This window comes from Francisella sp. AG1 (assembly GCF_057683165.1).
This window is the reverse complement of record NZ_CM173135.1, coordinates 1,958,856-2,016,526: the sequence shown is the minus strand read 5'-3', so window position 1 is coordinate 2,016,526 and position 57,671 is coordinate 1,958,856. Positions and strand designations below refer to the sequence as shown.

Sequence of the window (57,671 nt, the reverse complement as noted above, 5' to 3'; positions counted from 1 at the left end):
AGCTAATGCAAACAGTGCAACACCTTGATGGTTAAAATTAAATATAGGGCTTAGTAACAATAAGGGAGATGCTGTCCAGAACAAACTAAAACAACCAAACATTGCAGCCTGATATATAGCTCTTCTACGGAGAGTGGGTTCATTAATTATGATAGATTTCATAGATTTCAGAATATCTAAATATTTGAGAGAACTTTTTGGCTGTCGCTTTGGCAGCTTTATTAATATAACTATAGCTAGCAAAAGCATTAATACAGCAGATAAAATATAAACAGTCTGCCAAGGGAAAAATTCACTTATAAAACTTGAAATAGGTCGTGATAGCATAATACCAAGCATTAAACCGCTCATTACATTACCTACAACTCGACCTCTTACTGTATCTGGTACTAAATGAGATACATAAGGAACTATTACTTGTACTGCAACTGCACTTAATCCTAGTAGCAAGGAAGTAATTAGAAAAAGAAAAGAAGAGGAAGTCATTGTTATGCTAATTGTTACTATGATTGAAAGTAATATAAGAGAAATAATTAACATTTTATTTTCATACTTATCAGCAAGGGGAACTATAAATAATAGTCCTATCCCATAGCCTAGTTGAGTTATAGTAACTATAAAGCCCGAATCCTTTAGTGGCATATTTAGAGTTTGGCTTATTGTTAAGATAATAGTTTGAGAGTAGTAAATGTTTGCTACAATTATTCCACATGCAATAGCTAGTAAAAATATTAAGGCCTTTGATATATTTTGTGTATTATTCATTATTTTACTGAAGAAGGATTATTATTGTTTAGAGAAGACTATATATTTTTTAAGTTAGTATCAACAAAGAAATTTTTATTTAGAGAAAACGATATTATTATTGCTATCCACATCTACGATAATTGTTTCTTCAGCCTTAAATTCACCGTCTAAAATTTTAAGAGCTAGAGGATTCTCTAAATTATTTTGGATAGCACGTTTGAGTGGTCTAGCTCCAAATATAGGGTCAAATCCAGCATCTGCTAGTTTAGCCATAGCTTCCGCTGTGATTTCTAAACCTATGTGCAGATCCGTCAAACGCTTCTCTAAACGCTTGATTTGAATCTTAGCAATTGAAGCTATCATTTTTTTATCTAATGGTTCAAATACTACAGTATCATCAATCCTATTAATAAACTCAGGTCTAAAGTGACTTAGTACCATTTCCATTACAGCAGATTTTACTGCTTTATAATCTTGATCTTGCATTTCCTGTATCTTATGTGAGCCAAGGTTAGATGTCATCACGATTACAGTATTTTTAAAGTCTACAGTTCTACCTTGACCATCAGTTAGGCGACCATCATCGAGCACTTGTAATAGCACGTTAAATACATCTGCATGAGCTTTTTCAACCTCATCAAGTAATATTACAGAGTAAGGTTTTCTTCTAACATGCTCTGTTAGATAGCCACCTTGTTCATAACCAACATATCCAGGAGGAGCACCAATCAATCTGGCGACAGAATGTTTTTCCATAAACTCTGACATATCTATTCTAAGCATTGCATTCTCGTCATCAAATAAAAATTCAGCTAAAGCTTTCGTAAGTTCAGTTTTACCAACACCTGTTGGACCTAAAAACATAAATGATCCAATTGGCTTATTAGGATCAGATAAGCCAGAACGAGATCGCCTAACAGCATCAGAAACAGCTTTTATTGCTTGATCCTGACCAATTACTCTTTTATGCAAAAAGCCTTCCATATTTAGAAGTTTATCTTTTTCACCTTCCATCATTTTAGATACTGGTATGCCTGTAGCTTTTGAAACCACATCAGCAATTTCATTCTCTGTAACAGATGTCCTTACTAATTTATTATCAGTAGGCTCAGCTTCAGTTTCCTCTATTTGCTTAATCTGAGTTTCTAATTCAGGAATTACACCATATTGTAATTCAGACATTTTTGTAAGGTCACCAATTCTTTGGCATTTTTCAAGTTCAAACTTTGCCTTCTCAAGCTTTTCTTTTAGCTTACTAGCACCTTGCATCTTAAGCTTTTCAGCTTTCCATAGCTCTTCAAAACCCTTATATTCAGATTCTAAACCTTTAATCTCTTCTTCAAGGATTTTTAGACGTTTTTTAGTTGCATCATCTTTTTCTTTCTTTAATTGTTCTCGTTGCATTTTAAGCTGTATAATTCTACGGTACAAGGTCTCCATAGCTTCTGGTTTGGAGTCAATTTCCATACGAATCAAACTTGCAGCTTCATCAACTAGATCTATAGCTTTATCTGGTAATTGTCTATCTGTTATATATCTATGAGATAAAGTTGCAGCACTTACAATGGCTGAGTCAGTAATATTTACACCGTGATGGAGTTCATACCTTTCTTTTAAGCCTCTTAATATAGCTATAGTGTCTTCAACCGTAGGCTCATCTACCAATACTTTTTGGAATCTTCTCTCTAATGCAGAATCTTTTTCAATATATTCACGATACTCATTTAAAGTCGTTGCACCTACGCACTTTAGCTCTCCTCTTGCTAAAGCTGGCTTAAGCATATTTCCAGCATCCATAGAGCCTTCAGATTTCCCAGCGCCAACCATAGTATGTAATTCATCTATAAATAAGATGACATTCCCTTCCTGTTTTGATAACTCTTTTAAAACAGATTTTAAACGCTCTTCAAAATCACCTCTAAATTTAGCTCCTGCTAATAAGGCCCCCATATCTAGTGATAATACTTTTTTGCCTTTAACACCTTCAGGAACTTCATTGTTAATAATTCTCTGAGCTAATCCTTCTACAATAGCTGTCTTACCAACACCTGGTTCACCTATTAGTACGGGATTATTTTTTGTCCTTCTTTGTAGTACCTGTATAGTTCTACGGATCTCACTATCTCTGCCAATAATAGGATCAATTTTTCCTTTCTTAGCTAAGTCTGTTAAATCAACAGTATATTTATCTAGGGCACCTTTTATATCTTCTTGATTTTGACTACTCACTTTTTCTCCCCCTCGATAATCATTTACTGCGTTTATTATTTTCTCTTTGGTAATTCCGAATTTATTATATAAATTAATTAAACTTTTATCCTCTACAGATGCCAACAAGAAAATTTCACTTGAGATAAATTCATCATCATTTTTCTTTGCTAGGCTTTGCATTGTTTGTAAAGTTTTTATTAAATCTCTTGCTGGGCCGATTTGAGGATTAGTCTCACCAGTTAGTATAGCTACATCATTCACTAGATCATTTACAGTTTTTATAAATTCTTTGGTATTAACTCCACAGACACTTAAAATAGATATTACTACACTATCGTTTTGTTCTAATAAAGCTTTTAATAAATGTGCGGATGTAAATTCAGTAGCTTTTTGCTGGAATGCATAAGATTGGGCTTCAGCAATAGCTTCTTGTAATTTCGTAGTAAATTTATTTATATCCATTTTTCCCCTAAACTATAGTTTCTTACTTATATACTTAAGGACAAGAGATTATTTTTCAAGTAATAAAATTATATAAATTTAGTATGAAAAAATATATTTTAGTTGCAGCTATTGTTAGCTGTTGTTATTATTGTCACAATTTAAAGCTAAAAACACATATTAAAATGTATAACTTTTTAATAGAAGGTATAGTTTTGTGCATATCGGCTCTTCCATGTTTTTTCGGTAAAAGCACGCAGCAATTATTTTTAGGTGGTAGTGTATCTATAATCTCTTTTTTGTTTTGTTTTGTTTATTTCATTTGCCTTTCTTTGCTATTTTTATTAGTGTTTTTTCCATACTGTATATGTCTAAAAAAAATAATATGGAAAATTATAAAAAACTGCTGGAGAAAGCTCGTTTCTAAATTAAAAATAATAGAAATATTATTGTTATATGTCGACTTTATTTATTTGTTTAAGTAGCATTAGTTTATTAACTACTTAATTTCAATATTGTGAAACTCAATTTTTTTTTAAGTTTTATAATTTTTTGTACTGTTATTTGTGCAGCTGCAGGCAACACTAAGCAAAAGGTGTTTATTTTTGGTGATAGCCTAAGTGATTCTGGCTATGCAAATAATTTTCATAATATTGATGAGAGTTGGCCATTACTGTCAAAACACCCATTAGTAATTAAGCAAGCAACTTATACTAGTCCTGATAAACATGCTACTGTGTGGCCACAGTTTTTAGCTTCTATGAATATAGGTGAATATATAAGTGTAGCTAATAATATATCTACACCACCGCAAAACATAAATAAATCAGTTACTCCAATACTTAACGGCGATAATTATGCAGCAGGAGGAGCTACAACAATTTGTGAAGGCTTAGGAAAACATGGTGAGTATATACCACCGCCTATTGGACCATTAAGGAAGCATGAAAAATGTCCAAAAAACCAAGTTGGCATACAAAAATATAACCAGATTGATAGTTATCTAAAGCAATATAGCAATAAAGCCGACCCTGATGCTATTTATATAATTTGGGGTGGTGCGAATAATGCCTTTTTAGAGCTTAATTATCTTTTAAAAAATGAATCTATATTAAATAAAATAACTTTGCTAATAAAATATTTGATAACAGATGATATTGAGCCTGTAAGAGCAATACAAAAGATGAAAAATGCAGCTAGAGATATTGCTTATGATTCTGAATACTTAATAATGCATGGGGCAAAAGCTAGCAATATTTATATAATAAATTTGCCAAATTTACGCATTATTCCAGAGGCAACCAATAATGGTAAAGAGTTTAATAGTCTTAAAACCAAGCTGTTTGGATCATTGTCTGTAGCATTTAATAATGAGTTAGAAAATAATATTTTACCATCTAAAGTAAATATTGTTGATGCAGAAAAGTTTTTTTCAAAGATTGTAGAAAACAAATGTATAAAAGTTCAAAATAAACAATATTTTTTCTCAAATGTAACCCAATCAGCATGTAATTCTGATGGTCCTAATGCTTTGACGTGCATCCCACTAAGCCATAAAAATAGTGGTAAATATTTATTTGAAGACTTGGTTCATCCGACTAGTTATGCCCATAGAGCTCTTGCTATCTATATAGAGAGTATAATTGAAAATAATTCACAAAAAGTAAATCTTAGTTGTGGCTAATACTATAAGAAATTAGCAGAATGAAATTTGATTATAATAATCCTTTTTTACCCATATGGGTTACTAAGCTTTTTAGGGCTCGAGCTACTGATCTATTAAATTCCACCTGAGAAAGCGCGCTTGGAGAGTTTGCATTTACCAATGATCCCATATGGACATTTGCTATATTTTTAACAAGTTCATCATTTATTTCAACATCATCAAAAAGTGAGGATAGACCTGCAAACTCATTATCAGGATCAGCTAGCTTCATATACTTGATTTTTAGATCATCACTTGTTTTTGATGTGGATATTTGATCATATAGTTAATCCGATAGTTATTTGACAATAATGTTATAATATTTAGAAAAAATGTCATCATATAGCCAAGATTTCAGAGATATCGTAATAACTAAATATAAAGAAGGCCTAACAGACAAAGAGCTAAGTAATTTTTTTAATATAGATATCCGTACTACTAGATCTTGGATAAACTTATACGAGACAACTGGTGATTATAAATCTAAGCAAGGCTTGGGTTGCGGTAGAGTAGCAACCTTTACAGATAAGGAAGCGATAGAAAGCTACTTAAGAACATATCCAGATGCAATGGCTTTAGATATTAGAGAAGCATTAGCTCCTGAAATACCTAGAAGCACATTTTATGATTGTCTTAACAGACTTGGTTTTAGTTTTAAAAAAAGACACCTAAATATAAGCAAAGAAAAGAACAAGATAGGCAAAGTTTTATAGAGGTTGTTGAGACTATTGAACCTAACAAACTTGTATATTTAGATGAAATGGGTATGGATAATAAACAGTCTGTACTAAGAGGATGGTCTCTTGTTGGTAAACCTAGCTATGGTGAAGTTATTGCTTATCAAACTCAGAGAAAAAGTATAGTTGCTGGTTATAACTATTTAGAAAAGAAGATTATAGCACCGCTAGAGTATACTGGATATACAGATACTCAAATTTTTAATCAGTGGTTTGAAGAGCATTTATGTCCTGAGTTAATTCCAAAGACTACTGTTGTTATGGATAATGCTAGTTTTCATAAGTCTCCTAAATTGGCTAAAATAGCAGAGAAGTTTGATATACAGATACTATACCTTCCTGCTTATTCTCCTGATTTAAATCCTATAGAAAAAATTTGGGCCAATTTTAAAAGAATTTTAAGAAAAGTAAATAATTCTTTTGATAATTTATCTGATGCTATTACTCACGTCTTTAGCACAATATTATCAGATTAACTATAATACATGGTTATCAAAAAGGAGTAGTATGTCCCTCATAAAAAATAAAGAGAAAGAGAAGGGGAGTAAGGTTGATCTACACTTAAAGGTTGATGAAAGTGTAGTTGCTGAAATTAGAGAGTATTTAAAATGGGCAGAGATAGATGAAGCAGCACACTTTATAGAAGAAGCGTGTAGACATGTATTTGAAACAGATGGTGCATGGAAACAGTTTAAGCATGATTATTTGAGTGCGGTTGGAGGAGAGTTTGTTGACCAAAAAGAAACAAATATTGATATAGCTAACCAAATGATTGGTGAAGATGAAGGTATGATTAACTTAGAAGATGATCAAAATCTAGGAAGAAAGCTTCAAAAGAAGAATGCATAATAAGCTACACAAGTTATTAATTTATTTTAGAATAAATCTTTCTTGTAGCTAATATTTACATCTTAATAAGAGATTTATCTCTATAGGTACTTTTTTCAAAAATTTTGATGTGTAAAAAGTATTAAGTCTTTGGTGCCTATATATCAAGACATAATTTTAGTAACTCATTAATTTTGACTCTCCCGAGTCTGTTCATGGTTTTGATATTTTGTTCGGGTATATCACTTGTATTAGGGTAGTTTTTAATTGCTGTTTTTAAACTAGATTCCCTGAGAATATGTAACATTGGATATGGCGATCGATTCGTGAAATTTTCAACATCATCAAAGCCTATGTCGTTAAATTGATAATCTGGGTGAAAACTTGCTATTTGATAAATACCGTCAAGATCCATATTTATAAGCAAGTTATCTGCTATCTCTAAAAAATCATTATAAGCATAAAAATCTTGTAAAACATTCGGGTGAATCAATAATGTGGTTTCGATTGATGAATCATTGCTAAGTAGTTCAAGCTCTTCCTTTAATTTAAGTAATAAATGTTTAATGTTTTTTGTTTCTAAAACACTATAGCGAACCCTATCTTTAACTATCTCACGTTTTGCAAATGGACATAGGTTTAGGCCAACGACCATTGTTCTAATCCAGTTTTGTGTTAAGAGTATCACTTTGTTTTTCATTTGTTTAGACTTTGTTATGTAGTTATAAAACAGGTTTTTCTAGGTCTTCAACTAGATAACTAGCTTCTTCCATTTGCTGAACAAATAGTTCTGTAGCATCTGATAAGCCATTATTATAAAAGTGAGGGCCTATTTCTTTAGCAAAAAAATCTATCAAAAACTCAGCTTCAAAGCTCCCTATCTCTTGATTTAGTTCATCATGAAAATAAGTTTTTATTTTAGCTATAATTTGCTCAGTTTCTTCTTTAGTGAATTTAATTTTATCCATATTTATTTGTTAATAAGTTTCTGATTTCATTTTATTTACGAATTTCTTTAATTGATCAAGCATAGTGTCTCTATCATTTAAATTATTTTCAATAATCTTAACAACAGCAGATCCAGATATAACTCCAGCTGCTCCAGCTCTTATAGCCTGGCTTACTTGCTCTGGAGATGATATACCAAACCCTAGAATTGGACTAGGTGCATTGTACCTCTTAAGTTTGGATAGAATTTCATCTACGGGCATATTAGCGATTGTTTCAGTACCTGTGACACCTACACGAGACAGCAAGTAAGTGTAACCATTACCTAAATGCGAAATTTGTTTTAGAAGCTCATCATCAGCATCAGGTGTAGCAATATATATTTGCTGGATACCAACTTTATCAGCAGTAGTTTTGAATTCAGTTGACTCGTGTATAGGAACATCAGCAATAAGCACCGAATCTACTCCAGCATTTAGGCAGTTGATGTAGAAATTTTCTATACCATTGCTATAAACTAAGTTTGCATATAAAAGTAGGCCTATTGGTATTTTTGGATGTTTTTGTCTAATTTGAGTTAAAATATCAAAGCAGTCATTTGGCGTAATACCACTATTTAATGCGCGGATGTTCGCAGCTTGAATAGTTGGACCATCTGCTAAAGGGTCCGAGAAAGGAATGCCTAGCTCTAAAGCATCTGCTCCAGCTTCAACAAGAGCATCTATTACTTCTAAGGATAAGTCTTTATTCGGATCACCTATCGTTACAAATGGAATAAAAGCTCCTTGATTTTTTGCTTTTAGCTTATTAAAGAGGGCTGTATATCTATCCATTATATTTCTCCCTTCTCTTTTAGAACATCATAAACTGTAAATATATCTTTATCTCCTCGACCTGATAAATTAACGATTAAAACTTGTTCTTTGTTGGGGGTTTTATTAGCTATTTTGATTGCATAAGCTAGAGCATGAGCTGATTCTAATGCTGGGACTATTCCTTCTTTTCGACATAATAGCTGAAAAGCTTCAAGTGCCTCATCATCAGTAATAGATACATATTGTGCTCTACCAATTGATTGTAAGTAGGCATGTTGCGGGCCAACAGATGGAAAATCAAGACCAGCTGATATTGAGTAAGATTCTTCTATTTGCCCATTTGCATCTTGCATAAGTGGAGCTTTCATCCCAAAAAATATCCCAGTTCTTCCATGTCCTAGTGGAGCCCCATGCTCATTGGTGTCTATACCTTTGCCAGCAGGTTCTACACCTATTAACTTGACTTTTTTATTTTCAATAAAATCTGCGAATATACCAATAGCATTTGAACCACCCCCAACACATGCTATAACAGCATCAGGCAGCTTATGCTCTTTTTTCAATATCTGTTTTTTTGCTTCTTCACCAATCATTTTTTGAAATTCACGAACTATTGTGGGGAAAGGGTGGGGGCCTGCAGCAGTACCTAGTAAGTAGTGAGATTTTTTGTAATTAGCAGACCAATCACGCAGAGCTTCATTACATGCATCTTTAAGGGTTGCAGATCCACTATGTACAGGTATTACCTCAGCGCCCATGAGTTTCATTCTGAAAACATTAGGGTTTTGGCGTTCGACATCCTTGGCTCCCATATATACTTTACATTTTAAATCTAAAAGAGCGCAGGCTAGAGCAGTTGCAACTCCATGTTGACCTGCACCAGTCTCCGCAATAATTTCTTTTTTTCCCATACGTTTAGCAAGCAATGCTTGACCTAGTACTTGATTGGTCTTGTGAGCTCCGCCATGCAACAGATCTTCACGTTTTAAATATATACGGGTTTTAGTGTTTTTAACAAGGTTTTTGGTTAATGTTAAGGGCGTTGGGCGTCCAGCATACTCAGTTAAAAGTTCATGAAATTCTTTTTTAAACTTATCATCATTTTGAGATTTGATAAATTCATCTTCAAGTTGATTTAAAGCAGGGACTAATATTTGTGGTACAAATTGACCACCAAATTCACCAAAATATGCTTCTAATTTAGACATTGTATCATTGGTATTATAATATTTATTAGGTCTATTATCGCTGATATTTAGTATTATGGCTAGATTAAATTGCAATACATATGCTTTAATATTTATAGTTAATCTGATAATATTGTGCTAAAGACGTGAGTAATAGCATCAGATAAATTATCAAAAGAATTATTTACTTTTCTTAAAATTCTTTTAAAATTGGCCCAAATTTTTTCTATAGGATTTAAATCAGGAGAATAAGCAGGAAGGTATAGTATCTGTATATCAAACTTCTCTGCTATTTTAGCCAATTTAGGAGACTTATGAAAACTAGCATTATCCATAACAACAGTAGTCTTTGGAATTAACTCAGGACATAAATGCTCTTCAAACCACTGATTAAGAATTTGAGTATCTGTATATCCAGTATACTCTAGCGGTGCTATAATCTTCTTTTCTAAATAGTTATAACCAGCAACTATACTTTTTCTCTGAGTTTGATAAGCAATAACTTCACCATAGCTAGGTTTACCAACAAGAGACCATCCTCTTAGTACAGACTGTTTATTATCCATACCCATTTCATCTAAATATACAAGTTTGTTAGGTTCAATAGTCTCAACAACCTCTATAAAACTTTGCCTATCTTGTTCTTTTCTTTGCTTATATTTAGGTGTCTTTTTTTAAAACTAAAACCAAGTCTGGTAAGACAATCATAAAATGTGCTTCTAGGTATTTCAGGAGCTAATGCTTCTCTAATATCTAAAGCCATTGCATCTGGATATGTTCTTAAGTAGCTTTCTATCGCTTCCTTATCTGTAAAGGTTGCTACTCTACCGCAACCCAAGCCTTGCTTAGATTTATAATCACCAGTTGTCTCGTATAAGTTTATCCAAGATCTAGTAGTACGGATATCTATATTAAAAAAATTACTTAGCTCTTTGTCTGTTAGGCCTTCTTTATATTTAGTTATTACGATATCTCTGAAATCTTGGCTATATGATGACATTTTTTCTAAATATTATAACATTATTGTCAAATAACTATCGGATTAACTATACCAAATAATCTTTGACAGTTCTTAAATAGATATATATGCTTATCACATAGGTTTAATTTAGGTATGTACTTTAAATTAAAATTTATAAACGTGTTGATTTGAAAAACTCAGCTTGCGGACACGAAAAATAATCTGCTAAAAAGAGTGGTGAACTTGTTTTACCTTCTTAAGATTTTCTCCCAAGCTATAGAGTTGATAAAAAAGGAGAAACTTATGAGTCAATATTCTATAGAAACATTAGCTTTACATAATTCAATTCCGGCCAAGCCTGGTTCCGTACAAACCGCTATACATCAAACATCTAGCTATGTTTTTGAAAATACACAACAAGCCGCGGACCTATTTGCACTTAAAGAGTTTGGTAATATATATTCACGATTAACTAATCCAACAGTTGACCAATATGCTGCAAGATTAGCACAATTACATAATGCAGTAGGTGGTTTTGCTTGCTCATCTGGCCATGCTGCGCAATTCTTAATATTTCTTAATTTACTTCAAAGTGGAGATCATGTAGTGGCCTCAAAGTACTTGTATGGAGGATCTATAACCCAATTATCACATACATTTCCAAGGCAATTTGGTTGGCAGTCTACTTTGGTAGATATCGATGATTTAGATATTGTTCGTGCATCAATAAAGCCTAACACAAAAGCATTATTTGTAGAGTCTCAATCAAATCCATCAGGAGTGATAGCGGATATACGAGCATTAGCAGATATAGCGCATGAAGCTGGGATTCTTTTGATTGTTGACAACACTGTAGCTACACCATATCTGTTGAACCCTATAGAGCATGGAGCAGATATTGTTTCTTATTCGTTAACAAAATACTTAGGGGGTTCTGGAGCAATAATAGGTGGAGCAGTTATTGATAGTGGTAATTTTGACTGGTCTCAAAATAGTAAATTTCCACTATTATCATTGCCTGATCAATCTTATCATGATATTTCATTCTATCAGACTTTTGGAGGTTTAGCCTTTACTGTAAGAGGAATCGCTGTTGGTTTACGAGATATAGGCGCAACACTTAGTCCTCATAGTGCTTTTTTAGCAGCTCAGGGACTTGATACGTTAGGTGCTCGTTTAGACAAGCATATTATCAATGCTAAGATAGTTGCAGAATTTTTAGATACTCATCCTAAAGTTAAGAAGGTGAGTTTTGCAGGCCTTGCAGATTCCCCTTACCATGAACTAGCAAAGAAATATTTCCCAAAAGGACAGCTTGGGTTATTTACTGTGGAACTTGACGGTGGTTTTGAAGCTGGTAAAAATCTTGTAGAAGCTACCCAAATATTTACACACTGTGCGAATATCGGCGATGCCCGTAGTTTAATAATACATCCAGCTTCAACAACTCATTCTCAATTAAGTGATGAAGAAAAAATTCAATCAGGAATTTCAAATGGTTTGGTTAGGTTGTCAGTTGGCTTAGAAAACCCAGAAGATTTGATCTCAGATCTATCACAAGCATTAGATAGAGAGGTTAAGGAGGGAGTTTATGCCTATTAATATAGATAAGCCTTTTGAATGGCTTCAAAATCTAAAAGAAGAATTGCCAGCTCAAATAAATATAGATAATCAGCAAAATTTACGTAAAACACGTATAGCTGTTCTGAATTTAATGCCAACAGTAAAAGAAACAGAACAGCATTGGGCAGATGTACTTTCTTATAATCCTAATACTTGTGTAGAATTAGTTTTTTTTTATTCATTAAATAGGCCGTCAACTAAAGTAGACAAAGCTTACTTAGACCAAAATTATTATATTTGGGAGAACTATGATTTTAGTCAGCTAGATGGAATTGTTATAACAGGAGCCCCCGTTGAATTACTGGATTATGAGGATGTAAGTTTTTATAATGAGGTGTGTGAAGTAATATCAAAGAGTATATCTCATAAACTTTCTATAATGCTTGTTTGTTGGGCTGCTCAAGCAGCGCTACACTATTTATATAATATACAAAAAACTACACTACCTGATAAATTGTTTGGGGTGTTTGAGCATAGAACGCTTAAATATAATCACCCATTATTTAAAAACTTGCAGACTAATAAACTTCAGGCGTGTGTATCAAGACAAACAAAAATAAATGATAACTTGGTTTTAAAGTATACTAACCCAATTCTCGCTTCTGAGATAGATTGCTTAGAAGATAAGCTTAATCCTAATATTATTTATATGTTTAATCATCTTGAATATATGCAAGATACCTTAGAAAAAGAGTTTTTAAGAGATAAATATGCAGCTAAAAATATAAAAGAACCCTATGGTTATTACTATAATAATAAAATCGATTTTTCTTGGAAAAATGATAGAAAAATTTTTTATTCAAATTGGTTAGATACTTTTTGAAAGCAAGTTGAAAAAGACGCTTAGTTTTATATGGCTTAATTATTTATTATAGACTATAAATATCAGAGAATTTTTCTTCTAAATAGTCGATATAGTATTTAGGGTTTAAATATTCATTACACATATTAAGGACAATTTCATTTGCGGGTTTAAGACTACCGTATTGATGAATATTCTTTGTTAGAAACTCAAGTATAGGGCTTAGTTGGTTTTTACTTATGATATTGCTAACATCGAATTCTTTATTCATATAGTGAAAAAATTGTGAAGCATATGCACTACCTAAAGCATAGGTAGGGAAATATCCAAATAGTCCAGCTGACCAATGGACATCTTGTAAAATACCATTTGCGAAATTACTTGGTGATATCCCTAAATATTTCAGATACTTATCATTCCATATTTTTGGAAGTTCTTTAATATCAAGATCTTTTTCAAATATTTCTTTCTCTATTTCATAACGCACTAATATATGTAGAGAATATGTTAGTTCATCTGCTTCTACGCGTATTAAGCTTGGACTAACATTGTTAATAGCTTTGTAGAAGCTTTCAATGTCTGTATTACCTAAGTTTTCGGGAAATAGTTGCTGTAGCTCTTTATAATTATATTTCCAAAAATTTTTATTCTTACTAACAAGGTTCTCATAGAATCTTGATTGAGATTCGTGTATACCTAAACTAACTCCTGTACCTAAAATAGTATCATAAATATCGTCATTAATATTTTGCTCATACATTGCGTGACTAGTTTCGTGTATAGTACTAAATAGAGATGATGTGAACATGTCTTTTATGTAGCGAGTAGTCATCCTTACATCATATTTATTAAAGTTAAGTGTAAATGGGTGAGCACATTCTTTTAAAAGTCCACTATCAAAATCGAATCCTAATTGTTTAGCTATTTTGTTAGAATATTGTTTTTGTTTTTCAATCGAATAAGACTTGTCAATGCACTCAGTATTTAACTGCTTTGATTGCTTGATTTGATCAAGAAGTGGTACAATTTTCTCTTTTAAACCGTCAAAAAAAGGTTCTAACTTAGCTACAGTCATGCCCTCTTCATAATCATCGAGAAGCACATCATATGGATGTTCAGTGTATCCAATACGTTCGATATATTTTTTTTGATATAGTTAATCCGATAGTTATTTGACAATAATGTTATAATATTTAGAAAAAATGTCATCATATAGCCAAGATTTCAGAGATATCGTAATAACTAAATATAAAGAAGGCCTAACAGACAAAGAGCTAAGTAATTTTTTTAATATAGATATCCGTACTACTAGATCTTGGATAAACTTATACGAGACAACTGGTGATTATAAATCTAAGCAAGGCTTGGGTTGCGGTAGAGTAGCAACCTTTACAGATAAGGAAGCGATAGAAAGCTACTTAAGAACATATCCAGATGCAATGGCTTTAAATATTAGAGAAGCATTAGCTCCTGAAATACCTAGAAGCACATTTTATGATTGTCTTAACAGACTTGGTTTTAGTTTTAAAAAAAGACACCTAAATATAAGCAAAGAAAAGAACAAGATAGGCAAAGTTTTATAGAGGTTGTTGAGACTATTGAACCTAACAAACTTGTATATTTAGATGAAATGGGTATGGATAATAAACAGTCTGTACTAAGAGGATGGTCTCTTGTTGGTAAACCTAGCTATGGTGAAGTTATTGCTTATCAAACTCAGAGAAAAAGTATAGTTGCTGGTTATAACTATTTAGAAAAGAAGATTATAGCACCGCTAGAGTATACTGGATATACAGATACTCAAATTTTTAATCAGTGGTTTGAAGAGCATTTATGTCCTGAGTTAATTCCAAAGACTACTGTTGTTATGGATAATGCTAGTTTTCATAAGTCTCCTAAATTGGCTAAAATAGCAGAGAAGTTTGATATACAGATACTATACCTTCCTGCTTATTCTCCTGATTTAAATCCTATAGAAAAAATTTGGGCCAATTTTAAAAGAATTTTAAGAAAAGTAAATAATTCTTTTGATAATTTATCTGATGCTATTACTCACGTCTTTAGCACAATATTATCAGATTAACTATATTTTATGATTTTACTAAGGTAAGGAGCAAATATTTCAAAATCATTGTTATTTCGAGCTTCAGTCCATATGTTTTGGGCTTGTGATAATAGAGCGTTATATTCGACATACTCTTATTTTGGAATTTTGCTGAGTTTATTTCTTTCTTTTGTAGTTAAATAAACAATCCTTTTATTGGTTTCATCAAGTTCGCTAAAGTTTTTATTTAAGCATGCTAAACTTTCATTCACTTCATTACTATTTATAGTTTCATAAACCTTCTCACTTAGAAAGCCTATAACTTCTGAGGTATTTTTAATAGAGTTTTTTGGAGCTTCAGTTTCTAAATCCCAATGCATTAGAGAGATTGCGTGATTATATTTCTTTTTTTGGCTTAGTTTATTCTGTAGAGTCAGAAGTTGATTTTTGACTTCGCTCATTTTTTAGTTTCTCCTGTTGCTTTCTTTCATTAGAGATAGTTCGTCTTAATAGGGTATCATATATTGGTTTTTGGTGGTGTATATATGTAAGCATAGACGCACTAAAACAGGTTATCATAAGAGGAAGTAATAAGTGGTAATTCCAAGTCATTTCAACAACCAGAACGATACCAGTAAGTGGGGCTCCAACTGTAGCTGTAAATAAAGCGCTCATACCTGCAACAGCAAACACACCAGCTTCAATATTATATTGCGGGAAAAGTTGATTTACACCTAAACCATAAGCAAGCCCAAAAACCGTGCCAAGAGCAATCATTGGAGCAAATATGCCTCCTGTGACTCCTGTTCCATATGAGAAAATCACTCCAGCAAAGCGAAAAGCAAAAAGCACAAGTAACATCTTGATCGAGAGGTTATAGTTAAGAGAATTAGCCATGACTATATATCCACCACCTACAGCATTTGGTGACATTACAACCCCTGTACCAAAAACGATACAAACAATGATTACAAGGATCCAATATCTTTTTTTTGAACCTTGAGAGAAAAAGTTAGCAACTTTAATTATAGCTTTATTAAAAAAAAGCCCAAAATAACCAAATGCTATACCTAACACTATAAATAGCCAAAGCGTATTTTGTGGCACTGCACTAAATGTTTCGACTCTTATTGCAGGAGGGTTTCCCATGATAGACCTTGATACAACGATGCTCATGATGCAAGCAACTATTACACATTTTATGGCTGAAACACTAAATCTAAATTTTCTGTTCATTTCTTCGATTACAAATATAATACCTGAAAGAGGAGTATTAAACGCAGCAGCAAGTCCAGCTCCAGCTCCAGCAGAAATTATAGCATTAGCATATTTTTTGGTTAAGCTAAGTCTATCAATAAAAAACTGAGCTAAAGCCGCAGCCATGTGTATAGAAGGACCTTCTTTACCCAAACTAAGTCCAGAACCTAATGAAAAAAGGCCGCTTATAAATTTTACTGGAACAACTCTTTTACGTAATTTTCGACATCCTTTTAAAGCACCTTCAACCTCTTGTATCCCACTTCCACCAGCTTCAGGGGCAAATTTTCTTACGATAAAGATTGATACTAGCATCATAGCTATTGTAAGAAAAATAGATATTGCTACTTGTAGAAAAGTATTACTGGTATAAGCAAAGATTAGACTTTTTAAGTGCTGGATAGCGTCTAATAATAATTGAAAGCCAGTTGCTAATAGGCCTATCATTGTACCTAAAAGCGCGCCAGATAATACCAACACCCAAATATGACGGTTATTTTTATAATATGTATCTAATACTTTATTACTCATGGCAGACAATATGAGAGGTTGCTGGCTAACACAGATTATACATTTTTAAAAGTATTAAAAAAGAAAAATTTGGATAAATTGGTATAAAATGTAGCTTAGGCTATATTTTTTGTTATTTGATTTGCTAAATCGACAGAGCTTTTCTCATCGCCAAGAGTTCCTATACGGATTTTTACTTCTGTGGATCGGCTATCGATATTACTAAGTTTTATAGAGGTGCTGACACCTGCCTTAGTTGCGGTAACAATTGCGGTTTTATCTGAATATGTATGGTTTAACAGTCTATATTTACTATCCATTTGTATAGTTTTGATTGATGCGTTATATACAGTTCGTAGATCTCTAGGAATCTCGATTATATAATTTCCGTTTATATAATATACAGTTCCTCCTGCGATTGCGGCAGTACCTATTAAGACAGCGGTAAGTACACAGCTATTTAAAGAAATGGCAACTGCAATACAATAAAGAAATAGTTTAAATTTATGATGCATATTTATGAGTTTTTATGAACGTTCGCTTGTATTTGGTCCATCAGTGTCGAAGACATGGCTTGATCACCAAAAGTCCCAAATTTTATGGTTATTTTAGAAGCTTTATCAGTTAATGATTCAATTTTAACAGTAAAACTTGTGCTATCAACTTTCGTAGCTCCTTCAATTTCAGCGCTTTTGTTATCTTCGCTGAGCGTTTTAGAAACTAGCACAAAGTCGTTATTTTCATGAATAGCTTTCAGGGCAGCTTTATAAATATCTTTGTAACTGCCTTGTATGTTCATCGAATAACTACCATCGATGTAAGCTACAGTTCCACCACCAACCGCAATTGCAGCGACAATGCAGCTATTCAAAGTTAAAGCTGAAGAAGAAATTAATACGCCCAAAGATATTTTCTTAAAAAAATTCATTTATATAGCCTCTTATTTAATATTTTTTTGAATTTGATCCATAAGTGTTGCCGAAGCAGTACGATCACCAAAAGTTCCAAATTTTATTGTTACTTTTGAGGCATCACTTGTTAGCTTATCTACTTGTATATAGAAGTCTGTGGAGTCAGCTTTTGTGTTGCCTTCAATTTCAGAATTAGTTTCAGTTATTGTTTTTTTAGTAATTACATAATCATTATTATTTTGTATAGCTTTTAGAGCTGCATTGTATATTTCTTTTATGCTGCCGTTCATATTCATAGAATATTTACCTTGGATATAAGCAATAGTAGTACCACCAGCAGCTGCACCAACAACCAACCAGCAGCTACTAAGTAATAATATTGAAGTTGCTAAAAATATTGACGTAAGTATTTTTCTGAGTTCCATGTTATCTACCCTCGATGTTTATAGATACAATATAATGACACAAATTATAATATACTTGGTTTTATTTATAGTCAATTTTTGACTTTTAAAAAGTATTAAAATTCCTTTTATAGTTAATCTGATAATATTGTGCTAAAGACGTGAGTAATAGCATCAGATAAATTATCAAAAGAATTATTTACTTTTCTTAAAATTCTTTTAAAATTGGCCCAAATTTTTTCTATAGGATTTAAATCAGGAGAATAAGCAGGAAGGTATAGTATCTGTATATCAAACTTCTCTGCTATTTTAGCCAATTTAGGAGACTTATGAAAACTAGCATTATCCATAACAACAGTAGTCTTTGGAATTAACTCAGGACATAAATGCTCTTCAAACCACTGATTAAAAATTTGAGTATCTGTATATCCAGTATACTCTAGCGGTGCTATAATCTTCTTTTCTAAATAGTTATAACCAGCAACTATACTTTTTCTCTGAGTTTGATAAGCAATAACTTCACCATAGCTAGGTTTACCAACAAGAGACCATCCTCTTAGTACAGACTGTTTATTATCCATACCCATTTCATCTAAATATACAAGTTTGTTAGGTTCAATAGTCTCAACAACCTCTATAAAACTTTGCCTATCTTGTTCTTTTCTTTGCTTATATTTAGGTGTCTTTTTTAAAAACTAAAACCAAGTCTGGTAAGACAATCATAAAATGTGCTTCTAGGTATTTCAGGAGCTAATGCTTCTCTAATATCTAAAGCCATTGCATCTGGATATGTTCTTAAGTAGCTTTCTATCGCTTCCTTATCTGTAAAGGTTGCTACTCTACCGCAACCCAAGCCTTGCTTAGATTTATAATCACCAGTTGTCTCGTATAAGTTTATCCAAGATCTAGTAGTACGGATATCTATATTAAAAAAATTACTTAGCTCTTTGTCTGTTAGGCCTTCTTTATATTTAGTTATTACGATATCTCTGAAATCTTGGCTATATGATGACATTTTTTCTAAATATTATAACATTATTGTCAAATAACTATCGGATTAACTATAAAATGCTTTTTTTAGAGAAAAAGTTCTCGATTAGGTGTCTATCTTTGTATATATGCTAATCAATAATATGATCTTTAGTGTAATTTTCTTTAGCTAGAATAATAGTAGTATTACCATTTTTTGTAAGAAACTTTATGTTATCTTCAGAAAAATAAGTCTTATCTGCCAATATCTGAGCATTCTTTATACCTGTTGATAAATCTTGTGAAGGAATTATGTCATGTACACTACCTGCTGATAATATAAATCTAACATGATTGCCTAAGGCATCGGTTACAGTGTGAATTTTAGTCGTAAAACCACCAACACTTCTACCAAGAGCATGAATTTCATTACCACTAGCACAAGCATGTGCTTTTACAGATAACGAATCAATCATAAACTATTCAGAGTCAATATCAGAAACATAAGTCATTAAATCACGCCATATTCCTTTGTCAGTCCAGTACTTATAACGGCTCTACTGCTACCATAGTCCTTGTGAAGATATCCACATTGAGCACCTGTTTTTAGAATATAAAAGACTGCTTCTACAAATCTTCTAAGCCTGTGAATGTCTTTTGTATGTAAGCCTTTTTGATATTTCAGTAAAATTAATATAGTTGACCAGCTAGATTCTGATATGTAATATTTTATCTGTGTTAAGTGTATTATTTGTTTAGTAAAACTATTTAAATACACTTAACATGTTTATGCAAAATTTTTGTTCATGGAACATATATAAATGGATATATCTCATTGAGAGGTCTCTTCTTCCATTCTTCTAATTTAGGTATAAGTTTATCAGTTACAGCTGTAATTGCAGGCTTTGAAAAATGGACTCCATACATATCTTTAATGTGATCAACTATCTGTGAATAGCTATTGCCCAAGGCAAATAATGAAAGCATCTTATTTTCTAATTCATCGCTCATATGAGTTTGATGCTTTTTAACTATTTCAGGCTCAAAGCTGCCGTTTCTATCTCTAGGTGTATCTAGTTTAAACTCTCCATCTGAATATTTCATTGTTTTACTAGTAATACCATTTTTACGATTTTGCTCTAAATCTTTAGATAAATGAGTTTCTAACTCCGCTTGAAAAGCCATCTCTGTGAGTTGCTTTATTAATGGAGTTAATGCTCCATCTTTACCACCAAGGCCTTTACCTGATTTTATTTGGGCCGCAAAGTCTGATACATCTATTTCTACTTTCATATATAAAGTCCTTCTGTTATCTAATTGATTATATCAACTTGACACAGAATTATTTACAGTCCCTAACTTGACGGTGCCGCATTAGCATTTAAAGCAACTTCTTTAAAAAAACCGTATAGTAAAGTCAAAATTATAGATCCAAGTATAACCATCAGACCTACTATTAGAGAAATATAAAGTATCTTAGAGTAAATTGGCTCAATTATTACACTTCCTAATCGCGATATCTCTGCGTTTACTGAATGAAGTTCTTGATTATATTCACTAATGAGATGTTTCAGTTTAAAGGTCTCTTTCTTAAGCTTTAGTATCTGTTCTAGAATTACAGGCTGAGTAAGATCATTAGCATTTAGCTTTATTGAGTCACTTAAATTCTTAGAGGTAAGACTTTTAAAATATTTTTCATTTTGATTGATTAATCCATCATATTCAACTAGCTTCTCTGTTTCACTTTTAATTTTTTCTTTAAGATTACTCTTCCACGCAGATATTTTATTAATTAAAAGACTAGATTTTGAAAAATCTTTTATTATTTGATCATACTGCTTAGATATAACTTTCTGATTATTTTTTTTTGATTGCACAAATAAAGAGAAATATATATTTTGATCATCATATTCCTGCTTCAGCTTATAATTGTCTTTCTGCGCTATGCTTTTATCTTGTGAAACTGTATTTTTATCAATAGGATGCAATAATATAGTTTTTTTCAATAGTAGATTATTCTTATCAACCTGTTTAATTTCTTTAAGTACAACTTGCAAAATAACATTCATATTATAATTACTTATAATTGGCTGAGTTTGTGAAAACTTATCCGTATATGTTGGTACTTCTATAATTTGCTTAAAAACAACTTCTTTTTCTTTATTATAAATAAAGAAAATAGCTATTAAAGCTATAACTATTCCTACGATAAAAAAGAAAATTAATAATTTAAAGTTTTTATATAAAAAAATAAAATATTTCATTAGATTCAATTCCATATACTCATTTTCCTTACTCAAAATTTATAAAATCCTTTAACATATTTTTATATATCATATCATCGAGTAATAAAAATACTAGGTTCCATGAACAAAAAATAATCTTAGCCAAATAAATGTACTTGCCAATGCCACAAACCCTAAAAAAGATGAGCAAGTTTTATCAAATCTAGAGAAAATTCTTCTAAAATGCTTTTTTTAGAGAAAAAGTTCTCGATTAGGTGTCTATCTTTGTATATATGCTAATCAATAATATGATCTTTAGTGTAATTTTCTTTAGCTAGAATAATAGTAGTATTACCATTTTTTGTAAGAAACTTTATGTTATCTTCAGAAAAATAAGTCTTATAGTTAATCCGATAGTTATTTGACAATAATGTTATAATATTTAGAAAAAATGTCATCATATAGCCAAGATTTCAGAGATATCGTAATAACTAAATATAAAGAAGGCCTAACAGACAAAGAGCTAAGTAATTTTTTTAATATAGATATCCGTACTACTAGATCTTGGATAAACTTATACGAGACAACTGGTGATTATAAATCTAAGCAAGGCTTGGGTTGCGGTAGAGTAGCAACCTTTACAGATAAGGAAGCGATAGAAAGCTACTTAAGAACATATCCAGATGCAATGGCTTTAGATATTAGAGAAGCATTAGCTCCTGAAATACCTAGAAGCACATTTTATGATTGTCTTACCAGACTTGGTTTTAGTTTTAAAAAAAGACACCTAAATATAAGCAAAGAAAAGAACAAGATAGGCAAAGTTTTATAGAGGTTGTTGAGACTATTGAACCTAACAAACTTGTATATTTAGATGAAATGGGTATGGATAATAAACAGTCTGTACTAAGAGGATGGTCTCTTGTTGGTAAACCTAGCTATGGTGAAGTTATTGCTTATCAAACTCAGAGAAAAAGTATAGTTGCTGGTTATAACTATTTAGAAAAGAAGATTATAGCACCGCTAGAGTATACTGGATATACAGATACTATACCTTCCTGCTTATTCTCCTGATTTAAATCCTATAGAAAAAATTTGGGCCAATTTTAAAAGAATTTTAAGAAAAGTAAATAATTCTTTTGATAATTTATCTGATGCTATTACTCACGTCTTTAGCACAATATTATCAGATTAACTATATCTGCCAATATCTGAGCATTCTTTATACCTGTTGATAAATCTTGTGAAGGAATTATGTCATGTACACTACCTGCTGATAATATAAATCTAACATGATTGCCTAAGGCATCGGTTACAGTGTGAATTTTAGTCGTAAAACCACCAACACTTCTACCAAGAGCATGAATTTCATTACCACTAGCACAAGGGGTTAAGAAACAACGCCCATCTTCTCTAAATTTCTATAGCTAATGCCATATTTTAAATACCATCTTATTGCCCATAAAATAACTACACCGTTGAAATGCTTATATTTGAATTCGTTCATGAAATAACTAAAATAGACAAAACTTGAGAAAAGTGTAAGTTCAATATAACAAACTGTCAATAGTTGCAACAGAACTTTCAAAAGTATGACTATAAATAGAAGGCGTTTTTAATTATATATTGAATAGTTGCTATTTAAAGATATTATAAGTAGCAAAATTATTTCTTGTTTTATTAATATGCTTCATATATTTGATTTTTGTACAATGATTGTTAACTTATTATGTACTTTTTTGCTGGCTGGATTTTACACTATTGGTTGGCCAATAGGTATTTTAGGGCTTATTATGAGTTTTTGTTTATTTTTTATTAGCCAATTATATGCCGATGCTATTTTACAATTAATGTTGTTGTTGAGTTTTATATATGGCTGGTATAGCTGGAGATCTGATTTAGATAAAAAAACTACTGCTATTCTGCGACTTAAGCTTATTGACTGGGCAAAAATAGTTTTAATTATTATTATATTGGGTGAGTTAGTGTCTCTGTTACTTAAGGTTTATGCTGACTCTACTACTCCTTATATGGATGGATTTACTTGTGTGGCTTCATTAGTGTGTGTATTTCTTGCAAGTCGAAAGATAATCGATAATTGGATTCTATGGATGATTGTGGACTCAGCTTATGTTATTTTGTATTTATATAAGGATTTAGTGTTTGCCTCTATTACTACTATTATATATCTATTAGTAGCAGTTTATGGATATAAGCACTGGAAGGAGTTGATGAACTAATCATGTTGTTAGATGCCCACGTTCATACTGATAAATATACTTCCGAAGTGTTTAGAAAAGTTATTGAAGAGTGTCGTATAAATAATATAAAACTCTTGTCTGTATCGATGTGTATTGATTCGTATAATATAATAGAAAAGTTAAGTGCTAAATATGAGTTTGTAATACCGTCATTCGGAGTCCATCCTTGGAAAGCCGGTCTTTACTCTAAAAACTTATCTGTCTTAGATTATTATTTAAAACAAAATAAATATATTGGTGAGATAGGTCTGGACAAGAAGTTTTTAAAATATGCAGATCCATATGAAGATCAAATAAAAGTATTTGAGTATATTTTATCGAATCCCTTAACAGCAGGAAAACTTCTTAATTTACATACAAGTGGAGCTGAAAAAGAAGTTGTAGGTCTATTAGATGGTTATAACCATAATAAATTTATAATTCATTGGTTTGCTGGTGGTTTAGATATCATCGACAAATATCTTTCTTTAGGAGGCATTTTCTCAATAGGAGTAGAGGTGATTTTTAGTAAACATATTCAAAGTATAGTGCAGAAATTGCCTCTTAATAGAATAGTTATTGAAACAGATAACCCTTCAGCATATGCGTGGTTGTTAGGAAAAAATTCAAATGAGGGAATGCCACATTTGTTATATAAAGTAATAGATAAGATATGTATGATAAAAAAAATTACAAAAGAGGAGTTTTTAGTTCAGTTAGGGAAAAATCAAGCAGAAGTTTTATTATAAGAGTGTGTAGCTAATTAAGATTTATTGAATTTAGTATTGAGTTTTATAAATAAAATAGGCGATGCCATTAGTAAGGCTCCAAGTATTAAAGATAGTAATAAGTTTGATAGAGATAGTACCCCATAAATATAAGCTCCATAGTATACCCATGTCGATATAGGTATAAACAATAATGTGGATGTAATTACTCCTGGTGAAAATTTACGCTGTACTATGGTTGGTAAAATATGAAAAAAAATCCCATTTATATACATGAGGGCAACAATGATTAAGCCAAAAGCAGGAAGTTTCCATCCAACCATAGCAGCTGAAATACCTATAAACATAACAGTAGCATTCGCTAGACAGAAATGACACCACTCTAGATCCTTAAGTCCTAGAGATGAATTAGCCCATTTTTTCCAATCAAAGCTAAACTCTTCAAGGATGTGTATCGCATATGCAGACAAGGCTATCCATAATAAAAAATCATGAGTCATAACAAACCTCAATTATTTTAATTAATAATAGCATTATAACAGAAAGGCTATTATTAGTATGATTGTTAGTTATAGCGTATAAAAACTATAGAGAAATCCCTCAAATTGTATAAAATCTAGCTTTTTTTAAAAAAACCCAAAAAAGTTCAATAAAGTGCTTGCAATTTGGAAGGGTGATGCGTATTATATGTCTTCACCGGTTGGGAGTGATCCAAACGGTTGAGAAGCCAAGGTTTCGGAAGATATTTAATAGATATGTTATATACAAACACTTTGTTAATGAATTTGAGTATCAGTAGTTAGAGTCAGAAATTAGATTAAACTGAAGAGTTTGATCCTGGCTCAGATTGAACGCTGGTGGTATGCTTAACACATGCAAGTCGAACGGTAACAGGAAGAGCTTGCTCTTTGCTGACGAGTGGCGGACGGGTGAGTAACGCGTAGGAATCTACCCATTTGAGGGGGATACCAGTTGGAAACGACTGTTAATACCGCATAATATCTGTGGATTAAAGGTGGCCTTTGTGCTGCCGCAGATGGATGAGCCTGCGTTAGATTAGCTTGTTGGTGGGGTAAGAGCCTACCAAGGCCGCGATCTATAGCTGATTTGAGAGGATGATCAGCCACATTGGAACTGAGACACGGTCCAAACTCCTACGGGAGGCAGCAGTGGGGAATATTGGACAATGGGCGAAAGCCTGATCCAGCAATACCATGTGTGTGAAGAAGGCTCTAGGGTTGTAAAGCACTTTAGTTGGGGAGGAAAGCTTGTGAGTTAATAGCTCATGGGAAGGACGTTACCCAAAGAATAAGGACCGGCTAACTCCGTGCCAGCAGCCGCGGTAATACGGGGGGTCCGAGCGTTAATCGGAATTACTGGGCGTAAAGGGTCTGTAGGTGGTTTGTTAAGTCAGATGTGAAAGCCCAGGGCTCAACCTTGGAACTGCATTTGATACTGGCAAACTAGAGTATAGTAGAGGAATGGGGAATTTCTGGTGTAGCGGTGAAATGCGTAGAGATCAGAAGGAACACCAATGGCGAAGGCAACATTCTGGACTAATACTGACACTGAGGGACGAAAGCGTGGGGATCAAACAGGATTAGATACCCTGGTAGTCCACGCTGTAAACGATGAGTACTAGCTGTTGGATTCGGTGTAAAGGATCTAGTGGCGTAGCTAACGCGTTAAGTACTCCGCCTGGGGACTACGGCCGCAAGGCTAAAACTCAAAGGAATTGACGGGGACCCGCACAAGCGGTGGAGCATGTGGTTTAATTCGATGCAACGCGAAGAACCTTACCTGGTCTTGACATCCTGCGAACTTTCTAGAGATAGATTGGTGCCTTCGGGAACGCAGTGACAGGTGCTGCACGGCTGTCGTCAGCTCGTGTTGTGAAATGTTGGGTTAAGTCCCGCAACGAGCGCAACCCCTATTGATAGTTACCATCATTAAGTTGGGTACTCTATTGAGACTGCCGCTGACAAGGCGGAGGAAGGTGGGGACGACGTCAAGTCATCATGGCCCTTACGACCAGGGCTACACACGTGCTACAATGGGTATTACAGAGGGCTGCGAAATAGCGATATGGAGCGAAACTCAGAAAGGTACTCTTAGTCCGGATTGCAGTCTGCAACTCGACTGCATGAAGTCGGAATCGCTAGTAATCGCAGGTCAGAATACTGCGGTGAATACGTTCCCGGGTCTTGTACACACCGCCCGTCACACCATGGGAGTGGGTTGCTCCAGAAGTAGATAGCTTAACGAATGGGCGTTTACCACGGAGTGATTCATGACTGGGGTGAAGTCGTAACAAGGTAGCCGTAGGGGAACCTGCGGCTGGATCACCTCCTTAAAGGAAATACGAAAAAATAGAAATAAGCTTTAGCTATTGATTCAGAGGATTTGACTTAGTGTTTGTAGATAATATATTTTAGTGTAAATAAGATAACGGGTCTGTAGCTCAGTTGGTTAGAGCGCACCCCTGATAAGGGTGAGGTCGGTAGTTCGAGTCTACTCAGACCCACCAGAATTTTGGGGCCATAGCTCAGCTGGGAGAGCACCTGCTTTGCACGCAGGGGGTCAGCGGTTCGATCCCGCTTGGCTCCACCATTATTTTATTTGCATGATAATAGAGATATTTAACAATTTAGTATAGAAATAGACTTAAGAGAATAAGTGCAAGCGGTGAATGCCTTGGCATTCAGAGGCGATGAAGGACGTGTTAATCTGCGATAAGCTTCGGTTAGGTGGTAAATGACCTATGATCCGGAGATTTCCGAATGGGGGAACCCAACTAGGACAACCTAGTTACTCACTCGTCATAGAGTGTAGAGCGAACGAGGGGAACTGAAACATCTAAGTACCCTTAGGAAGAGAAATCAATTGAGATTCCCATAGTAGCGGCGAGCGAAGTGGGAAGAGCCTGGTATGATTTAGCATGATATATAGTAGAACAAGTTGGGAAGCTTGACGATAGAGGGTGATAGTCCCGTATACGAAATATACCATGTGGAACTAAGCATACGAACAAGTAGGACGGGGCACGAGAAACCTTGTCTGAATATGGGGGGACCATCCTCCAAGGCTAAATACTACTGAATGACCGATAGTGAACTAGTACCGTGAGGGAAAGGTGAAAAGAACCCTTATAAAGGGAGTGAAATAGAATCTGAAACCGCTTGCATACAAGCAGTAGGAGCATGTGTAGACATGTGACTGCGTACCTTTTGTATAATGGGTCAGCGAGTTACTTTTAGTGGCGAGGATAACTGAATAAGGGATCCGTAGCGAAAGCGAGTCTTAATAGGGCGTATAGTCGCTAGGAGTAGACCCGAAACCGGCGCGATCTATCCATGGCCAGGTTGAAGGTTAGGTAATACTAACTGGAGGACCGAACCCAATAATGTTGCAAAATTATGGGATGAGCTGTGGATCGGAGTGAAAGGCTAATCAAGCACGGAGATAGCTGGTTCTCCCCGAAAACTATTTAGGTAGTGCCTCGTGTATAACTGATTGGGGTAAAGCACTGTTTCGACGATGGGGGTTTTACGACCTTACTGACTCGATGCAAACTCAGAATACGATCAAGTTCAATCACGGGAGACACACTGCGGGTGCTAAGGTCCGTAGTGGAAAGGGAAACAGCCCAGACCGCCAACTAAGGTCCCCAAGTCATAGCTAAGTGGGAAACGAAGTGGGAAGGCCCAGACAGCCAGGAGGTTGGCTTAGAAGCAGCCATCCTTTAAAGAAAGCGTAATAGCTCACTGGTCGAGTCGGCCTGCACGTAAGATTTAACGGGGCTAAGCTATGCACCGAAGTTGCGGATATGTAGATAATATATATGGTAGGGGAGCGTTCTGTAAGCCGATGAAGGTGAATTGAGAAGTTTGCTGGAGGTATCAGAAGTGCGAATGCTGACATGAGTAACGTAAAATAAGTGAGATTCTTATTGGCCGAAAACCTAAGGATTCCTACGCAATGTTAATCAACGTAGGGTAAGCCGGCCCCTAAGGCGTAGCTGAAGAGTGAAGTCGATGGGAAACAGGTTAATATTCCTGTGCCGCTTATATGAACGAAGGAGGGACGGAGAAGGTTAGGTAGGCCTGGCGAATGGTTGTCCAGGTAAAAGTATGTAGGTAGAGATGCTAGGCAAATCCGGCATCTTGTTGATCTGAGGTACGAGACGAAGTCAAACTTGTTTGACGAAGCTATTGATACCAAGCTTCCAGGAAAAGCTTCTAAGTATATTGTATAAGCGACCGTACTCTAAACCGACACTGGTGGGTAAGTAGAGAATACTAAGGCTATGAGATAACTCTGGTGAAGGAACTAGGCAAAATGACACCGTAACTTTGGAAGAAGGTGTGCCCTTGATGGTGATGAGACTTGCTCTCTGAGCTGTTGGGGGTTGCAGATACCAGGTGGCTGCGACTGTTTATCAAAAACACAGCACTCTGCTAAATCGTAAGATGAAGTATAGGGTGTGACGCCTGCCCGGTGCTGGAAGGTTAATTGAAGGGGTTAGCGCAAGCGAAGCTCTGGATCGAAGCCCCAGTAAACGGCGGCCGTAACTATAACGGTCCTAAGGTAGCGAAATTCCTTGTCGGGTAAGTTCCGACCTGCACGAATGGCGTAACGACGGCCACACTGTCTCCACCAGAGACTCAGTGAAATTGAAATCGCAGTGAAGATGCTGTGTACCCGCGGTTAGACGGAAAGACCCCGTGAACCTTTACTACAGCTTTGCACTGGACTTTGAATATTTATGTGTAGGATAGGTGGGAGACTATGATACTTGGTCGCTAGATTAAGTGGAGTCGTCCTTGAAATACCACCCTTGAATATTTGAAGTTCTAACTCAGGAGAAATTCGAGGACAGTGTATGGTGGGTAGTTTGACTGGGGCGGTCTCCTCCTAAAGAGTAACGGAGGAGTACGAAGGTGCACTCGGCATGGTCGGAAATCATGCTAAGAGTATAAAGGCAAAAGTGCGCTTGACTGCGAGAGTGACGGCTCGAGCAGGTACGAAAGTAGGTCTTAGTGATCCGGTGGTCCTGTATGGAAAGGCCATCGCTCAACGGATAAAAGGTACTCCGGGGATAACAGGCTGATTCCTCCCAAGAGTTCATATCGACGGAGGAGTTTGGCACCTCGATGTCGGCTCATCACATCCTGGGGCTGAAGCAGGTCCCAAGGGTATGGCTGTTCGCCATTTAAAGTGGTACGCGAGCTGGGTTCAGAACGTCGTGAGACAGTTCGGTCCCTATCTGCCGTGGGCGTTAGAGATTTGAGAAGAGTTGCTCCTAGTACGAGAGGACCGGAGTGAACGAACCACTGGTGTTCCGGTTGTTTCGCCAGAAGCATTGCCGGGTAGCTACGTTCGGACGGGATAAACGCTGAAAGCATCTAAGCGTGAAGCCTCCTTCAAGATTAGATCTCTCTAGCTATAAGCTAGTAAGGAACGTTGGAGACTACGACGTTGATAGGCTGGGTGTGGAAGTACAGCAATGTATGAAGCTTACCAGTACTAATGATCCGAGAGACTTAAGTCTATTTCTATGCTGAATTGTTAAATATCTTTATGCCCAAAACATAGTTTTGGCGATGATAGCTTGTAGGAACCACCTGATCCCTTTCCGAACTCAGAAGTGAAACTATAACACGCCGATGATAGTCTGGCATTGCCCAGGTGAAAGTAGGTAGTCGCCATCTTTTTCGAATATTAAAGTCTCAACAACAAGAGCAACATATTAAAGCCCCAGTAGATATCCTCTACCGGGGCTTTTTGCGTTTAAAGGGATTTATACTTATAATCACATAGCTTTTTACTTATGTTTAGATACTATTTGCTTGTTGAAGTGTTTTAATTTATCAGATATATTTGAATAGGGTTTATTTCTAGGAATAACTTTAAATTTGTCATATACCTCTTAACTTGATTCAGAAATTTTCTATACTATTTATATGGTTAATTATGTAATGCTTAAACTTAGAAACATCTAAAGCATTATAGCTTTTAAAAGTATAGACTATCAGTCTTAACTTTTTCTCTAACTATAAGAAGTAAGGCATTACTTTTAGCGTCTGAAATATGACTAATCATACTAAATAAAAGGAACTTTGCTATTAGTTCCTATGCCGTATTTTCTGCTATAAATAACTCTATTAGTTTATCTTGCTTGTATGAACTTAATCTAAAAATTATTAATATGTAAATAATTCTACGCTTTAATATTAAAAACTTTTTGAATATTATCTTATAGTTAATACTTTTTCTGATTTATCAAAGGCTATTGATTTACCATCTTTAAGCAATATTTAAATCATGACCAATAATTAATACCACTAAATTATTTTTTCTATAAGTTTTTTAGATAATTTTCTATAAAATCTGCAAAGAGTCTGATTATAGAACCTTTGTTTACTTGTTTATGATACATATAAACAGGTAACTCTGTTTTAAATTCATCAATATCTATTTCAACAAGCAAATCTTTATCTAGTTCATTCTGTACAAAACTATTAGATACCCAGATGATTCCTAGCCCACGTATAGCAGGAATAAGCATACTATCAGTTGTATCTGTTAGGTAGCTAGGATTAATTTGGATTTTTTGATTATATTTGGTGGTCCAGTATAGATTAGGTGTTTCTTTTATATTTACTATACATAAATGATTTTTTAGTTCCTCACATTTACTTGGAGTAGATTTCTTTTTAAGATATCCTGGTGAGGCGAATAGGCTTTGTTTTAAAGAAAACAAATGGGTTTTTATAATATTATTATTTAGTAAGTTAACACTACTAATAGCAATATCAGTGTTTTCATCGAGTACACTATATGGTGAATTTAAATTATTTAATATTACCTGAATTTTTGGGTATTTAATTATAAAATCAGTCGTAATTTCTATTAACTGTATCCTATTTAGCGTTGATGGAGCAGAGATAGCTAGTCTTCCAGAAGGCTCTTTTTTTATTTGGCCTAATGCTTGGTGAGCATTTTTTATACTTTGGGATATTTGTAATGCATACTCAAAAAAAGTTTCACCTGCTTGTGTTAATTTGTTTATCTTAGTGGTTCTTTCAAAAAGTTTTACTTCAAGTTTATTCTCTAACCATTGTATTTGCTTAGTTATTTGCGATGGTGGTAAGTTAAGTGCTCGAGCAGCTTTAGAGAAACTTTTCTGTTTAGCAGTCTGAATAAAGCTTTGCATACAAGTGATATAGTCCATTATTTCCATTCCTGAAATAAATAATTCTAAATTTAAGTATATATTAAAAATCACCAAGTGATAACCTAAATACAATAATGCATTTATAGTTAAATAGAAAGGATAATTGATGGCTAAAAATCTTGAAAATATTAGAACGATTGAACAAATGAGAAAACAGTATCATAAGAAAGTTCCAAAAATGTTTGCAGAATATTGCGATTCTGGATCTTGGACTGAGAGTACTTATCATGATAATGAAAACGATTTTAAAAAATATAAATTTGTGCAACGTATACTTCATGACATAAAGGAACGTTCTCTAGAGACTGAAATCTTAGGTCAAAAGTATAAAATGCCATTAGGTTTAGCTCCTACAGGTCTTTTGGGGATGCAACATGCTGATGGTGAAATTTTAGCGGCTAAAGCTGCTGAAAAATTTGGCATTCCTTATACTATGTCTACACAAGCAATATGCTCTTTAGAAACTGTAGCAAAACAGGTTAATATGCCATTTTGGTTTCAATTATATGTAATGAAAGACCGTAGTTTTATTAGAAAATTAATTAAAAGAGCTAAGGCTGTGAGATGTTCGGCCCTTGTAGTAACAGTAGACCTTCAAATGATAGGAGAGCGTCATGTTGATTTTAAAAATGGATTATCAGCGCCGCCTAAAATCACATTAAAAAATCTAGCAAATATGACAACTAAACCAAAATGGTGTATGAATATGCTTAGAACGCGTAATAAGCATTTTGGTAATATTGTAGGACATGTCGCTAATACTGATATAGTTAATCTGATAATATTATGCTAAAGACGTGAGTAATAGCATCAGATAAATTATCAAAAGAATTATTTACTTTTCTTAAAATTCTTTTAAAATTGGCCCAAATTTTTTCTATAGGATTTAAATCAGGAGAATAAGCAGGAAGGTATAGTATCTGTATATCAAACTTCTCTGCTATTTTAGCCAATTTAGGAGACTTATGAAAACTAGCATTATCCATAACAACAGTAGTCTTTGGAATTAACTCAGGACATAAATGCTCTTCAAACCACTGATTAAAAATTTGAGTATCTGTATATCCAGTATACTCTAGCGGTGCTATAATCTTCTTTTCTAAATAGTTATAACCAGCAACTATACTTTTTCTCTGAGTTTGATAAGCAATAACTTCACCATAGCTAGGTTTACCAACAAGAGACCATCCTCTTAGTACAGACTGTTTATTATCCATACCCATTTCATCTAAATATACAAGTTTGTTAGGTTCAATAGTCTCAACAACCTCTATAAAACTTTGCCTATCTTGTTCTTTTCTTTGCTTATATTTAGGTGTCTTTTTTTAAAACTAAAACCAAGTCTGGTAAGACAATCATAAAATGTGCTTCTAGGTATTTCAGGAGCTAATGCTTCTCTAATATCTAAAGCCATTGCATCTGGATATGTTCTTAAGTAGCTTTCTATCGCTTCCTTATCTGTAAAGGTTGCTACTCTACCGCAACCCAAGCCTTGCTTAGATTTATAATCACCAGTTGTCTCGTATAAGTTTATCCAAGATCTAGTAGTACGGATATCTATATTAAAAAAATTACTTAGCTCTTTGTCTGTTAGGCCTTCTTTATATTTAGTTATTACGATATCTCTGAAATCTTGGCTATATGATGACATTTTTTCTAAATATTATAACATTATTGTCAAATAACTATCGGATTAACTATAGCTTAACTACTTTGAGTAACTGGGTAACAAACCAGTTTGATTTATCATTAAGCTGGGATGATATTGCTTGGATTAAAGATTTATGGCAAGGTCCACTTATTATTAAAGGTATTATGAATGTTGATGAAGCTTATAAAGCTGTCCAGTATGGTGCTGATGCTATTGTCGTATCTAATCATGGAGGACGACAACTTGATGAAACTGTTTCAAGCATTTCTGTTCTTGAAGGTATAACAACAGCTGTTGGTGATAAAATAGAGGTTTTAATTGATAGTGGTATTCGTAGTGGCCAGGATTTATTAAAGGCAAAAGCTTTAGGAGCGAAAGCTGGTTTAATAGGTCGATCATTTATTTATGGGCTAGGTGCTTATGGAGAGCAGGGTGTATCACGTATTTTAGAAATACTTTACGATGAAGCAAATCGAACAATGGGTTTTTGTGGACAAACAGATATTAATTTAGTTGATAAAAATATTTTGGTTAATTAAATTTGTTTTTATCCCTACAACTAAAGTAGTTTTTACGACCCTAACTTTTACAATAAATATTTTTAAATGATTGCTATTTACAGCTAGCAATAAAAGTTATTTCAGTGTAGTTATGCTTCGTACAATGGCTAATATATTTATTAAACTATCAAAAAATAGATGATTTATTTTATTATAAGATTGGTGGAATTTTTTAGAAAATGAAAAGATAAGTTATATTAACTTATATTAATCCTCAAATCTATCTGGACGAAGTGAGCGAACAGCTTTTCCTGCTTGCCATATTTCTTTTTGATGAAGTTCTTGTAACTCTTCTTCTAAAGATTCACGATAGTTGGTTAAACTATTTTTATCGATAGTTCTTTGAGCTTCATTACCATTTTTAACTTCACTATATAGTTCAGCAAATACATTCTTAGTTGCATCTTTAAATTTAGGAGCCCAATCTAAAGCACCACGCTGAGCTGTAGTAGAACAATTTGCAAACATCCAGTCCATACCGTTTTCGCCAACTAGAGGGACTAAAGATTGTGTTAACTCTTCAACAGTTTCATTAAAAGCCTCACTTGGTGAGTGGCCATTAGCACGTAAAACTTCGTATTGAGCTTCGATGATGCCAGCTAGAGCTCCCATTAACACTCCCCTTTCTCCAGTTAAGTCACTATATACCTCTTTTTCAAAAGTTGTTTCGAATAAGTACCCAGATCCAACGCCTATTCCATAAGCAATTGTTCTTTCAAGAGCTTTACCTGTTGCATCTTGGTTTATAGCGTAGCTTGAATTAATTCCTTTTTTATTTAGGAATAATTTTCTAACACTTCTACCAGAGCCTTTAGGTGCAACCAAAGCAACGTCAATATCTGATTGTGGTATGATTTTGGTTTTATCTTTATACGTTACTCCAAAGCCATGAGAGAACATTAATAAATCACCAGCATTTAAGTTTGTTTTGATAGTGTCCCAAGAGTCAATTTGACCAGCATCAGATAGTAAATTAACCACTATAGAGCCCTTTGCAGTAGCCTCTGCAACATTAAATAAAGTTTTACCTGGAACCCATCCATCATTAACTGCTTTATCCCATGATTTTGAATTTGCTCTCTGACCAACAATCACATTAAAGCCATTATCTCTAAGGTTAAGTGCTTGAGCAGGCCCTTGAACTCCATACCCGATTACAGCAATAGTTTCATCTTTAAGAGTTTCTAGAGCTTTGTCTAGTGTAAACTCTTGCTGTGTTACAACTGTTTCCTCTGTGCTGCCAAATTTCATTTTACCCATTTTATTCTCCTTAGTTTTACGCGACTTCTTTAAACTGTTTAGTTGGTTCTTGTTGAGGCACTGTTGTATTAACCACACCAGATTTTGGTATTGTACTAGTAATATTTATGTCAATTACCTCAATGACATTTGCCAGTTTTTTCACTATTTTTTCAATTTTTTCTTGTGTACAGTGTACACCTAAATTGAAATGTGAAATTCCCTTATTTGCTGTTTCAAAAACAGTCAATTGTTCTATGTTCACTCTATTACGAGAGAGAATAGAAGAAATTCTTTGAAGTACACATAAAGTATTTTCTGTATTTATTGTTATGAAATAGATATTTTCTTGCATAATATTATTCCTCTATCCTTAGTTTAGTATTACTTATTGATTCTCCTGCTGGAACCATAGGGAAAACGTTTTCTTGCTTCTCAACCATAATTTCTAGCAAGAAAGAGCCTTTTGAATCAAGGAAAGTATCAATAGCTGCTTTAAGACTATCTCTTTCATTAACTCTCTGTGCTTTTATGCCATATGCATCAGCTAACTTTATAAAATCAGGAGAAGAAATCTCAGTATATGAGTATCTACTTTCAAAGAATAGCTGTTGCCATTGCCGTACCATGCCAAGAAAAGAGTTGTTCAAAATAATTATTTTTACATCAATACCTTCTTGGTTAAGTACAGCAAGTTCTTGTAGATTCATCTGAAAACCACCATCTCCAATTACTGCAATTACAGTTCTGCTATTTCCAACTCCCATTTTTGCACCAATAGCAGCAGGTAGAGCAAATCCCATCGTACCTAATCCACCAGAACTAATATGAGAATTCGTTTTTGCAAATTTATAGTATCTAGCAGTTATCATTTGATGTTGACCAACATCAGATACTATTATAGCTTCACCATTAGTTTTATCTGAGATCATATCGATGACTTCTGCCATTTTAAGTTCACCTTTAATTGGTGAAATTTCTTTATTTATTACAGCTTTGATTTCTTTATCATGCTCAGTAACAAAAGTATCATGCCATTTTTGATGATTGTTGTTTGTGATATAGGGACATAAAGCATCAAGAGCATCTTTAGCATCGGCATTTATGGGGATATCAGCCTCGACATTTTTATTAAGTTCAGATGGGTCAATTTCAATATGAATGATTTTTGCATTTGGCAGGTAACGGTTTAGATCACCTGTAACCCTATCATCAAATCTCATCCCTATGGCTAATACTACATCTGCATCATTACAAAGTATATTTGCAGCATAATTGCCATGCATACCCAGCATTCCCTTATAAAGCTTGTGCTTATATGGGAAGGATGATAACCCTAATAGTGTACAAACCACGGGTAAATTAGCTTTTTCAGCAATTTTTAAAAGAGAATTTTCAGCTCGAGAAATCATTACACCATGGCCTGAAATTATAATTGGCTTTTTAGCATGGTTTATAAGTTCAGAAGCTTTAAGAATACTATCCATATCGATAATAGGTTTACGCAACCACTTACCATGAGGATTGCTCTGAGCCTCAGCATATTCTATCATAGCTGTCTGAGCATCTTTAGAGATATCAATAAGTACAGCCCCTGGTCGACCATTAGAAGCAATTTCAAAAGCTTTTTTTATAATGTAGGGGATTTCATTAGGATCAGTAATTTGGTAGTTCCACTTGGTAGCAGCAACAGACATCCCTATTATATCAGCCTCTTGGAAAGCATCGGTACCTAAAAGAGAACTAAAAACTTGACCTGTAATACAAACTACAGGAATAGAATCAATTTGTGCATCAGCGATACCTGTCAGGAGGTTCGTTGCTCCAGGGCCGGAAGTTGCTAGAGCAACCCCGACTCTCTGAGTAGCTCGGGCATAACCAACAGCTCCATGTATAGCAGCTTGTTCGTGTCTTACTAAAACATGATGAATTTTATCACGTGCCTGATGAAGAGCGTCGTAGGTCGGCATTATTGCACCGCCAGGGTATCCAAAGATGCAATCAACACCTTCAGTCTGTAGAGCTTTTATTAGAGCTTGAGAACCGGTTATTTTCATTCCTATAGGGTACTCCTTTTTTATTTGCTAGGTCATTACAAGTTATACTATTTTAAAATGGTTAACTAAACAGTCTATCAAAGTAAAAATTAAATTTGAATATATTTTTAGTAAAATTTATAAAAAATATATTTTTATGGTGTTTTGTTTATATGAAAATTTAGAAATTGAATTTATTGAAATAGTAAATTAATAGTTTTAAAGTAAATTGTAATTTACTGATGTTCACAATATGATCACAGGTCTGTAACGCAGCCTGTCGATGCAGAGGAGACTGTTCTTGTATAGCGTTTCAGTGTGCCACGTGAAACTTTATCTTGAGGTTTAACCCAGTTAGATTTTCTCTTAGATATTTCGTGATCTGATAATTCTACATTGATGACATTTGTTATAGCATCTATAGTTATTTTATCACCATTTTCAAGTAATCCTAGCATACCACCAACATGAGCTTCTGGTGCGATATGGCCAACAATAAATCCATGTGAACCTCCTGAAAAACGTCCATCAGTAATTAATGCGACATCTTGACCTAGTCCAGCCCCCATAATTAGAGATGTTGGTTTAAGCATTTCTGGCATTCCTGGACCACCTTTGGGACCTTCATAGCGTATTACGATTACATCACCTTTATTTATTTTACCTTTTTCAAATGCAACAACCATATCCTCTTCAGAATTAAAAACATTGGCTATGCCTTTAAATATCTCTCCCTCTTTACCTGTGATTTTAGCTACAGAGCCTTCTGGTGCAACGTTGCCTTTGAGAATTTGCAAATGGCCAGTTTTTTTGATTGGCTTTGTAAGCTTATTTATAATTTTATTATTTTCTGGTAGATCAGCAACTTTCTCTAAATTTTGAGCTAGAGTTTTACCAGTTACAGTTAAACAGTTGCCATGAAGTAGTCCTTCTTTAAGCAACATTTTCATAACAGCAGGAGTCCCACCAATTGCATGTAAATCAGCCATTACATACTGACCACTAGGTTTAAAATCAGCAAGTACTGGGGTTTTATTAGAGATTGTTTGAAAATCATCTATTGTAAGTTTAATATCCATAGAGCTAGCTATTGCTAACAAATGAAGTACAGCATTTGTCGAACCACCCATGACAGTTATTAAAACCATAGCATTTTCAAAAGCTTCTCGTGTCATTATATCTTTGGGTTTTATATCTAGTTCTAATAAGTTCTTTATCACCTCACCAGCTTTATCACATTCTTGAACTTTCTCTACTGAAGTTGCTGGAGTTGAAGAGCTAAATGGTAAACTCATCCCTAGAGCTTCTATTGCACAAGCCATAGTGTTAGCTGTATACATTCCTCCACAAGCACCAGCACCAGGACAAGCTTTTTTTATGGTTTCTTGACGCTCTTGTTCGGAGATATTACCAGATATACAAGCACCATAACTCTGGAAGGCAGTAACTATATCTATGGGTTTGCCTTTCATTATGCCTGCCTGGATAGTTCCACCATAAATTACGAAGCCTGGCCTATTAAGCCTACCTAATGCCATCATACAGCCTGGCATATTTTTATCACAGCCAGGTATAGAAACTAGGCCATCATACCAGTGAGCAGACATTACAGTTTCTATGGAATCTGCAATAAGATCTCTTGATTGCAGAGAGTAGCTCATACCAGCAGTGCCCATAGAGATGCCGTCACTTACTCCAATTGTATTAAATCTCATACCTTTTAAGTCTGCTTTTTCAACGCTATTTTTTACAAACTGAGCTAATTGATTTAAATGCATATTACAAGTATTGCCTTCATACCAGACACTAGCTATACCAATTTGAGATTTATCCATATCAGCATCAGTCATACCTGTACCATAGAGCATTGCTTGTGAAGCTCCTTGAGACTTATCTTTTGTTAGTCTTTTACTATACTTGTTTAATTCTTTTTTCATATTTAAATCCATCCTTATTTTGCTCTATATATAAGCTATATTATAGGCATCTATAAAAGCTTCCACAGAAGCCTGGATAATATCTGGTGACACAGATTTTCCAATACTTTTAATACCATTTTTTTCTAAGCTCATTTCGACATATACGACAGCATCTGCACCTTGTCCACGTATTTTTACTTTATAGTCTGTTAAACTGTAGATAATATCACTTGGGCATGCTTTACGTAGGGCTTTTAATACAGCATCTACAGGACCCACACCTGAGCTAGATGCAAAAAATAATTGGTCATTTACCTCAACAGTCACTTCAGCTTTTGATTTTTGGTCTTGCTCAACATTTACCTTAAAAGATTTAACGTTTAAAATATCTTTACTCTCAGCAGATGCCATTTCAGTAGCATCTTGAATAATATCTTGAATATCTGCTACATAAATAATTTTGCCTTTTGTTAAGAATCTTTTAATAAGATCTCTTACTTTAGTCATAAAAGCTTTATCGTAGTTTGCTCCAAATAAACTATCTAGTGTTTTTTGAGTTTCTTCTAAGGTTGGCATGCTACTAAAAACAATTTTATTTTGGTCTATAAAGAGCATCATTTTATTATCAAAGAAACGGCTGTCATAAAGCTTGTCAAAATCTTTTTCAGTAGGGTAAATTATTGGTGGTTGAATTGCTGACTTGAGGACTACACTTGGATCTTTAAGGCCTTCGCCAGAAAGAACACATACTATAGTTTGGTCTTTTTGTAGTTCACCTAAACCATGTTTTTTATATAAGTGAGCAATCGTTGATGCAGAAGCAAGTTCAACAAAGAGCCCTTCTTTGGTTGAGAGCATATATTGAGCTTCAAGCATTTTTATATCACTTACAGCAGATGCTTGACCTGCTGTGTTATAGATAGCATCAATAGCTTTATCACCATCTATTGGATAAGGGACTGCTATTGCGGTAGCAATTGTATTAGAAAATTTTAATGGCTCAACTCTATTTTTGTTAACACTGAATGCTCTATAGAGGGAGTCAGCACCTGTAGATTGTACCCCAGTTAGCCTTGGGATGTTATTGATAAATCCTAGCTCTTTATACTCACAAAACCCTTTATAATAGGCAGTCATATTTGTACCACACCCAATAGGTATGATTACTTCATCTGGTGTTTGAAAGAGCATCTGATCAATAATTTCAAAAGCCGCAGTTTTTTGCCCTTCGACTCTGAATGCATAATCCCCAGCTAAGAAAAAATCTTTTGATTTTGCTATGTCGTAAGCAAGTTTGGCAGCATCATTATAGCTACCTTTTACTTGTACAATCTTGCCACCATAAGACATAACTTGAGCTAGTTTAGACATTGATACGCCTTCTGGAACTATAATAAAACAAGGCATTTTAGCTGCAGCTGCATAGCAAGCACATGAAGCTGCCATATTTCCAGTTGATGCTAATACTATCCCTTTTGCTCCAAGCTCTTTTGCAATAGTTATATCTATAGCTGAGCCTCTATCTTTAAATGATCCTGTAGGGTTTTTGCCTTCTACTTTAAAATAAAGATTAATACCAAGCTCTTTACCAATAACTTTACTTTTTATTAAAGGCGTAGCATTTTCTCTCAGCGAAACAAATTCTGAAGGGTTGCGTATTGGCATTAATGGAAGATATTTTGTAAGGCAAGGAGAGGCTTGAGTGAAATAGTCTATATTAATTTTGCTACGAATTTTTTCGATGTCCATTTGGATTTCCCAAGGTCGATCCTCGCCCGCAAAAACAAAATTATTAGTAGAGACTTCTTTTTTTGTATAAAAATCAATTATTTTGTACATTTTTCCTTCTTGTGTTTTATAGTTAAATTTAATTATAACGGCATTGTTAAGAACCAATATTTTAAGATATCTATTTATTGTAGACAGATAATATTTTGGTGTAAATATAGTTTTTGCATTAGTCTATAAAGAATCAATATAAATTATTTATCAATGCTCTAAAAAATATTATATAACTACTATTTAATTGATATAATGTTTATTTCTATTAAATTTTAAATATAATGCCAAAATTTAAGAAATCTCTCTTTATTAGCTTTCATGGAGATAATCCAATTGAAACGCAAGAATTTTTTTACCAAAATCGAGAGCAAAGAATATTTCATAAAACACATAAGTCATCTTATTTTGAATATCAAAAATATGCTGATGATTATTATGGCAGAAGTGGGGGGTTATTTCCTAAAGTAGCAACAAAAATAAGAGTAGCAACAGAAAGGAAGCGTAAATCTTTAGCAACTTTAGAAATGCCTTTAGTATCGATTAATTTTCCATATGATGGTAGAGATGAGTATTTTGAGGAGCAAGCTTGGAATATATCTCAAGAAAAAACTAATACACAAATTGCTGAAGAAATGATTGCTAATGAGCTAATTCGGTTAAAACCTCATTCAAGAATATATATAAATGCCCACGGTAATCAATATGATTCGAGTATAACTCAAAGAATCTATGGAATAGAAGAAAAATTTGAAATTAATTATCGTTTATTAGCAAGACTTTTAAATGAGTATATTCCTTATGATGCAAGGTATAATTTACAAATATTCATGCTTGTATGCGATCCATCGAGATTCTCAGCATATTTGATGGATGAATTGGATAGGTATGGTTTTATTAAGACATCAGTTGTTTGCTACGATAGAATATCTGTGTCAATACCTAGTAGACAGTTCGATCTAGAAAATGATACAGCTGTTTTATTAGATTATGGTTCTAATTATAAAATCAGTGGAGAAGGTTCTCTTGATGGCAGCTCTGATAAATTAGTCTATCATAATTATACAGGTCGAGTAGAAAACCATTATTATGATTATTTTAAACAAGAATATTATAGAAATCTAGCTTATTATGATGATCATACTTTAATAGAAGAGCTTGGATTGTTAAAAAGTAAACTGCTTGGTTTTACACAAATGTATATAGATAGATATCAGCAGCGAGGGGATCATGGTATTTTTCATCAGCATGGTGAATCAGGTTTTAATAGAGCAATTAAATTTCAAGATGATTTATTTAATAGAGGAGTATATATTGTTGATGAAGCAATAATAGCTGTGCTTAATATTATCATAGATTTTGTACAGCAAGTTGATGATAACTACTCTGGTAGTATTAATGTTAACGAACATTCTTTATTAACGTATATCCTCACTGCAATAGATGATTTTTATAAATACCAACTTTGCCAAAGTCCTATTTTTCAGGAGTTTTTTTATTATTTAACTGGAAGAAGGCAAACAGAGGCTGAACCTGGAGTTTATGTAGGAATAAGGCGTAGCAAGAGAGTTAGAGAAGATTTTAAAAGACTTCTAGAAAACTTGAGTTTTGAAATGATATATCAATGGTATTCTCTTTCTACTAAAGTTTACTTTGAGGAAGAAAGTTAGTTTCTGTAAAAAATCTAAATTAGCTTGAAAATAACTAAACCGTTGTTATTTAAAAGTTGAAAGACAATAAATACGAATGGTTTAGCAAATGAATTATCATATAAAAGAAGTGCTCTGGTCAAATATTTTAACTTTTTTTAAAGTTACAGAAAGTTACAGAAAGTTATAGGATATAATAATCAAACAATTAGCAGATCAGTTGGAGGAGTAACCACCAAGATTCATGCTATGACTGATGCTTTAGGTAATCCGATCGAAATACTACTATCAGAGGGTAAAATTCATGATAGCAAAGTAGCTATAGACTTACTGCAGAATGTATATAGTACAAAAGTTATATCCTCTGAGACTGTGTTATTCATTGTAAATCAAATACTGATCATACCCTCCAGTTTGGGACACTTAGGTGTTAAGAAAAAGGGTTACCAAAGATATACAAAAGAATTTAAAGATACGGCTGTTAAATTATGTTTACAATCAGATGTAAATAGACGAGAAATAGCAGATAATCTAGGGGTAAAATACAAAACCATTTCAGCATATCTAGGAATGATTAAACTAACTTGTTGACCATGATGAGAAATTGTTTTTGTTCACAAAACCTAGTTATTAAGTAAAATTACTTACGCGCAGCATAAATTTTTGCCTGAGCTGCTGATAATCTTGCGATAGGAATTCTAAAAGGTGAGCAAGATACATAATCTAAACCTAAATCATGGCAAAAACCTACAGAGTAAGGTTCTCCTCCATGCTCACCACAAATCCCCATTTTAGCATTAGGGTTTACAGCTTTGACTCCTTCTTTTGCCATTTCCATTAGCTTGCCAACTCCTTTAGGATCTAATCTAGCAAATGGATCGAAACTTAAAATTCCTTTTTCAAGGTAGTCACGAATAAACTTATTTGCATCATCTCTACTAAAACCAAAAGTCATTTGAGTTAAGTCATTTGTACCAAATGAGAAAAATTCGCTACCTGCTTCAGCTAATAAACCTGCACCTATAGCTCCACGTGGAGTTTCAAGCATGACACCAATTTTATAATCAATGTCAATTTTTTCACGTTTTAAAATAGTATTAGCAACTTCTCTAACTATACCACTCAAAAGTTTAAATTCTCCAAGAGTACTAACCAGAGGGATCATAAGTTCAGGTTTAACCTCAATCCCCATACGTTTACTTGAAATAGCAGCGTATATAATTGCTTTAGTTTGCATTTCTATTATTTCAGGATAAGTTACCGCTAATCTACAGCCTCGATGACCCATCATAGGATTCATTTCGCTTAGAGCCTCAATTCTAGCTTCTAACTCATTATAACTGATATTGAATTCTCTTGCTAAAGCATCAATTTCATCAGTTTCATGGGGTAAAAACTCATGAAGAGGGGGGTCGATAAATCTAACTGTCACAGCTAAGCTATCCATAGCCTCAAATAATTCTTCGAAGTCTTGTTGTTGGACAGGAAGTAGTTTATCTAATGCTTTTTGTCTTTCTTTTTTATCTTTAGCTAAAATCATTTGTCTAACATAAGAAATACGGTCTTCTTCAAAAAACATATGTTCTGTACGGCATAAGCCAATACCTTCAGCACCAAAAGCTCTTGCAATAGAAGCATCTTTATATGTATCAGCATTACATCTCACACGAAGTTTACGGACTTTATCTACAAATTTCATGAATTCTTCAAAATCTTCAGTAACTTCAGGATCAACAGTTTTGATAATACCTCGATATACACTTCCTTTTGTACCGTCTAGTGATAGATAATCGCCTTCTGAGAACATTTGCCCTCTTTCAAAAGTTATTGTCTTTTTTTCTTCATCAATTCGTGCAGATTCTAGTCCAGATACACAACATTTACCCATACCACGCGCTACAACAGCAGCATGTGAAGTCATTCCTCCTCGTAGAGTTAGAATACCATTACAAGCATTCATTCCTGCGATATCCTCAGGAGATGTTTCAACTCTAACTAATATGGTTTTTTCTTCACCCCTAGTTTTTGCTGCAAGTAGAGATTCAACATCGAAATAAATTCTACCACTAGCTGCTCCTGGTGAGGCACCAAGTGCAGATCCAAGTGGACGTTTAGATGCTAAGGCTTTATCATCAAATTTAGGGTGAAGTAATTGTTCTAATAGTTGCGGTTCTACCATCATTACAGCTTCTTCGTTTGAGATAAGTCCTTCTTTTGCCATATCAACAGCAATTTTGATAGCAGCCTTAGCGGTTCTCTTGCCATTTCTGGTTTGTAGCATAAAAAGCTTACCATCTTCGATAGTAAACTCCATATCTTGCATATCTTTATATACTTTTTCAAGATTGTTAGCAATTTTTACAAAATCATTAAAAACTTCAGGCATTTTGTCTTTAAGTGTAGATATGTGAGCCGGGGTTCTAGTACCTGCTACCACATCTTCGCCCTGAGCATTTATCAAGTATTCGCCAAAAAGCTTGCTTTCGCCAGTAGATGGGTCTCTTGTAAAGGCAACACCTGTCCCTGAATTATCACCAGAATTACCATAAACCATTTCTTGAATATTAACTGCTGTACCCCAGTTATTGGAGATATTATTGATCTCTCTATAAATAATAGCTCTTTCAGCATTCCAAGATCTAAATACAGCTTCTATTGCAGATAGTAGCTGCTTGATAGGGTCTGTTGGAAACTCTTCACCAACAAGATTTTTGTAAAGCTTTTTATATTCAGCAACAATGTCTTTATAATCTTGAGCATTTAGGTCACAGTCATTTTTTACTTTTCTTTTTAATTTTTTTTCATCAAGAATTTTATCAAAGGGTTTTTTCTCACAATCCATAACAACGTCTGCAAACATCATTATAAATCTTCTATAGCTATCGTATACGAATTGCTCATTATTTGTCTTAGCAACCATAGCTTTAGCTACTTCGTCATTTAAACCTAAATTTAAAACAGTATCCATCATACCAGGCATAGAAACCCTTGCTCCTGAACGTACTGATACAAGAAGAGGATTATTACCGTTACCAAAAGTTTTACCAGTTCTTTTTTCTAAATCTGCAATATGAGAAAAGATTTGCTCTTTTGTAGTTTTATTTAATTTTTGACGGTTATCGTAATATTTTAGACAAGCCTCTGTAGTGACTGTAAAACCATCTGGCACAGGCAAGCCGCTATTTAACATTTCACTTAAATTAGCACCTTTACCACCTAGTAAATTACGCATAGATTTATTGCCTTCACTAAAGGCATAGACAAACTTTGACATAAAAACTCCTCTCAAGTTTTTTATATTTAATAAATTGATTTAAAAGTGCCCTCGAGCAACCTTAATTTTAATCGTACCATATTTAAAAAATATTGTGAAAGTTTTTATCTTTAAAAGAATTAATTAGTCATAAGTTAAGAGGATTTACTATTACAACTAGAGCAGCCTGTAAGGTTAGCCACAAATTTAATTTTTGTAGATAAATACCTCATTATAAAAACTATGATCAATGTATATATTATTGCACTTATAATATAACTTATTGATTTTATTGGAGTATTGATAATATTACCTATTTGATAAACTAGTAGAGCCGCAACATAGGCAATAGAGGTGCTCCAAACTATTGAGAGTAGGGCCCAGCCTCTAGTTGACTCCCTAACTGTTGCACCAATAACAGAGATGCAAGGTACATATAAAAGTACAAATAGTAGATATGCAAAGGCAGCTAAACCAGAGCCAAACTTAGTAACCATATTGCCCATAGCTGTAGTGCTCAGATTTGCATCTCCTTCATTTGAAGTTATTGGATTAAAATCTATATGCTTAAAATTATCAACAGTTGTGTCGATAGCTTGTGTAAAGCTATCAATAATATTAAAACTCTCAGGTATTCCATCATCATCTGTTTGAGTATAGATAGTATTTAGAGTTCCTACGACAACTTCTTTTGCTAGAGTACCTGTTATTAATCCAACTGTTGCTGGCCAGTTATCATCATTAACACCTATAGGGTTCAGTATTGGCGTGATTTCTTTACTACCATAACTTAAAAGTGATTCATCTTTATTTACATAAATACTATTTAAGCTACCAATTATAATTGCGATGGGAACAATTACCTTCCCTGCTCTTATTAAGAAAGATTTTAGTCTATTCCAGCTATATAATAAAACTGTTTTGACATGTGGTATATGGTAGTTAGGAATATCCAGAATAAATGGAGAAGAGTCGCCTTTGAGAAAGGTGAATTTAATCACATAACCTGTGATTATGGCAGCTAAGATACCTGTAATATAGAGTAGGAAAATTATGGATGCGCCATGCTGAGGAAAAAAGGCGGTAGCAAATACAGAAAAAATTGCTAAACGAGCACCACATGACATAAATGGTGACATCATAATAGTCATTAATCTGTCTTTAGGTGTCTCTAAAGTTCTAGCTGCCATTACAGAGGCAACATTACATCCAAAGCCAACTATTAGTGGGACAAAAGCTTTCCCAGATAGCCCTATTGACTGCATAAATTTGTCCATTACAAAGGCAGCCCTTGACATATAACCAGAATCTTCCAATATTGATAAAAATATAAATAAGAAACCTATTTGAGGAATAAATGCCAATACAGTATTTATTCCAGTACCAAGCCCTTGGGATAATATCTGAGTGATTGAAAGAGGCAGCCCTATTAAGTTTGAATAGTAAGCTAATCCATCAACAAAAACAGCACTTGAGAAATCGTCAAATAGTGGCTGTACAGCGGCCCCTAAAGTGATTGAAAATAAAAACATTAGGTACATCATCAATAGAAATATAGGTACTCCTAAAAATCTATTCATACAGATGGAATCAAGTATTTTTGTGAAATTGATATGAGAAACTTTTTTAATTTCAGTGGTTTTATTGACAATATTAGATACAGCATCATATCTTAGTCTTGCGATATCTATTTTGGCTATTGAGCGAGAAATTTCTTTTAAAAAAATCAGCTGTTTTGAGTCAATTTCTTGAGAAAGCTGGATATCTCTATTATCTAATAATTCTGTAGCAAGCCAAAGATTTCCTAATTTATCTTGTTTGATGTCACTTATTTGTTGCTCTAAGTCAAAAACAGATTTAGGATAGTATGCTTCTAAATTAAAATTTGATATATTTTGATTATCGGCAAGAGTTTCTTTTAACTCTTTTATACCTATGTTTTTTGCTGCAACTATTGGCAAAACTTGACAGCCTAGTATTTTTTCTAGCTTATCATAGTGGATTATAGTTCCTTTTTTATTAGCGACATCAACCATGTTTACTGCTAATATGACTGGTAAACCAAGCTCTATTAACTGCATAGTTAGATACAAGCTTCTGTTTAAGTTTGATGCATCGATTACATTAATAATTGCATCAGGTTTTTCTTTTACAATAAAAGAATAAGCAATCTGCTCATCAATGGAATTATTATCTGATACTGAAAGCGAGTATATTCCAGGTATATCGACAATCTCTATTTTTTTTCCTTTAGAATTAAAAAAACCTGTTTTTTTATCAACAGTTACACCTGACCAATTACCAACCTTTTGGTTTAGGCCAGTCAAGGCATTAAATATAGTAGTTTTACCACAATTTGGGTTTCCAACTAAAGCGTATTTCATAGTTAGCCCTTAAAAAGTTAATTGCTTGAATATTCAGAAAGTGGGTGTAATTATATCAAACATTAAACTAATTGATAGATACAATAATGATTCTCATTATTGAATTTTATAAAGCGTTTCAACCAAGAGGTATCTATATTAAAAATTTAAGCCTTCTTATTATTTATAGTTAATCTGATAATATTGTGCTAAAGACGTGAGTAATAGCATCAGATAAATTATCAAAAGAATTATTTACTTTTCTTAAAATTCTTTTAAAATTGGCCCAAATTTTTTCTATAGGATTTAAATCAGGAGAATAAGCAGGAAGGTATAGTATCTGTATATCAAACTTCTCTGCTATTTTAGCCAATTTAGGAGACTTATGAAAACTAGCATTATCCATAACAACAGTAGTCTTTGGAATTAACTCAGGACATAAATGCTCTTCAAACCACTGATTAAAAATTTGAGTATCTGTATATCCAGTATACTCTAGCGGTGCTATAATCTTCTTTTCTAAATAGTTATAACCAGCAACTATACTTTTTCTCTGAGTTTGATAAGCAATAACTTCACCATAGCTAGGTTTACCAACAAGAGACCATCCTCTTAGTACAGACTGTTTATTATCCATACCCATTTCATCTAAATATACAAGTTTGTTAGGTTCAATAGTCTCAACAACCTCTATAAAACTTTGCCTATCTTGTTCTTTTCTTTGCTTATATTTAGGTGTCTTTTTTTAAAACTAAAACCAAGTCTGGTAAGACAATCATAAAATGTGCTTCTAGGTATTTCAGGAGCTAATGCTTCTCTAATATCTAAAGCCATTGCATCTGGATATGTTCTTAAGTAGCTTTCTATCGCTTCCTTATCTGTAAAGGTTGCTACTCTACCGCAACCCAAGCCTTGCTTAGATTTATAATCACCAGTTGTCTCGTATAAGTTTATCCAAGATCTAGTAGTACGGATATCTATATTAAAAAAATTACTTAGCTCTTTGTCTGTTAGGCCTTCTTTATATTTAGTTATTACGATATCTCTGAAATCTTGGCTATATGATGACATTTTTTCTAAATATTATAACATTATTGTCAAATAACTATCGGATTAACTATAGAAGCTTTTACCAGATTTTAATGAAAGGTTAAATTGGATTGATAGGTTTTTATATTATAGTGCTGGATTTTCCTGCCCTATTTGCTGGGCCATAGCAGGAGTATGTAAGTGGTAGATGATTGAGAGTGTTAAAAGATATTGAATTATTTTTTTATAATAAAGAAAATTGATATTAGACATTTATTATAACATTTGGATTGCTACTTCTAGGATTATTATTGTCATATTTCATTAGATATTCCAAGTGGATGAGTAGAGTAGCTAACTAGAGATAGTTAGTATTTTTCATTTGTATAGAGTCTTTTAGACTGATAGTAGTTTTTTCCTATAAAACTTTAATTCGGCAATTGATTCTTGAATATCATCTAGAGCTTTGTGAGTGTTTTTTTTATTAAAATTTTCATCATCTCCCCAATATTCATTTAATAGTTTAAGACTTGTAACATCCAGCACTCTATAGTGACAATACTCATCTATTTTTGGCATATATTTTGCTAAGAATCTCCTATCTTGCCAAATAGAGTTGCCACACAAAGGAGAGCTTTGGTAAGGAACATATTCTTCAATGAACTCTAAAATTTTCTGCTCAGCATCATTTACAGATATTTCACTGTCTTTAACTCTTTGAGTAAGGCCTGTTTTGCCATGTACAGTTGTACACCATTCATCCATCATGTCTAAAATATTATCTGGTTGATGAATGGCTATCGGCTCAGCTTCAGCTATTATATTTAGATTTTTATCAGTTATAATTGCAGCTATTTCAATTATTTTACACTTTTCCACATCTAGACCAGTCATTTCTAGATCGATCCAAATTAGATTGTTTGATGTTTGCATAATTTAACCTTTTATCCTTGATACATAGCTAGAGGTTCTTGTATCAACTTTGATTATTTCACCTATTTGTACAAATAGAGGAACTCTAACGACAGCTCCAGTTGATAGTGTTGCAGGTTTTCCACCTGTTCCAGCAGTATCACCCTTAAGTCCAGGGTCTGTTTCAATAATTTCAAGATTTACAAAATTAGGTGCAACTATCGATATTGGTTGGTTATTAAATAAGATAATTTCATATTCATCTTGATCTTTTAGCCATTTTTTAGTTTCACCAAGACTCTCTTCTGAGACCATATATTGCTCAAATGTTTCTGGGTGCATAAAAACATAGCTATCTCCATCAAAATAAGAGTATGCAGCTGTAAGCTCTTCAACATCTGCGGCTTCAACAGACTCACCAGATTTAAAAGTTTTTTCAACGACTCTATCGTTAATAAGATTTTTAAATTTAACTCTATTAAATGCTTGGCCTTTACCAGGTTTAACAAATTCATTTTCAATAATAGTCATGGGATTGCCATCTATAAGAACTTTTAAGCCGCCTTTAAATTCATTTGTATTGTAACTAGCCATTTTAAATGATCCTTTATTTTAAAATAATAATTAGTCCCAGCATTCAGCAGGGGTTTTGTTTACTATGCCACCTTTAACTTCAATTTCAATATTAGTACAAGGTGTGTCAGTTAGTTGTGAGCCTTGAGCTACTGCTGTGATTACATAGCTGACATTTGGGCATGCATTATCTTGAGAGCAATATGAGAGTGAATAGAGCTCATTTTGTGTATTTGAGTGATAAAAAATATTTATATCGCTCCCTGAAGGAAATGTCCCAAAGCGAATTTCATTATTGTCCGCAGCATTTGCCGCAGATAATAGCTCTGCAGTTGCTTCACTACGATGATTTTTAAGAATATAATTGTTATATATTGGTATGCCAACAGAAGCAAGAATGGCTATGATAGCAATTACAATCATTAGCTCAACTAGAGAGAATCCTTTTCTATTAATTAGCATTATTTACCCCTTAGTATATTTGAGACTCGCCATTTGGTCTTGTTCTATAACGACGATGTTGCCATAGATATTGCTCGGGATATTTCTTCACAGCATCTTCTAAAAATTTATTAGTGATTACAGCATCTTCGTAATCATCACCTGTAAATTCTAAAGGATCTCCTGTAACTACTTTATATTTTTTTAAACATTTCTCTCTAATATAATATGCTGGAATGACTGTTGCACCTGTTTTTTGTGCAAGCCATGGAGTTACAGTTAAGGTTGAGCATAGTTTACCAAAAAAAGGAGCAAATACTGAATTTTCAATACCCGAGCTTTCTAGTCCAAAGTCTTGGTCAGGAGCATACCACATAGTATAGCCTTTTTTTAGACTCCTAATAACAGAGATAAAATTTTTACTATCTAGACATTTATAGAGATTTTTTTCCCTATATTCTTTAATTAAATCTTCGATAAGTTCATTGCCATTTTTTTGATACATTACAGTAAAAGGAGGAAATTCTTGTCCCATATATCTACCAATTATTTCAATACAATGAAAGTGAAACCCGAGTATAATAAGTTTTTTATCTGGATCTTTATGATATGCTTCAAACCTTTCTTTAGATCCTTTTTCCCATTCAAAATCAATTTTATTAAATCTCTTTTTTGATAAAAACCATGCCGCAGTAGTCTCAGCACCTGATAGTACCATTGAGTAGTAGCTTTTATTTACAAGTTTATTTATTTCTTGGTTGGTTTTATTAGGAAATGCAATGCGAAGGTTTTCTCTAGCAATATTGTTTCTACTTTTTAAAAATGGTTTAATAAAGAAGCCAATTGTCAGAACTATATATTTATGAGTAGTTAAAGGTAGTTTTGAACCATAGTTCATTAACCCGACAATCACCCAAATACCCCAGCTCTTAGGACTAATTTTTTTGTTATTCATTTGATTCTTAGCTTAAAATACTATAGAAATTCTAACATATATGTTCATAATCATAAACTTTAATAAATTTTTTCTTCTCCTGGTGGTCTTGTTTTATAACGACGATGTTGCCATAGATATTGCTCTGGGTGTTTGCGAATTATTTTTTCCAAAAGTTTATTGGTTAAGAGAGCATCTTGATAATCGTTACCTGTAAAGATTATTGGCTCTCCAGTTACAATTTTGTATCCAGATAGGTCAGGCTTTCTTATATAGTAAGCAGGTACTACCGTAGCACCTGTTTTCTTTGCAAGCCATGGAGTAACAGTTAATGTTGAGCAAAGCTTACCAAAGAAAGGAGCAAAGACGATATGTTCTTTGAAATCTTGGTCAGGAGCATACCACATTGAGACTCTTTTTTTTAAGCTTTTTATAACAGAAATAATATTTTTTCTTTGAAAACATTCGCTAACATATTTCTTTCGTGAGGAGGTTATTATGTTTTCCATAAAAGGGTTTTTGTGGTACTGGTACATTACGGTAAAAGGAGAGTATTTTTCTCCAATATATCTACCAGCTATTTCAAGGCAATGAAAATGAAAGCCAAGAACTAATAGTGTCTTATCTTTATCGTAATGAATATTATCAAATGAACGTAAATCATTATCAAAAGGAATTTTATTAAAATTCCTTTTTGTCATAAACCATGATATTAAACTCTCAAACCCAGCCATACAAGCCGATTTATAACTTTCGTTAGCTAATTTTTTTATTGCAGCTTCAGATTCCTCTGGAAAAGCTATTTTTAGATTTATAATTGCTATTTGTTGTCTTTTTTTAGCAAGAGGCTTGACCAAAAAACCTATTCCTAGGGCTAGGCGCATTTGGGCTTTATAAGGGAGAGTATTTACAAGTACTTTAACAGCTCCAACAACGATCCACATTCCCCAGTATTTTGGCTTAAGCAAAGATTTATTGTTCATGATGGTTAGTTATTTTTTATGTGTAGCTTGGTAGCGTCTTGTAATTACCCATTGTTGAGAGATGCTTATTAGGTTGTTTGTTAGCCAGTATAATACTAGTCCGGCTGGGAAAGATGAGAATAGGAATGTGAAGATTACAGGTAAAAACATCATTACTTTAGCTTGCATAGGGTCAGCGGGAGCTGGTGATATTTTTTGTTGTAAAAACATTGATAAACCCATAAGCACAGGAAGTATAAAGTAAGGGTCCTTCATTGATAAGTCATGAATCCAGAATATAAATGGAGCATGTCTTAACTCAACAGATTCTAGAAGTACCCAATATAGGGAAATAAAGATAGGTATTTGTACAACCATAGGTAAGCAACCGCCAAGAGGGTTTACTTTTTCTTCTTTGTACATTCCCATCATTTTTTTACCAAGAGCTTGACGATCGTCTTTGTATGTCTCTTGCAGGTGCTTAATTCTAGGTTGTAGCATTCTCATTTTTGCCATTGAACGATAACTTTTGGCAGAAAGAGGATAGAAAATAGCCTTAATTAGTACAGTCACCAATATGATGGCTAGACCCCAGTTTCCGACTAGTGAGTGAATATGGTTCATTACCCAGAAAATAATCTCTGAGAAGAATGATAGCATACCGTAATCAAGAGTTTTTTCTAAATTTGGAGCAAGGCTTACAAGGTTTTCTTTAATAATTGGCCCAGAGTAAAGTACTGAAGAAATCTCTTGCGATTGATTAGGAGATATGGTGAATCCAGTATACTCACCAGCTTTAAAAACATTGCTATTTAGATTCTTGTAATAGATTTTTGCATCGGTTGATTGGGGAATCCATGCACTCATAAAGTAATGCTGTATAAATGCTACCCAACCTTGACCATCGCTGTTGATAACAGTAGGTTGGCCGTTAGTTTTTGCTATATCTTTGAAAGATTCTTTTCTAAATGTATCTTTGGCTGTAGAATATGCAACTCCAGTGAATGTATAGCTATGAGCATTTAATAGGCTAAAGCTATCACCACTTGGATTAAAGTCTCTTGCTAGAGAGTTATCAACAATAACGTTTACAGGATTGGAGGCTAAGTTTTTTATTTGTTGAGCTATTGAGATGTTATATTTTTCATCATCAAAAGTATAGATTCTATTAATTTTTAGGTTATCTACACGTCCTGTAAGGGTTAATATTTGTTTAGAGCCTTCTTGTTTTATACCTTTGTTTTCAAAATTAATTGATACAGGTTTTTTGTTTATAACAATAGTGCTTTTAGCAATATATTCTGACCCAGCTTCCTCAGTTAATAAATTCATAGGTGACTTGTCATCTAAGCTAATACTATAGTTTTTCAATGATGTTGAGACTATCGCACCATCAAGTAGACTGATTTTAAGGTTTTTAAACACCCCAGTGTTGATAGTAATACTCTTAGCATCATCATATTTAGAAAAATCAGTTTTAGCAGCAAGAGAGTTTTTAGCTTCCGTTTGCGTTACTTTATTAGAGTTAGAGTTTGAAGTTTCATAGTGATTATTGTTTTTTTGAGCTTCAGCTGTTTGCTGTTTGCTATCATTAGAAGGGAAGGTCTGTTCCCACCTACCCATCAATGAGATAAACATTATTGCTATAGTGACTAACAGTAATATTCTTATATGATTAGCTTTCATTATTTATTTTAACCTTTTTTGTTTTTGAAGGAACTGGGTCATAGTAGTCTCTTTTAGAAAGTGGATGGCACTTTGAAAGTCTACATATGCTTAAATACAATCCTCTTAGTATACCATGAGATTTCAGAGCTTCCAGAGTATATTCTGAACAAGTTGGATAATATCTGCATCTAGCAGGTATAAAGGGGCTAATGCAGTAGCGATATAGGTTTACTGCTAAGATAAATGGAGTTATTGCGATGCTTCTAAGGAGTGTTGAAACTTTTCTATAGATTGCCACAAATCTTCCTTAGTAGCTTGAGAAGCTGTTTTTTTACTTAGCACAATTAGGCATTTTTGATTTAAAAGATCTTTATTTAAGCGAAAAAACTCTTTCACTATTCTTCTACATTGATTTCTTTTAGTAGCCTTTTTAATGTTCTTTTTAGCTAAAATCACGCAAATGCCAGGGCTTTCGGATTCTCTTCTGCTTAAAAGAAATGTTAAGTGTTGCGTGCTAAATTTTTTTTCTACGCTACTAAAGGCTTTTTTAATCTCAATTTTATCAAGAATGTTTTGTTTTGTTAAACAAAAATTATGCAGCAAGTTTGGCTCTACCTTTAGCTCGTCTGTTTCTAATAACCTTTTGACCTCTCAAAGTTTTCATGCGAGCACGGAAACCATGCGTTCTTTTTCTTTTTAGGTTTGATGGTTGGAATGTTCTTTTCATTTTATTTTCCTCTTTAAAATTCTAGTCTTTTAATTTAGTGAATTACAGAAATAGTTACGGTATTCTAAAGAAAAATATGGAGTTAGTCAACAGTTATTTATCGTTGTTTGAGCATGGTATTAGATTCATTTGGCCTAATTCATTCCATGACTTATCTGGGCATTCTTCAGGCTGTTTATTAGGAAGGCAGTAACCTTGCCATCCTCGATAATCTTGAATAGCTAGACACTTTTTGAATTTTTTTACTTTAAGGTATGCGGGTGTCCAAGTTGAAGAGTTTGAGTCAATCATTTGCTCTGGCTGTTTAGGTTGATCTATTTTTGGCGCACTCTTTATTATAATACTTTTATCCATTGGTGTGGGAGCGGCATTCATTGGCATTGAGGCTTCTTGGTCACTAGATTCCATTTGACTAGGTTCTGTCGATGAACTACTGCTGATTAGTTGAGAGCCAAATCCAACAGTAAAAAAAAGAGATAAAACCAATAAGATTGATATTTTTTTCATTTTGTTAAGCTGATATTTTCATTAATGCTAGTTATGATATTTATTTTTTTAAAGGTATTCAAGGTAATCATATTCGTTATAATATAATTCTAAAAAATGTTTTTATAAAAAATACGTAAAATTATGAAAGATTTATACCATGTGATAGGTTATCCAGTTAAACATAGTTTATCTCCTAAAATTCAGATGCGTCTAGCTAAAGCTTATAAACAAGATATATTGTTTACAGCAGTGGAGGTTGCACCAGAAGAACTTGATAGGAAAATAAATGAATTTAAATCTAATCCTCAGATAAAGGGGATTAGTGTTACAGTGCCTCATAAAGAGAGAGTTTACCAATTGGCAGACTCTTCTGACGAGACTGCTGCAATCGTTAAATCTGCTAGTAATATTGTGTTTACTCCCGATAGAAAAATGGTAGCTCTAAATTACGATGGTTTAGGAATTTTAAATGATATTAAAAATAATTATAAAATTGATATTAAAGCTAAGGATATTATGATTTTTGGAGCTGGTGGAGCTGCAAAAGCAGTGGTTGCCGCAGTGATTAACGAGAATCCAAGGTCGATAACTATTGCTAATCGCACTAAATCTAAGGCCGAGGCTATAAAGGAGCTTTTTAAAAAGCGTTTTAATATTTATGTTGAAGAATTCAGTAATGTTACCAATGCCTTTGATATTGTTATTAATTCAACTTCATCAAGCATTTATGGAGACTTGCTTCCTTTAACTGCTAAGAATTTTAATAAAAACGCATTTGCTTATGACTTAATGTATGGAGAGGAAGGAACTGTTTTTACTAGATGGTGTAGTAACCAAGGTATTAACTCTGCAGATGGAAAAGGAATGTTAGAAGAGCTCAGTAAAGCAGTTTTTAAATACTGGCGTGGGCTGTGATTAAATATGTCCAGTATGGTAGAATGTTTGTATATTATTAATTGCTATACATAATTGCTGGTAGGTTTCGGTGAATAAAAAAATATTGTTCCTCGGTGTTGGTGGGATAGGGGTATCTGCTTTAGCTATTGCAGCTAAAAAACTTGGTGCAATAGTGTTTGGTTACGATAGTACTCCCAGTAAACTAACATTAAAACTAGAAAGTTTAAAAATCCCAGTGTTTTCTGATTCTTCTATGCTTGAAGTATCTTATTTTGATTTGGTTGTATATTCTAGCGCTATTTTAAATAGTCATCCTTTACTGTTTAAGGCTAGAGGTCTTAATATTCAATGTTTACAGAGAGCAATGTTTTTAGCTCTCTTAATGAAAGATTTTAACTATAGTGTCGCGGTTACTGGAACTCATGGTAAAACAACAACTGCAAGTATTTTAGCAACTTTATTTTGTCGGCTTGATATCACGAGTAGTTTTGTGGTTGGTGGTGTTGTTAAATATACAGGTTCAAATATAGAGATTAATGGTACTGATAAACTAGTTTTAGAAGCAGATGAAAGTGATGCATCATTTCTTTATTTAAATCCACAAAGTATAGTGGTTACGAATATAGATCTTGATCATATGGCTACTTATGAAAATAGTTATGAAAATTTATTAGCACAGTTTGCGGAGTTTCTAAATAAGCAAAGTGTTAATAATATTTATATGTGTATAGATGATGGTGGTTGTAAGGATCTGTTAGCTAGACATTCATTAAAATGTGCAGAGGTTATACTTTATGGATTCTCAAATCAAGCTGATGTACAAATTATTGATTATTTTATGACAGCGGAAGGGAGAACTAGTTTTAAAATTTTATATAAAAATAGAGAGCTTTATTTTACTATTCAATTACCAGGCCAGTATAATGTTCGAAACGCTGCGGTATGTATTATAAAATGTTTAGATCTTGGATTTAAGTACCAAGATATAAAAAGAGTTTTATCTAATATAGCTGGAGTGGTGCGAAGATTTGATATATATCTTAAAAAAATAGCTGGTTAT

Annotated in this window: 50 protein-coding genes, 2 tRNA genes, 3 rRNA genes, 9 pseudogenes and 1 riboswitch (2 of these 65 cut by a window edge); of the genes and pseudogenes, 21 read left to right on the top strand and 43 right to left on the bottom strand. The window is 33.6% G+C overall.

Translation table 11 applies throughout. From position 1 onward, the window contains the following. A protein-coding gene (locus tag ACR0PV_RS10535; RefSeq protein WP_488172997.1) for an MFS transporter crosses the window boundary here: on the bottom strand, nt 1-765 show its 5' portion. 438 nt of this gene lie to the left of the window's left edge; 765 of the gene's 1,203 nt are visible here — the first part of the coding sequence; its start codon is at nt 763-765; its stop codon lies off the left edge, out of view. Nucleotides 766-840: 75 nt separating this feature from the next. Further along, the gene (gene clpB / locus ACR0PV_RS10530; protein WP_488172996.1) at nt 841-3,420 is read right to left on the bottom strand and encodes an ATP-dependent chaperone ClpB; all 2,580 of its coding nucleotides are present in this window, start codon (nt 3,418-3,420) and stop codon (nt 841-843) included. 496 nt (nt 3,421-3,916) lie between these two features. On the opposite strand from clpB, the gene ACR0PV_RS10525 reads away from it, so the two are divergent. Further along, nucleotides 3,917-5,083 carry an SGNH/GDSL hydrolase family protein gene (locus ACR0PV_RS10525; RefSeq protein WP_488172995.1) on the top strand — a complete coding sequence of 389 codons (1,167 nt, stop codon included), beginning with the start codon at nt 3,917-3,919 and terminating at the stop codon, nt 5,081-5,083. 31 nt (nt 5,084-5,114) lie between these two features. Here ACR0PV_RS10525 and ACR0PV_RS10520 read toward each other — a convergent pair whose 3' ends face one another. Next, complete coding sequence (locus tag ACR0PV_RS10520; RefSeq protein ID WP_488172994.1) at nt 5,115-5,336, bottom strand: hypothetical protein; 222 nt, start codon at nt 5,334-5,336, stop codon at nt 5,115-5,117. 100 nt (nt 5,337-5,436) lie between these two features. Between ACR0PV_RS10520 and ACR0PV_RS10515 the strand changes: the two genes are divergently transcribed. Continuing rightward, a protein-coding gene (locus ACR0PV_RS10515) for an IS630 family transposase (protein WP_488172591.1) occupies nt 5,437-6,317 on the top strand; the annotation gives its coding sequence in 2 pieces (ribosomal slippage) (nt 5,437-5,761 and nt 5,761-6,317; 882 coding nt in all). Nucleotides 6,318-6,348: 31 nt separating this feature from the next. Next, a complete protein-coding gene (locus tag ACR0PV_RS10510) occupies nt 6,349-6,690 on the top strand; it encodes a hypothetical protein (RefSeq protein WP_488172993.1) in 342 nt (113 codons plus the stop codon). Between the two features lie 136 nt (nt 6,691-6,826). Here the strand turns inward: ACR0PV_RS10510 and ACR0PV_RS10505 are convergent, their stop codons facing one another. The 5 genes from ACR0PV_RS10505 to ACR0PV_RS10485 all read right to left on the bottom strand — a co-directional run bounded on the left by ACR0PV_RS10505 (nt 6,827) and on the right by ACR0PV_RS10485 (nt 10,619). Further along, nucleotides 6,827-7,369: a DUF1415 domain-containing protein gene (locus ACR0PV_RS10505; RefSeq protein WP_488172992.1), complete on the bottom strand. Its 543-nt coding sequence runs from the start codon at nt 7,367-7,369 to the stop codon at nt 6,827-6,829. Nucleotides 7,370-7,391: 22 nt separating this feature from the next. Then, a complete protein-coding gene (locus tag ACR0PV_RS10500; protein WP_488172991.1) occupies nt 7,392-7,637 on the bottom strand; it encodes a DUF2164 domain-containing protein in 246 nt (81 codons plus the stop codon). Between the two features lie 9 nt (nt 7,638-7,646). Next, entirely contained in the window at nt 7,647-8,453 is an 807-nt protein-coding gene (gene trpA, locus ACR0PV_RS10495; RefSeq protein ID WP_488174002.1) for a tryptophan synthase subunit alpha, read from the bottom strand. Next, nucleotides 8,450-9,640, bottom strand: coding sequence for a tryptophan synthase subunit beta (gene trpB, locus ACR0PV_RS10490; RefSeq protein WP_488172990.1), 1,191 nt, complete (start codon nt 9,638-9,640; stop codon nt 8,450-8,452). Before trpB ends, trpA begins: the two co-directional genes overlap by 4 nt. Nucleotides 9,641-9,738: 98 nt before the next feature. Then, nucleotides 9,739-10,619, bottom strand: a protein-coding gene (locus tag ACR0PV_RS10485) for an IS630 family transposase (protein ID WP_488172178.1) whose coding sequence is annotated in 2 segments (ribosomal slippage) — nt 9,739-10,295 and nt 10,295-10,619 — 882 coding nt in all. Because the reading frame shifts where the segments join, the coding sequence is not laid out codon by codon here. A gap of 131 nt (nt 10,620-10,750) precedes the next feature. Further along, nucleotides 10,751-10,830, top strand: a riboswitch (SAM riboswitch). Nucleotides 10,831-10,883: 53 nt separating this feature from the next. Here ACR0PV_RS10485 and ACR0PV_RS10480 point away from each other — a divergent pair. Both ACR0PV_RS10480 and ACR0PV_RS10475 read left to right on the top strand, forming a co-directional pair. Then, the gene (locus tag ACR0PV_RS10480; protein WP_488172989.1) at nt 10,884-12,182 is read left to right on the top strand and encodes an O-acetylhomoserine aminocarboxypropyltransferase/cysteine synthase family protein; all 1,299 of its coding nucleotides are present in this window, start codon (nt 10,884-10,886) and stop codon (nt 12,180-12,182) included. Then, nucleotides 12,172-13,026 (top strand): homoserine O-acetyltransferase/O-succinyltransferase family protein, encoded by an 855-nt coding sequence (locus ACR0PV_RS10475; RefSeq protein ID WP_488172988.1) that lies wholly within the window; start codon nt 12,172-12,174, stop codon nt 13,024-13,026. The genes ACR0PV_RS10480 and ACR0PV_RS10475 overlap by 11 nt, the downstream gene beginning before the upstream one ends. Nucleotides 13,027-13,072: 46 nt before the next feature. On the opposite strand, the pseudogene ACR0PV_RS10470 reads toward ACR0PV_RS10475, so the two are convergent. Next, nucleotides 13,073-14,158 (bottom strand): annotated as a pseudogene (locus tag ACR0PV_RS10470) (carboxypeptidase M32); the annotation flags it as partial. Nucleotides 14,159-14,207: 49 nt separating this feature from the next. On the opposite strand from ACR0PV_RS10470, the gene ACR0PV_RS10465 reads away from it, so the two are divergent. Continuing rightward, nucleotides 14,208-15,088, top strand: a protein-coding gene (locus ACR0PV_RS10465; protein WP_488172987.1) for an IS630 family transposase whose coding sequence is annotated in 2 segments (ribosomal slippage) — nt 14,208-14,532 and nt 14,532-15,088 — 882 coding nt in all. Because the reading frame shifts where the segments join, the coding sequence is not laid out codon by codon here. Between the two features lie 2 nt (nt 15,089-15,090). Here ACR0PV_RS10465 and ACR0PV_RS10460 read toward each other — a convergent pair. The 10 genes and pseudogenes from ACR0PV_RS10460 to ACR0PV_RS10415 form a co-directional block, all read right to left on the bottom strand. Beyond that, nucleotides 15,091-15,510 (bottom strand): annotated as a pseudogene (locus tag ACR0PV_RS10460) (carboxypeptidase M32); the annotation flags it as partial. Continuing rightward, nucleotides 15,470-16,837, bottom strand: a complete 1,368-nt coding sequence (gene clcA, locus ACR0PV_RS10455; protein WP_488172986.1) for a H(+)/Cl(-) exchange transporter ClcA — start codon at nt 16,835-16,837, stop codon at nt 15,470-15,472. The pseudogene ACR0PV_RS10460 and the gene clcA, both read right to left, overlap by 41 nt. Before the next feature lie 95 nt (nt 16,838-16,932). After that, nucleotides 16,933-17,331, bottom strand: a complete 399-nt coding sequence (locus tag ACR0PV_RS10450) for a DUF3568 family protein (protein WP_488172985.1) — start codon at nt 17,329-17,331, stop codon at nt 16,933-16,935. Between the two features lie 2 nt (nt 17,332-17,333). Continuing rightward, nucleotides 17,334-17,744, bottom strand: coding sequence for a DUF3568 domain-containing protein (locus tag ACR0PV_RS10445; protein WP_488172984.1), 411 nt, complete (start codon nt 17,742-17,744; stop codon nt 17,334-17,336). 12 nt (nt 17,745-17,756) lie between these two features. Next, on the bottom strand, nt 17,757-18,152 hold the full coding sequence (locus ACR0PV_RS10440; RefSeq protein ID WP_488172983.1) for a DUF3568 domain-containing protein: 396 nt from the start codon (nt 18,150-18,152) through the stop codon (nt 17,757-17,759). Between the two features lie 113 nt (nt 18,153-18,265). After that, a protein-coding gene (locus ACR0PV_RS10435) for an IS630 family transposase (RefSeq protein WP_488172153.1) occupies nt 18,266-19,146 on the bottom strand; the annotation gives its coding sequence in 2 pieces (ribosomal slippage) (nt 18,266-18,822 and nt 18,822-19,146; 882 coding nt in all). 106 nt (nt 19,147-19,252) lie between these two features. Continuing rightward, nucleotides 19,253-19,576 (bottom strand): transposase, encoded by a 324-nt coding sequence (locus ACR0PV_RS10430; RefSeq protein WP_488172982.1) that lies wholly within the window; start codon nt 19,574-19,576, stop codon nt 19,253-19,255. Nucleotides 19,577-19,904: 328 nt separating this feature from the next. After that, entirely contained in the window at nt 19,905-20,393 is a 489-nt protein-coding gene (locus ACR0PV_RS10425) for a transposase (protein ID WP_488172981.1), read from the bottom strand. Nucleotides 20,394-20,455: 62 nt separating this feature from the next. Beyond that, nucleotides 20,456-21,400 (bottom strand): hypothetical protein, encoded by a 945-nt coding sequence (locus ACR0PV_RS10420; protein WP_488172980.1) that lies wholly within the window; start codon nt 21,398-21,400, stop codon nt 20,456-20,458. 221 nt (nt 21,401-21,621) lie between these two features. Next, entirely contained in the window at nt 21,622-21,786 is a 165-nt protein-coding gene (locus tag ACR0PV_RS10415; RefSeq protein WP_488172979.1) for a hypothetical protein, read from the bottom strand. Here ACR0PV_RS10415 and ACR0PV_RS10410 point away from each other — a divergent pair. After that, nucleotides 21,777-22,520, top strand: a pseudogene (locus tag ACR0PV_RS10410) (transposase). The gene ACR0PV_RS10415 and the pseudogene ACR0PV_RS10410 sit on opposite strands and share 10 nt — an antisense overlap. 210 nt (nt 22,521-22,730) lie before the next feature. Here the strand turns inward: ACR0PV_RS10410 and ACR0PV_RS10405 are convergent. Next, nucleotides 22,731-22,832: pseudogene (locus ACR0PV_RS10405) on the bottom strand (IS6 family transposase); the annotation flags it as partial. A 178-nt stretch (nt 22,833-23,010) separates the two neighbouring features. On the opposite strand from ACR0PV_RS10405, the gene pnuC reads away from it, so the two are divergent. After that, a complete protein-coding gene (gene pnuC, locus ACR0PV_RS10400) occupies nt 23,011-23,565 on the top strand; it encodes a nicotinamide riboside transporter PnuC (RefSeq protein WP_488172978.1) in 555 nt (184 codons plus the stop codon). 2 nt (nt 23,566-23,567) lie between these two features. Further along, on the top strand, nt 23,568-24,314 hold the full coding sequence (locus tag ACR0PV_RS10395) for a TatD family hydrolase (RefSeq protein WP_488172977.1): 747 nt from the start codon (nt 23,568-23,570) through the stop codon (nt 24,312-24,314). A 14-nt stretch (nt 24,315-24,328) separates the two neighbouring features. Here the strand turns inward: ACR0PV_RS10395 and ACR0PV_RS10390 are convergent, their stop codons facing one another. Then, nucleotides 24,329-24,793, bottom strand: a complete 465-nt coding sequence (locus ACR0PV_RS10390; protein WP_488172976.1) for an HXXEE domain-containing protein — start codon at nt 24,791-24,793, stop codon at nt 24,329-24,331. Nucleotides 24,794-25,112: 319 nt separating this feature from the next. On the opposite strand from ACR0PV_RS10390, the gene ACR0PV_RS10385 reads away from it, so the two are divergent. The 5 genes from ACR0PV_RS10385 (at nt 25,113) to rrf (ending at nt 30,004) form a co-directional block, all read left to right on the top strand. After that, a 16S ribosomal RNA gene (locus ACR0PV_RS10385) occupies nt 25,113-26,646 on the top strand. Nucleotides 26,647-26,743: 97 nt separating this feature from the next. After that, nucleotides 26,744-26,820, top strand: a tRNA-Ile gene (locus tag ACR0PV_RS10380). A 7-nt stretch (nt 26,821-26,827) separates the two neighbouring features. Continuing rightward, nucleotides 26,828-26,903, top strand: a tRNA-Ala gene (locus ACR0PV_RS10375). Between the two features lie 52 nt (nt 26,904-26,955). Beyond that, nucleotides 26,956-29,844, top strand: a 23S ribosomal RNA gene (locus ACR0PV_RS10370). A 45-nt stretch (nt 29,845-29,889) separates the two neighbouring features. Next, a 5S ribosomal RNA gene (gene rrf, locus ACR0PV_RS10365) occupies nt 29,890-30,004 on the top strand. The 16S, 23S and 5S rRNA genes sit together here with 2 tRNA genes alongside, the layout of an rRNA operon. Nucleotides 30,005-30,117: 113 nt before the next feature. Here rrf and ACR0PV_RS10360 read toward each other — a convergent pair. Together ACR0PV_RS10360 and ACR0PV_RS10355 are read right to left on the bottom strand one after the other, a co-directional pair. After that, nucleotides 30,118-30,383, bottom strand: a pseudogene (locus ACR0PV_RS10360) (IS1595 family transposase); the annotation flags it as partial. Between the two features lie 268 nt (nt 30,384-30,651). Then, nucleotides 30,652-31,527: a LysR family transcriptional regulator gene (locus ACR0PV_RS10355; RefSeq protein ID WP_488172975.1), complete on the bottom strand. Its 876-nt coding sequence runs from the start codon at nt 31,525-31,527 to the stop codon at nt 30,652-30,654. A gap of 109 nt (nt 31,528-31,636) precedes the next feature. Between ACR0PV_RS10355 and ACR0PV_RS10350 the strand changes: the two are divergent. Further along, nucleotides 31,637-32,290, top strand: a pseudogene (locus ACR0PV_RS10350) (alpha-hydroxy acid oxidase); the annotation flags it as partial. Between the two features lie 10 nt (nt 32,291-32,300). Here the strand turns inward: ACR0PV_RS10350 and ACR0PV_RS10345 are convergent. Further along, nucleotides 32,301-33,181, bottom strand: a protein-coding gene (locus tag ACR0PV_RS10345; protein ID WP_488172186.1) for an IS630 family transposase whose coding sequence is annotated in 2 segments (ribosomal slippage) — nt 32,301-32,857 and nt 32,857-33,181 — 882 coding nt in all. Because the reading frame shifts where the segments join, the coding sequence is not laid out codon by codon here. A 23-nt stretch (nt 33,182-33,204) separates the two neighbouring features. On the opposite strand from ACR0PV_RS10345, the pseudogene ACR0PV_RS10340 reads away from it, so the two are divergent. After that, nucleotides 33,205-33,720, top strand: a pseudogene (locus ACR0PV_RS10340) (alpha-hydroxy acid oxidase); the annotation flags it as partial. 228 nt (nt 33,721-33,948) lie between these two features. Here ACR0PV_RS10340 and ilvC read toward each other — a convergent pair. The 6 genes and pseudogenes from ilvC to thrC form a co-directional block, all read right to left on the bottom strand. Further along, on the bottom strand, nt 33,949-35,001 hold the full coding sequence (ilvC, locus tag ACR0PV_RS10335) for a ketol-acid reductoisomerase (RefSeq protein WP_488172974.1): 1,053 nt from the start codon (nt 34,999-35,001) through the stop codon (nt 33,949-33,951). Between the two features lie 16 nt (nt 35,002-35,017). Continuing rightward, the gene (locus ACR0PV_RS10330) at nt 35,018-35,335 is read right to left on the bottom strand and encodes an ACT domain-containing protein (protein ID WP_488172973.1); all 318 of its coding nucleotides are present in this window, start codon (nt 35,333-35,335) and stop codon (nt 35,018-35,020) included. 4 nt (nt 35,336-35,339) lie between these two features. After that, nucleotides 35,340-37,037: a biosynthetic-type acetolactate synthase large subunit gene (gene ilvB / locus ACR0PV_RS10325; RefSeq protein ID WP_488172972.1), complete on the bottom strand. Its 1,698-nt coding sequence runs from the start codon at nt 37,035-37,037 to the stop codon at nt 35,340-35,342. A gap of 236 nt (nt 37,038-37,273) precedes the next feature. After that, nucleotides 37,274-38,953 carry a dihydroxy-acid dehydratase gene (gene ilvD / locus ACR0PV_RS10320; RefSeq protein ID WP_488172971.1) on the bottom strand — a complete coding sequence of 560 codons (1,680 nt, stop codon included), beginning with the start codon at nt 38,951-38,953 and terminating at the stop codon, nt 37,274-37,276. Nucleotides 38,954-38,977: 24 nt separating this feature from the next. Beyond that, nucleotides 38,978-39,442 (bottom strand): alpha-isopropylmalate synthase regulatory domain-containing protein, encoded by a 465-nt coding sequence (locus tag ACR0PV_RS10315; protein ID WP_488174001.1) that lies wholly within the window; start codon nt 39,440-39,442, stop codon nt 38,978-38,980. Nucleotides 39,443-39,709: 267 nt separating this feature from the next. Further along, a pseudogene (gene thrC / locus ACR0PV_RS10310) lies at nt 39,710-40,600 on the bottom strand (threonine synthase); the annotation flags it as partial. A gap of 398 nt (nt 40,601-40,998) precedes the next feature. On the opposite strand from thrC, the gene ACR0PV_RS10305 reads away from it, so the two are divergent. From ACR0PV_RS10305 to ACR0PV_RS10295, 3 genes and pseudogenes are all read left to right on the top strand, one after another. Next, nucleotides 40,999-42,384, top strand: coding sequence for a hypothetical protein (locus tag ACR0PV_RS10305; protein WP_488172970.1), 1,386 nt, complete (start codon nt 40,999-41,001; stop codon nt 42,382-42,384). A gap of 174 nt (nt 42,385-42,558) precedes the next feature. Beyond that, a pseudogene (locus ACR0PV_RS10300) lies at nt 42,559-42,723 on the top strand (IS5/IS1182 family transposase); the annotation flags it as partial. 12 nt (nt 42,724-42,735) lie between these two features. Further along, nucleotides 42,736-42,954 carry a transposase gene (locus ACR0PV_RS10295; RefSeq protein WP_488174000.1) on the top strand — a complete coding sequence of 73 codons (219 nt, stop codon included), beginning with the start codon at nt 42,736-42,738 and terminating at the stop codon, nt 42,952-42,954. Between the two features lie 49 nt (nt 42,955-43,003). On the opposite strand, the gene ppdK is transcribed toward ACR0PV_RS10295, so the two are convergent. From ppdK to ACR0PV_RS10230, 13 genes are all read right to left on the bottom strand, one after another. Then, entirely contained in the window at nt 43,004-45,637 is a 2,634-nt protein-coding gene (ppdK, locus tag ACR0PV_RS10290) for a pyruvate, phosphate dikinase (protein ID WP_488172969.1), read from the bottom strand. 134 nt (nt 45,638-45,771) lie between these two features. After that, nucleotides 45,772-48,000 (bottom strand): Fe(2+) transporter permease subunit FeoB, encoded by a 2,229-nt coding sequence (gene feoB / locus ACR0PV_RS10285; protein WP_488172968.1) that lies wholly within the window; start codon nt 47,998-48,000, stop codon nt 45,772-45,774. Between the two features lie 169 nt (nt 48,001-48,169). Next, nucleotides 48,170-49,050 (bottom strand): IS630 family transposase gene (locus ACR0PV_RS10280; RefSeq protein WP_488172194.1). Its coding sequence is split into 2 segments (ribosomal slippage): nt 48,170-48,726 and nt 48,726-49,050, totalling 882 coding nucleotides; the frame shifts between segments, so codons are not numbered across the junction. A 354-nt stretch (nt 49,051-49,404) separates the two neighbouring features. Then, nucleotides 49,405-49,941 (bottom strand): oligoribonuclease, encoded by a 537-nt coding sequence (gene orn / locus ACR0PV_RS10275; RefSeq protein ID WP_488172967.1) that lies wholly within the window; start codon nt 49,939-49,941, stop codon nt 49,405-49,407. Nucleotides 49,942-49,944: 3 nt separating this feature from the next. Then, a complete protein-coding gene (efp, locus tag ACR0PV_RS10270) occupies nt 49,945-50,514 on the bottom strand; it encodes an elongation factor P (RefSeq protein ID WP_488172966.1) in 570 nt (189 codons plus the stop codon). Nucleotides 50,515-50,544: 30 nt separating this feature from the next. Further along, nucleotides 50,545-50,955, bottom strand: a complete 411-nt coding sequence (locus tag ACR0PV_RS10265; RefSeq protein WP_488172965.1) for a type IV pilin protein — start codon at nt 50,953-50,955, stop codon at nt 50,545-50,547. 10 nt (nt 50,956-50,965) lie between these two features. After that, the gene (locus tag ACR0PV_RS10260; RefSeq protein ID WP_488172964.1) at nt 50,966-51,889 is read right to left on the bottom strand and encodes a lysophospholipid acyltransferase family protein; all 924 of its coding nucleotides are present in this window, start codon (nt 51,887-51,889) and stop codon (nt 50,966-50,968) included. Between the two features lie 59 nt (nt 51,890-51,948). Further along, on the bottom strand, nt 51,949-52,851 hold the full coding sequence (locus tag ACR0PV_RS10255; protein ID WP_488172963.1) for a lysophospholipid acyltransferase family protein: 903 nt from the start codon (nt 52,849-52,851) through the stop codon (nt 51,949-51,951). A gap of 9 nt (nt 52,852-52,860) precedes the next feature. Beyond that, nucleotides 52,861-54,516 carry a membrane protein insertase YidC gene (gene yidC / locus ACR0PV_RS10250; RefSeq protein ID WP_488172962.1) on the bottom strand — a complete coding sequence of 552 codons (1,656 nt, stop codon included), beginning with the start codon at nt 54,514-54,516 and terminating at the stop codon, nt 52,861-52,863. Then, nucleotides 54,506-54,757, bottom strand: coding sequence for a membrane protein insertion efficiency factor YidD (gene yidD / locus ACR0PV_RS10245; RefSeq protein WP_488173999.1), 252 nt, complete (start codon nt 54,755-54,757; stop codon nt 54,506-54,508). The genes yidC and yidD overlap by 11 nt, the downstream gene beginning before the upstream one ends. After that, nucleotides 54,748-55,101 carry a ribonuclease P protein component gene (rnpA, locus tag ACR0PV_RS10240; protein WP_488172961.1) on the bottom strand — a complete coding sequence of 118 codons (354 nt, stop codon included), beginning with the start codon at nt 55,099-55,101 and terminating at the stop codon, nt 54,748-54,750. Before rnpA ends, yidD begins: the two co-directional genes overlap by 10 nt. After that, nucleotides 55,091-55,225 (bottom strand): 50S ribosomal protein L34, encoded by a 135-nt coding sequence (gene rpmH, locus ACR0PV_RS10235; RefSeq protein WP_488172960.1) that lies wholly within the window; start codon nt 55,223-55,225, stop codon nt 55,091-55,093. Before rpmH ends, rnpA begins: the two co-directional genes overlap by 11 nt. 93 nt (nt 55,226-55,318) lie before the next feature. Continuing rightward, complete coding sequence (locus ACR0PV_RS10230; protein WP_488172959.1) at nt 55,319-55,732, bottom strand: hypothetical protein; 414 nt, start codon at nt 55,730-55,732, stop codon at nt 55,319-55,321. A gap of 123 nt (nt 55,733-55,855) precedes the next feature. Here ACR0PV_RS10230 and aroE point away from each other — a divergent pair, with 123 nt between their 5' ends. Both aroE and murC read left to right on the top strand, forming a co-directional pair. Next, entirely contained in the window at nt 55,856-56,629 is a 774-nt protein-coding gene (aroE, locus tag ACR0PV_RS10225; protein ID WP_488172958.1) for a shikimate dehydrogenase, read from the top strand. Between the two features lie 70 nt (nt 56,630-56,699). Continuing rightward, a protein-coding gene (gene murC, locus ACR0PV_RS10220; protein ID WP_488172957.1) for a UDP-N-acetylmuramate--L-alanine ligase crosses the window boundary here: on the top strand, nt 56,700-57,671 show its 5' portion. The gene runs 387 nt beyond the window's last position; 972 of the gene's 1,359 nt are visible here — the first part of the coding sequence; its start codon is at nt 56,700-56,702; its stop codon lies off the right edge, out of view.

Coding starts and splice junctions, on each gene's coding strand:
- clpB (WP_488172996.1), bottom strand. CDS start 3,420: ATGGATATAAATAAATTTACTACGAAATTACAAGAAGCTATTGCTGAA.
- ACR0PV_RS10520 (WP_488172994.1), bottom strand. CDS start 5,336: ATGAAGCTAGCTGATCCTGATAATGAGTTTGCAGGTCTATCCTCACTT.
- ACR0PV_RS10510 (WP_488172993.1), top strand. CDS start 6,349: ATGTCCCTCATAAAAAATAAAGAGAAAGAGAAGGGGAGTAAGGTTGAT.
- ACR0PV_RS10505 (WP_488172992.1), bottom strand. CDS start 7,369: ATGAAAAACAAAGTGATACTCTTAACACAAAACTGGATTAGAACAATG.
- ACR0PV_RS10500 (WP_488172991.1), bottom strand. CDS start 7,637: ATGGATAAAATTAAATTCACTAAAGAAGAAACTGAGCAAATTATAGCT.
- trpB (WP_488172990.1), bottom strand. CDS start 9,640: ATGTCTAAATTAGAAGCATATTTTGGTGAATTTGGTGGTCAATTTGTA.
- ACR0PV_RS10480 (WP_488172989.1), top strand. CDS start 10,884: ATGAGTCAATATTCTATAGAAACATTAGCTTTACATAATTCAATTCCG.
- ACR0PV_RS10475 (WP_488172988.1), top strand. CDS start 12,172: ATGCCTATTAATATAGATAAGCCTTTTGAATGGCTTCAAAATCTAAAA.
- clcA (WP_488172986.1), bottom strand. CDS start 16,837: ATGAGTAATAAAGTATTAGATACATATTATAAAAATAACCGTCATATT.
- ACR0PV_RS10450 (WP_488172985.1), bottom strand. CDS start 17,331: ATGCATCATAAATTTAAACTATTTCTTTATTGTATTGCAGTTGCCATT.
- ACR0PV_RS10445 (WP_488172984.1), bottom strand. CDS start 17,744: ATGAATTTTTTTAAGAAAATATCTTTGGGCGTATTAATTTCTTCTTCA.
- ACR0PV_RS10440 (WP_488172983.1), bottom strand. CDS start 18,152: ATGGAACTCAGAAAAATACTTACGTCAATATTTTTAGCAACTTCAATA.
- ACR0PV_RS10430 (WP_488172982.1), bottom strand. CDS start 19,576: ATGATTGATTCGTTATCTGTAAAAGCACATGCTTGTGCTAGTGGTAAT.
- ACR0PV_RS10425 (WP_488172981.1), bottom strand. CDS start 20,393: ATGAAAGTAGAAATAGATGTATCAGACTTTGCGGCCCAAATAAAATCA.
- ACR0PV_RS10415 (WP_488172979.1), bottom strand. CDS start 21,786: ATGATGACATTTTTTCTAAATATTATAACATTATTGTCAAATAACTAT.
- pnuC (WP_488172978.1), top strand. CDS start 23,011: ATGCTTCATATATTTGATTTTTGTACAATGATTGTTAACTTATTATGT.
- ACR0PV_RS10395 (WP_488172977.1), top strand. CDS start 23,568: ATGTTGTTAGATGCCCACGTTCATACTGATAAATATACTTCCGAAGTG.
- ACR0PV_RS10390 (WP_488172976.1), bottom strand. CDS start 24,793: ATGACTCATGATTTTTTATTATGGATAGCCTTGTCTGCATATGCGATA.
- ACR0PV_RS10355 (WP_488172975.1), bottom strand. CDS start 31,527: ATGGACTATATCACTTGTATGCAAAGCTTTATTCAGACTGCTAAACAG.
- ilvC (WP_488172974.1), bottom strand. CDS start 35,001: ATGGGTAAAATGAAATTTGGCAGCACAGAGGAAACAGTTGTAACACAG.
- ACR0PV_RS10330 (WP_488172973.1), bottom strand. CDS start 35,335: ATGCAAGAAAATATCTATTTCATAACAATAAATACAGAAAATACTTTA.
- ilvB (WP_488172972.1), bottom strand. CDS start 37,037: ATGAAAATAACCGGTTCTCAAGCTCTAATAAAAGCTCTACAGACTGAA.
- ilvD (WP_488172971.1), bottom strand. CDS start 38,953: ATGAAAAAAGAATTAAACAAGTATAGTAAAAGACTAACAAAAGATAAG.
- ACR0PV_RS10315 (WP_488174001.1), bottom strand. CDS start 39,442: ATGACTAAAGTAAGAGATCTTATTAAAAGATTCTTAACAAAAGGCAAA.
- ACR0PV_RS10305 (WP_488172970.1), top strand. CDS start 40,999: ATGCCAAAATTTAAGAAATCTCTCTTTATTAGCTTTCATGGAGATAAT.
- ppdK (WP_488172969.1), bottom strand. CDS start 45,637: ATGTCAAAGTTTGTCTATGCCTTTAGTGAAGGCAATAAATCTATGCGT.
- feoB (WP_488172968.1), bottom strand. CDS start 48,000: ATGAAATACGCTTTAGTTGGAAACCCAAATTGTGGTAAAACTACTATA.
- orn (WP_488172967.1), bottom strand. CDS start 49,941: ATGCAAACATCAAACAATCTAATTTGGATCGATCTAGAAATGACTGGT.
- efp (WP_488172966.1), bottom strand. CDS start 50,514: ATGGCTAGTTACAATACAAATGAATTTAAAGGCGGCTTAAAAGTTCTT.
- ACR0PV_RS10265 (WP_488172965.1), bottom strand. CDS start 50,955: ATGCTAATTAATAGAAAAGGATTCTCTCTAGTTGAGCTAATGATTGTA.
- ACR0PV_RS10260 (WP_488172964.1), bottom strand. CDS start 51,889: ATGAATAACAAAAAAATTAGTCCTAAGAGCTGGGGTATTTGGGTGATT.
- ACR0PV_RS10255 (WP_488172963.1), bottom strand. CDS start 52,851: ATGAACAATAAATCTTTGCTTAAGCCAAAATACTGGGGAATGTGGATC.
- yidC (WP_488172962.1), bottom strand. CDS start 54,516: ATGAAAGCTAATCATATAAGAATATTACTGTTAGTCACTATAGCAATA.
- rpmH (WP_488172960.1), bottom strand. CDS start 55,225: ATGAAAAGAACATTCCAACCATCAAACCTAAAAAGAAAAAGAACGCAT.
- ACR0PV_RS10230 (WP_488172959.1), bottom strand. CDS start 55,732: ATGAAAAAAATATCAATCTTATTGGTTTTATCTCTTTTTTTTACTGTT.
- aroE (WP_488172958.1), top strand. CDS start 55,856: ATGAAAGATTTATACCATGTGATAGGTTATCCAGTTAAACATAGTTTA.